This is a genomic window from Micrococcus sp. H39-S4, from assembly GCF_027158145.1.
Taxonomy (GTDB): domain Bacteria; phylum Actinomycetota; class Actinomycetes; order Actinomycetales; family Micrococcaceae; genus Micrococcus; species Micrococcus luteus.
This window is the reverse complement of the sequence record NZ_JAPVLT010000004.1, coordinates 1-55,557: the sequence shown is the minus strand read 5'-3', so window position 1 is coordinate 55,557 and position 55,557 is coordinate 1. Positions and strand designations below refer to the sequence as shown.

51 protein-coding genes, 4 tRNA genes and 1 rRNA gene (1 of these 56 only partly in view) are annotated in these 55,557 nt (G+C 74.0%); 23 read left to right on the top strand and 33 right to left on the bottom strand.

Annotated features, from left to right (window positions below):
• Positions 1-758: the 3' portion of a hypothetical protein gene (locus tag O3T09_RS05350; protein ID WP_020621603.1), read on the top strand. It extends 301 nt beyond the left edge of the window; only the last 758 of its 1,059 coding nucleotides appear in the window; its start codon lies beyond the left edge, outside the window; it ends in the stop codon at positions 756-758.
• A 140-nt stretch (positions 759-898) separates the two neighbouring features.
• On the opposite strand, the gene O3T09_RS05345 is transcribed toward O3T09_RS05350, so the two are convergent.
• The 3 genes from O3T09_RS05345 to O3T09_RS05335 are packed head-to-tail and all read right to left on the bottom strand — an operon-like array spanning position 899 to position 3,036.
• A complete protein-coding gene (locus tag O3T09_RS05345) occupies positions 899-1,345 on the bottom strand; it encodes an acyl-CoA thioesterase (protein ID WP_002853740.1) in 447 nt (148 codons plus the stop codon).
• On the bottom strand, positions 1,342-2,562 hold the full coding sequence (locus O3T09_RS05340) for an App1 family protein (RefSeq protein ID WP_269295419.1): 1,221 nt from the start codon (positions 2,560-2,562) through the stop codon (positions 1,342-1,344). The genes O3T09_RS05345 and O3T09_RS05340 overlap by 4 nt, the downstream gene beginning before the upstream one ends.
• A 27-nt stretch (positions 2,563-2,589) precedes the next feature.
• On the bottom strand, positions 2,590-3,036 hold the full coding sequence (locus tag O3T09_RS05335; protein ID WP_020621601.1) for a DUF6508 domain-containing protein: 447 nt from the start codon (positions 3,034-3,036) through the stop codon (positions 2,590-2,592).
• 83 nt (positions 3,037-3,119) lie between these two features.
• Here O3T09_RS05335 and O3T09_RS05330 point away from each other — a divergent pair, with 83 nt between their 5' ends.
• Positions 3,120-4,025, top strand: coding sequence for an inositol monophosphatase family protein (locus O3T09_RS05330; RefSeq protein ID WP_269295418.1), 906 nt, complete (start codon positions 3,120-3,122; stop codon positions 4,023-4,025).
• 67 nt (positions 4,026-4,092) lie between these two features.
• A complete protein-coding gene (locus O3T09_RS05325; RefSeq protein WP_020621599.1) occupies positions 4,093-4,617 on the top strand; it encodes a pyridoxamine 5'-phosphate oxidase family protein in 525 nt (174 codons plus the stop codon).
• 55 nt (positions 4,618-4,672) lie between these two features.
• On the opposite strand, the gene O3T09_RS05320 is transcribed toward O3T09_RS05325, so the two are convergent.
• From O3T09_RS05320 to O3T09_RS05295, 6 genes are all read right to left on the bottom strand, one after another.
• Positions 4,673-5,707: a dioxygenase family protein gene (locus O3T09_RS05320; protein WP_044659026.1), complete on the bottom strand. Its 1,035-nt coding sequence runs from the start codon at positions 5,705-5,707 to the stop codon at positions 4,673-4,675.
• Between the two features lie 275 nt (positions 5,708-5,982).
• The gene (locus tag O3T09_RS05315; RefSeq protein WP_020626404.1) at positions 5,983-7,701 is read right to left on the bottom strand and encodes a thiamine pyrophosphate-binding protein; all 1,719 of its coding nucleotides are present in this window, start codon (positions 7,699-7,701) and stop codon (positions 5,983-5,985) included.
• Positions 7,698-8,714 carry an agmatinase gene (gene speB / locus O3T09_RS05310; RefSeq protein ID WP_020626405.1) on the bottom strand — a complete coding sequence of 339 codons (1,017 nt, stop codon included), beginning with the start codon at positions 8,712-8,714 and terminating at the stop codon, positions 7,698-7,700. Before speB ends, O3T09_RS05315 begins: the two co-directional genes overlap by 4 nt.
• A 74-nt stretch (positions 8,715-8,788) precedes the next feature.
• Positions 8,789-9,358, bottom strand: coding sequence for an XRE family transcriptional regulator (locus O3T09_RS05305; RefSeq protein ID WP_020626406.1), 570 nt, complete (start codon positions 9,356-9,358; stop codon positions 8,789-8,791).
• A complete protein-coding gene (locus O3T09_RS05300) occupies positions 9,355-10,071 on the bottom strand; it encodes a cyclase family protein (RefSeq protein ID WP_020626407.1) in 717 nt (238 codons plus the stop codon). The genes O3T09_RS05305 and O3T09_RS05300 overlap by 4 nt, the downstream gene beginning before the upstream one ends.
• Positions 10,061-11,401, bottom strand: a complete 1,341-nt coding sequence (locus O3T09_RS05295) for a purine-cytosine permease family protein (RefSeq protein WP_060973602.1) — start codon at positions 11,399-11,401, stop codon at positions 10,061-10,063. The genes O3T09_RS05300 and O3T09_RS05295 overlap by 11 nt, the downstream gene beginning before the upstream one ends.
• Positions 11,402-11,585: 184 nt before the next feature.
• On the opposite strand from O3T09_RS05295, the gene O3T09_RS05290 reads away from it, so the two are divergent.
• Both O3T09_RS05290 and O3T09_RS05285 read left to right on the top strand, forming a co-directional pair.
• The gene (locus O3T09_RS05290) at positions 11,586-13,082 is read left to right on the top strand and encodes a sodium:solute symporter family transporter (protein WP_101965712.1); all 1,497 of its coding nucleotides are present in this window, start codon (positions 11,586-11,588) and stop codon (positions 13,080-13,082) included.
• A gap of 222 nt (positions 13,083-13,304) precedes the next feature.
• A complete protein-coding gene (locus O3T09_RS05285) occupies positions 13,305-14,498 on the top strand; it encodes an alcohol dehydrogenase catalytic domain-containing protein (protein ID WP_269295417.1) in 1,194 nt (397 codons plus the stop codon).
• A gap of 76 nt (positions 14,499-14,574) precedes the next feature.
• On the opposite strand, the gene O3T09_RS05280 is transcribed toward O3T09_RS05285, so the two are convergent.
• Together O3T09_RS05280 and O3T09_RS05275 are read right to left on the bottom strand one after the other, a co-directional pair.
• On the bottom strand, positions 14,575-14,898 hold the full coding sequence (locus O3T09_RS05280; protein WP_078025800.1) for a DUF202 domain-containing protein: 324 nt from the start codon (positions 14,896-14,898) through the stop codon (positions 14,575-14,577).
• A gap of 4 nt (positions 14,899-14,902) precedes the next feature.
• Positions 14,903-15,322 carry a YidH family protein gene (locus O3T09_RS05275; protein WP_041103054.1) on the bottom strand — a complete coding sequence of 140 codons (420 nt, stop codon included), beginning with the start codon at positions 15,320-15,322 and terminating at the stop codon, positions 14,903-14,905.
• A gap of 93 nt (positions 15,323-15,415) precedes the next feature.
• Between O3T09_RS05275 and O3T09_RS05270 the strand changes: the two genes are divergently transcribed.
• Positions 15,416-16,546 (top strand): VIT1/CCC1 transporter family protein, encoded by a 1,131-nt coding sequence (locus tag O3T09_RS05270; RefSeq protein ID WP_095353376.1) that lies wholly within the window; start codon positions 15,416-15,418, stop codon positions 16,544-16,546.
• Between the two features lie 126 nt (positions 16,547-16,672).
• On the opposite strand, the gene sucD is transcribed toward O3T09_RS05270, so the two are convergent.
• From sucD to pcrA, 3 genes are all read right to left on the bottom strand, one after another.
• Positions 16,673-17,593: a succinate--CoA ligase subunit alpha gene (gene sucD, locus O3T09_RS05265; RefSeq protein WP_020626414.1), complete on the bottom strand. Its 921-nt coding sequence runs from the start codon at positions 17,591-17,593 to the stop codon at positions 16,673-16,675.
• A 27-nt stretch (positions 17,594-17,620) separates the two neighbouring features.
• On the bottom strand, positions 17,621-18,790 hold the full coding sequence (gene sucC / locus O3T09_RS05260) for an ADP-forming succinate--CoA ligase subunit beta (RefSeq protein ID WP_060973824.1): 1,170 nt from the start codon (positions 18,788-18,790) through the stop codon (positions 17,621-17,623).
• 184 nt (positions 18,791-18,974) lie between these two features.
• Complete coding sequence (gene pcrA, locus O3T09_RS05255) at positions 18,975-21,536, bottom strand: DNA helicase PcrA (protein ID WP_020628342.1); 2,562 nt, start codon at positions 21,534-21,536, stop codon at positions 18,975-18,977.
• A gap of 115 nt (positions 21,537-21,651) precedes the next feature.
• Between pcrA and O3T09_RS05250 the strand changes: the two genes are divergently transcribed.
• From O3T09_RS05250 to O3T09_RS05240, 3 genes are all read left to right on the top strand, one after another.
• Positions 21,652-22,692 carry an acyltransferase family protein gene (locus O3T09_RS05250; RefSeq protein ID WP_083908104.1) on the top strand — a complete coding sequence of 347 codons (1,041 nt, stop codon included), beginning with the start codon at positions 21,652-21,654 and terminating at the stop codon, positions 22,690-22,692.
• 30 nt (positions 22,693-22,722) lie between these two features.
• Positions 22,723-23,397 (top strand): hypothetical protein, encoded by a 675-nt coding sequence (locus O3T09_RS05245; protein ID WP_269295416.1) that lies wholly within the window; start codon positions 22,723-22,725, stop codon positions 23,395-23,397.
• A gap of 43 nt (positions 23,398-23,440) precedes the next feature.
• A tRNA-Arg gene (locus O3T09_RS05240) sits at positions 23,441-23,514 on the top strand.
• Positions 23,515-23,540: 26 nt separating this feature from the next.
• On the opposite strand, the gene O3T09_RS05235 is transcribed toward O3T09_RS05240, so the two are convergent.
• From O3T09_RS05235 to O3T09_RS05225, 3 genes are all read right to left on the bottom strand, one after another.
• On the bottom strand, positions 23,541-25,409 hold the full coding sequence (locus O3T09_RS05235; protein WP_199489688.1) for an ABC transporter ATP-binding protein: 1,869 nt from the start codon (positions 25,407-25,409) through the stop codon (positions 23,541-23,543).
• A 76-nt stretch (positions 25,410-25,485) separates the two neighbouring features.
• Positions 25,486-25,980 (bottom strand): HNH endonuclease, encoded by a 495-nt coding sequence (locus O3T09_RS05230; protein ID WP_020628346.1) that lies wholly within the window; start codon positions 25,978-25,980, stop codon positions 25,486-25,488.
• Between the two features lie 159 nt (positions 25,981-26,139).
• Positions 26,140-26,862 carry a metal-dependent transcriptional regulator gene (locus O3T09_RS05225; protein WP_020628347.1) on the bottom strand — a complete coding sequence of 241 codons (723 nt, stop codon included), beginning with the start codon at positions 26,860-26,862 and terminating at the stop codon, positions 26,140-26,142.
• A gap of 128 nt (positions 26,863-26,990) precedes the next feature.
• On the opposite strand from O3T09_RS05225, the gene serC reads away from it, so the two are divergent.
• Positions 26,991-28,118, top strand: coding sequence for a phosphoserine transaminase (gene serC, locus O3T09_RS05220; RefSeq protein WP_020628348.1), 1,128 nt, complete (start codon positions 26,991-26,993; stop codon positions 28,116-28,118).
• 19 nt (positions 28,119-28,137) lie between these two features.
• On the opposite strand, the gene O3T09_RS05215 is transcribed toward serC, so the two are convergent.
• Positions 28,138-28,659 carry a DUF3027 domain-containing protein gene (locus O3T09_RS05215; RefSeq protein ID WP_020628349.1) on the bottom strand — a complete coding sequence of 174 codons (522 nt, stop codon included), beginning with the start codon at positions 28,657-28,659 and terminating at the stop codon, positions 28,138-28,140.
• Positions 28,660-28,662: 3 nt separating this feature from the next.
• Positions 28,663-29,046 (bottom strand): cold-shock protein, encoded by a 384-nt coding sequence (locus O3T09_RS05210; RefSeq protein WP_020628350.1) that lies wholly within the window; start codon positions 29,044-29,046, stop codon positions 28,663-28,665.
• Positions 29,047-29,257: 211 nt separating this feature from the next.
• On the opposite strand from O3T09_RS05210, the gene O3T09_RS05205 reads away from it, so the two are divergent.
• The 5 genes from O3T09_RS05205 (at position 29,258) to O3T09_RS05185 (ending at position 33,448) form a co-directional block, all read left to right on the top strand.
• Positions 29,258-29,509: a hypothetical protein gene (locus O3T09_RS05205; RefSeq protein ID WP_020628352.1), complete on the top strand. Its 252-nt coding sequence runs from the start codon at positions 29,258-29,260 to the stop codon at positions 29,507-29,509.
• 77 nt (positions 29,510-29,586) lie between these two features.
• Complete coding sequence (locus tag O3T09_RS05200; protein WP_020628353.1) at positions 29,587-30,294, top strand: response regulator transcription factor; 708 nt, start codon at positions 29,587-29,589, stop codon at positions 30,292-30,294.
• 1 nt (position 30,295) lies between these two features.
• Positions 30,296-32,101 (top strand): sensor histidine kinase, encoded by a 1,806-nt coding sequence (locus O3T09_RS05195; protein ID WP_136940007.1) that lies wholly within the window; start codon positions 30,296-30,298, stop codon positions 32,099-32,101.
• 55 nt (positions 32,102-32,156) lie between these two features.
• Complete coding sequence (locus O3T09_RS05190; protein ID WP_010079419.1) at positions 32,157-32,447, top strand: WXG100 family type VII secretion target; 291 nt, start codon at positions 32,157-32,159, stop codon at positions 32,445-32,447.
• Between the two features lie 68 nt (positions 32,448-32,515).
• Positions 32,516-33,448 carry a DUF4031 domain-containing protein gene (locus O3T09_RS05185; RefSeq protein ID WP_041103081.1) on the top strand — a complete coding sequence of 311 codons (933 nt, stop codon included), beginning with the start codon at positions 32,516-32,518 and terminating at the stop codon, positions 33,446-33,448.
• Positions 33,449-33,558: 110 nt separating this feature from the next.
• On the opposite strand, the gene groL is transcribed toward O3T09_RS05185, so the two are convergent.
• The 3 genes from groL to O3T09_RS05170 all read right to left on the bottom strand — a co-directional run bounded on the left by groL (position 33,559) and on the right by O3T09_RS05170 (position 36,890).
• On the bottom strand, positions 33,559-35,190 hold the full coding sequence (groL, locus tag O3T09_RS05180; RefSeq protein WP_078025818.1) for a chaperonin GroEL: 1,632 nt from the start codon (positions 35,188-35,190) through the stop codon (positions 33,559-33,561).
• Between the two features lie 320 nt (positions 35,191-35,510).
• The gene (locus tag O3T09_RS05175; protein ID WP_136940008.1) at positions 35,511-36,542 is read right to left on the bottom strand and encodes a LytR C-terminal domain-containing protein; all 1,032 of its coding nucleotides are present in this window, start codon (positions 36,540-36,542) and stop codon (positions 35,511-35,513) included.
• A 3-nt stretch (positions 36,543-36,545) separates the two neighbouring features.
• Entirely contained in the window at positions 36,546-36,890 is a 345-nt protein-coding gene (locus O3T09_RS05170) for a DUF3263 domain-containing protein (protein WP_240756375.1), read from the bottom strand.
• Between the two features lie 36 nt (positions 36,891-36,926).
• On the opposite strand from O3T09_RS05170, the gene O3T09_RS05165 reads away from it, so the two are divergent.
• Positions 36,927-37,604 (top strand): uracil-DNA glycosylase, encoded by a 678-nt coding sequence (locus O3T09_RS05165; RefSeq protein ID WP_136940010.1) that lies wholly within the window; start codon positions 36,927-36,929, stop codon positions 37,602-37,604.
• 13 nt (positions 37,605-37,617) lie between these two features.
• On the opposite strand, the gene O3T09_RS05160 is transcribed toward O3T09_RS05165, so the two are convergent.
• From O3T09_RS05160 to O3T09_RS05140, 5 genes are all read right to left on the bottom strand, one after another.
• Positions 37,618-39,534 (bottom strand): threonine/serine ThrE exporter family protein, encoded by a 1,917-nt coding sequence (locus O3T09_RS05160; protein WP_136940027.1) that lies wholly within the window; start codon positions 39,532-39,534, stop codon positions 37,618-37,620.
• Between the two features lie 166 nt (positions 39,535-39,700).
• Positions 39,701-39,774: transfer RNA gene (locus O3T09_RS05155), tRNA-Val, on the bottom strand.
• A 200-nt stretch (positions 39,775-39,974) separates the two neighbouring features.
• Positions 39,975-41,426 (bottom strand): S8 family peptidase, encoded by a 1,452-nt coding sequence (locus O3T09_RS05150; RefSeq protein ID WP_240756376.1) that lies wholly within the window; start codon positions 41,424-41,426, stop codon positions 39,975-39,977.
• 276 nt (positions 41,427-41,702) lie between these two features.
• Positions 41,703-41,779: transfer RNA gene (locus O3T09_RS05145), tRNA-Thr, on the bottom strand.
• 128 nt (positions 41,780-41,907) lie between these two features.
• Positions 41,908-42,780: a DsbA family protein gene (locus O3T09_RS05140; protein ID WP_100058880.1), complete on the bottom strand. Its 873-nt coding sequence runs from the start codon at positions 42,778-42,780 to the stop codon at positions 41,908-41,910.
• A 107-nt stretch (positions 42,781-42,887) separates the two neighbouring features.
• Between O3T09_RS05140 and O3T09_RS05135 the strand changes: the two genes are divergently transcribed.
• Positions 42,888-44,189 (top strand): DUF4032 domain-containing protein, encoded by a 1,302-nt coding sequence (locus O3T09_RS05135; RefSeq protein ID WP_100058879.1) that lies wholly within the window; start codon positions 42,888-42,890, stop codon positions 44,187-44,189.
• Between the two features lie 13 nt (positions 44,190-44,202).
• Here the strand turns inward: O3T09_RS05135 and treZ are convergent, their stop codons facing one another.
• From treZ to O3T09_RS05115, 4 genes are all read right to left on the bottom strand, one after another.
• Positions 44,203-46,194 (bottom strand): malto-oligosyltrehalose trehalohydrolase, encoded by a 1,992-nt coding sequence (treZ, locus tag O3T09_RS05130; RefSeq protein WP_136940011.1) that lies wholly within the window; start codon positions 46,192-46,194, stop codon positions 44,203-44,205.
• The gene (gene treY / locus O3T09_RS05125; RefSeq protein WP_136940012.1) at positions 46,191-48,671 is read right to left on the bottom strand and encodes a malto-oligosyltrehalose synthase; all 2,481 of its coding nucleotides are present in this window, start codon (positions 48,669-48,671) and stop codon (positions 46,191-46,193) included. The genes treZ and treY overlap by 4 nt, the downstream gene beginning before the upstream one ends.
• A gap of 61 nt (positions 48,672-48,732) precedes the next feature.
• Positions 48,733-49,191, bottom strand: coding sequence for a hypothetical protein (locus tag O3T09_RS05120; RefSeq protein ID WP_020625726.1), 459 nt, complete (start codon positions 49,189-49,191; stop codon positions 48,733-48,735).
• A gap of 58 nt (positions 49,192-49,249) precedes the next feature.
• Positions 49,250-50,293 (bottom strand): aldo/keto reductase, encoded by a 1,044-nt coding sequence (locus O3T09_RS05115; protein WP_269295414.1) that lies wholly within the window; start codon positions 50,291-50,293, stop codon positions 49,250-49,252.
• Positions 50,294-50,358: 65 nt separating this feature from the next.
• Here O3T09_RS05115 and O3T09_RS05110 point away from each other — a divergent pair, with 65 nt between their 5' ends.
• From O3T09_RS05110 to O3T09_RS05090, 5 genes are all read left to right on the top strand, one after another.
• Positions 50,359-51,261, top strand: coding sequence for a fumarylacetoacetate hydrolase family protein (locus O3T09_RS05110; RefSeq protein ID WP_020625724.1), 903 nt, complete (start codon positions 50,359-50,361; stop codon positions 51,259-51,261).
• Entirely contained in the window at positions 51,248-51,988 is a 741-nt protein-coding gene (locus O3T09_RS05105; protein ID WP_020625723.1) for an NADPH-dependent F420 reductase, read from the top strand. The genes O3T09_RS05110 and O3T09_RS05105 overlap by 14 nt, the downstream gene beginning before the upstream one ends.
• 61 nt (positions 51,989-52,049) lie before the next feature.
• Complete coding sequence (locus O3T09_RS05100) at positions 52,050-53,609, top strand: DUF5129 domain-containing protein (protein WP_020625722.1); 1,560 nt, start codon at positions 52,050-52,052, stop codon at positions 53,607-53,609.
• 92 nt (positions 53,610-53,701) lie between these two features.
• On the top strand, positions 53,702-54,199 hold the full coding sequence (locus O3T09_RS05095; RefSeq protein WP_020625721.1) for a carboxymuconolactone decarboxylase family protein: 498 nt from the start codon (positions 53,702-53,704) through the stop codon (positions 54,197-54,199).
• Between the two features lie 57 nt (positions 54,200-54,256).
• Positions 54,257-54,619, top strand: coding sequence for a GNAT family N-acetyltransferase (locus O3T09_RS05090; protein WP_020625720.1), 363 nt, complete (start codon positions 54,257-54,259; stop codon positions 54,617-54,619).
• Positions 54,620-54,684: 65 nt separating this feature from the next.
• Here O3T09_RS05090 and O3T09_RS05085 read toward each other — a convergent pair.
• Positions 54,685-54,761: transfer RNA gene (locus O3T09_RS05085), tRNA-Pro, on the bottom strand.
• Positions 54,762-54,892: 131 nt separating this feature from the next.
• Between O3T09_RS05085 and O3T09_RS05080 the strand changes: the two genes are divergently transcribed.
• Positions 54,893-55,321 (top strand): hypothetical protein, encoded by a 429-nt coding sequence (locus O3T09_RS05080; RefSeq protein ID WP_119217533.1) that lies wholly within the window; start codon positions 54,893-54,895, stop codon positions 55,319-55,321.
• Positions 55,322-55,459: 138 nt separating this feature from the next.
• Here the strand turns inward: O3T09_RS05080 and rrf are convergent.
• A 5S ribosomal RNA gene (gene rrf / locus O3T09_RS05075) occupies positions 55,460-55,557 on the bottom strand; the annotation flags it as partial.

Here is a 55,557-nt window from a genome sequence, read left to right as displayed (position 1 = left end):
TCGAGCTGCGCGCCCCCTCGCCCGGGCATCACGGCGCCGGTCCGCTGACCCGCCGTCCCTTCGCCCCCTCCGTGGTGGCCCACGATCGCCGGCTTCCCGTCCCGCCGCGCCGCCGACCCCGGTGGGGGCTGCCGGAGGCGGCCCCCGCCGCGCCTCAGCCGGTCGAGGCCGTCCTGTCGGACGGGCAGAGCCTCGGAACCGTCCTGGCGGATCCGCTGCCCACGGTGCTGCTGGTGCTGGGGGCGGCCACCCCGTTCCGCGACGCCGTGGCCCCGCTGGACGCGCTCGTCCGAGCCCGGCCCGAGGAGGCCGCACGCTGGGCGAGGCAGGCGGAGAGCCGACTCAAATCCGCGGCCGCCCTCCGCCGATTCGAGCGGGCCTGGCACTTCGCGGACGCGCGGGCGGAATCCGCCGGCGAGTCCTACAGCCGGGCCAGCATCCACGAGCTCGGCTTCGTCCCGCCCACGGCGCTGCAGCATCGCCACCGGGATGCGAACGGACGCGAGGTGGCCCGCACGGACTTCTGGTGGGAGCAGGTGCGGGTGTACGGGGAGTTCGACGGGCTGGGCAAGTACGACCTGTCGTTCTTCGACGGTGACGACACGGCCCGCCGCGCCAGCATCCGCCGGGAGAAGGAACGGGAGGTGGCCCTGCAGCTGGTCACCCGGGCGGGCGCGCATTGGACGTGGGGAGACCTCCTGCGGCCGGACCGGCTGGCGCGGATCCTCACCGCCGCGGGCGTCCCCCGCTCGGTCTGATCCACGGCCGTCCCACGGGCCCGGTCCCGACTCGGCGAGCCCGAGCGGCGGACCTCCGCTCTGCGACATCGCAGCCGTGCTGCACGGCGGTGATGTCGCTGGGCGGCTGCCAGGCGGTCAGCAGCCCACCTCGGCCCACCTCAGCCGGCCAGGGCCGCCCGCTGCTCGGGGCTGATGCGCACGGGGCGGCCCGTCTGCCCGTCGACGAACACCATGACGGACGTCGCGGTGGCGCAGAGGGTGTCGTCGACGCCGTCGTGCAGGGCGTAGCCCACGTGCACCGAGGCGGCCTTCACGGCGTCCACGCTCACCACCACGCGCAGTGGCACGGGGCGGTAGGGCATCTGGGCCCGGTACTTCACGGTGTGCTCGGAGATGAACGTCCGCACACCGGGGGCCACCCCCTCGAGCAGGTCGATCGGCGGGGCCTGCCCGCCACCGGCGCCGGTGTTCGCGGGCACGCCGAAGGCCGCCACGCGGGCCTCCTCCAGCAGCTGCACCACGGCGATGTTGTTCACGTGGCCGTAGGCGTCCATGTCCGCCCAGCGCAGCGGGATGCGGACCTCGACGGAGCGCGAGGCGGTCATCGGGCGGCCTCCTCGTCCGCGGACCGGCCGTCGCGCTGCGCCGCGGCGTCGAGGGTCGCCGGCGCCTCGTCGTCGCCGAGGATGTCCTCGCGCCAGGCCTCGGGCTGCACGTCCACGAACTCGACGGGCAGGATGCCCAGGTCCTCGAGCTGATTGGACAGCGTGGCCCCGTCCGGGCCGTAGCACCACGGGATGCCCGGGGTGGAATGGCGGGTGTCCTCCGCCCGACCGCCCGCGAGCAGCGCCTGCGAGGGGGTCAGCTGCCGGATGACGATCGCCTTGACCCGGTCGGGGTGGCGCTGCGCGAACTCGGCGTAGATCTCGGGGTCGTGCTGGCCGTCGTCGCCCACCAGGATCCACTGGATGTCCGGGAACTGCTCGGCGAGGCGCTCGAGCTGGACCCTCTTGTGCTCCTGACCGGAACGGAACCAGCGGTCCCTCGTGGGCCCCCAGCTGGTCAGCAGCAGAGCGCCGAGCGGGTAGAGGTTGCGGCCCAGGAAGCGGGTGAGGGTCTGCGCCACGTTCCACGCGCCCGTGGACAGGTACAGCACGGGGGCCTTCGGCTCGAGCTCGGCGATCCGGCGCAGCAGCACGGCGATCCCCGGAGTGGGCGTGCGGGCGTGCTCGTCGATCACGAACGAGTTCCAGGCCGCCAGCAGGGGGCGGGGCAGCGAGGTGACCACCACGGTGTCGTCGATGTCCGAGACCAGGCCGATCCGCGCGCCCGGCTCGCAGATGTACAGGTCCATGACGGCGTGCTCCTCTTGGCCGCCGACGTGGAGGGTGGCGGTCTGCCAGCCGGGCTCCAGCTCGACGTCCAGCACGACGTCGACGACGCCCATCCGGTCCGTGCGCACCGTGGTGCGCAGGTCCCCCACCTGCACCTCCACCTCGGCGTAGGCCATGGGCGGGGCCACGAAGTTGCGCCAGCCGCGCACGCCGTCCGCCACCACCTTCGACAGCCGACGGCCGTTCATGAACTCCTCGTCGGAGGCGATCACCACACGGGAGAGGATCCGCACCCAGCTGGTGCTGCCGTAGCTCGTGAACGCCATGACCGTCGGCACGTTGCCGGCACGCAGCGCGCGGGCGCGGTGCCAACGGTTCCACCCCTCCTGCAGGTGCGTGGCGACGTTCTCCACGGGAGTGGGGTCACCGGAAGGGGCCAGGCGGCCGCGCCGGGGCGCGGGCGTGGGGGCGTCGGAGGCTGCGGGCATGCGCCCAGTATTCCGCACCGTGCGCTCTCAGCGGATCTCGGGGACCAGCGCGGTCAGGCGGTCCAGCATGCGGCCGACCTTGCCGTTCTCGATCGCGGCGGCCACGTGCCCGTCCGCGAACCGCTCGCCGCGCACCAGGTAGGTGAACAGCGTGCCGAGGTCGGCCAGGGACGCCTCGGCGATGCCGGCCTCGCTCACCCGGTCCACGTTCCGCAGGTAGTCGACGTCGATGCCCGCCAGCTCCTGCGCGGCCACGAGGCCGGGGAACACGCGGTCGTCGTAGTCCGGGTAGACGCCGCCGAGGGTGCCGGGCGCGGGGGCGCCGTAGGAGGCGATCGGCCGGGCCTCGGTGCCGTAGCCGGCGGCGAGCAGCTCGCGCAGCGCACGCACGGCGGCCACGCGCTGGGGCGTGGGGGTCTGCGGGCCGGTGAGGGTGGCGTCGTCGTCGGGGGTCGGGAGGGGGTGCTCGGTCATGGCGGCTCCTCTGCTCGGGGGGGGTCGGCCCCATTGTCTCGCGTGCGGTCCGACGTGTCCGGGCCCCCGCCTAGGCTCGGGGCATGAGCCCCGCCCTGCCCCGCCCCGCCGAGCTGCGCGCGATCGCCCTCGACGCCGCCCGCGCGGTCGTCGGCGACCTCGCCGCCGCCTTCCGCTCCCCCACCGCCATCGGGCCCGAGGCCAAGACCACGCACCACGACCTCGTCACCGTGCACGACCGACACACCGAGGCCCGGCTCGTCGCCGCGCTCACGACGGCGGTCCCCGGCTCCGGCGTGCTCGGCGAGGAGCTCGGGGCGCAGGCCGGCACCGGTGAGGCCGCCCGGCTGACCTGGATCGTCGACCCCATCGACGGCACCTCCAACTTCACACACGGCTTCGCGATGTTCTCGGTGTCCCTGGCCGCCGAGGTCGACGGCGAGGTGGTGGCCGGCGTCGTGCTGGACCCCGTGGGCCGGCTGGCGTTCTCCGCCGACGCGGACGGCGCCTACCTCACCCGCGGCGACGGGCCGGAGCGCCCGCTGGCCGAGGTCGGCCGGCCGGCGCCGGCCGGCGGCGAGCGCGCCCAGAACCTCGTGACCTCCTATCCGGCGGGCGAGGCGCTCGCGCGCGAGGGCGAGGACGCGCTGCGCCGCTTCGGGCGGCTCGTGACCGCCCACGCGACCGTGCGCCGCACCGTCTCCGGCGCCCTCGAGCTCGCCCACACGGCGGCGGGCTGGGCCGACGCCGCGCTGTACGTGGACACCAAGCCCTGGGACGTCGCGGCGGGGCAGCTGATCCTGCGCCGCGCCGGGGGCAGTTGGCTCACGCCGGACCCGGCCGCGCCGTCGTCGGGCCGGCTCGTCGACGACGGCCCGCGCGCCCACACGTGCCCGTTCGCGCTCGCCGTCGCCCCGGGCCGCGAGGCGCCGACGACGGCGGCGGTGCTGGGTGACATCGTCGCCTCGCGGGCGACCGACCATGTATAGAGTGGATGTGAGCCCGATCTCAGCGCCGCGCCCGACGGCGCCCGTCCCGGCATGCCAGGAGGCCCCGATGACCCAGCAGCACCATGACACCGACGACGCCCCGTCGATGCAGCGCCCCGATCCGGTCGCGGAGCCCGGGGACCACCTGATGTTCGAGCACCCGGACGGCGAGGCCGTCCTGGTGCTGGACGAGGACCAGGTCTGGCGACTGCTGGGCCGCGTGGGCCACGCGCGCCTCGGGCTGGCCGTGGACGGGCGGCCGGACATCGTGCCGGTGAACGTGCGGGCCCACGACGGCGCCATCTACTTCCGCACCGCGCCCGGCTCGAAGCTCGCCGAGCTCACGGTGAACCCGCGCGTCGTGGTGCAGGCCGACGGGATCCTGGCCGACCAGGCCTGGTCCGTGCTCGTGCACGGCACCGCGCGCCGCCTGGACACGGAGGCGGAGATCGCGGAGGCCGAGTCCCTCGGCATCGAACCGTGGGTGCCGACGCTCAAGGACTTCTACGTCCGCGTGGACGTCCAGCGCGTGTCCGGCCGCCACTTCGTGTTCGGCCCGCACCCCGAGCGCAACGAGTCCCAGACCGACTGAGCCGCCGGCAGGACGCGTGGGCTGAGCCGGACGGCTCAGCCCACGTCCGCCGGGCTCAGGGCTGCGCCGGGGGCTGGCCGCCCTCGCCGCCCGCCGGGGGCTGGCCACCGCCGGGCCCGCCCATCCCGCCCTGCTCCTGCTCAGTGGTGGTGTCGATCGGGACGTCGATGGTGATGGCGAAGCCCTTCTCCACGGAGCCCGTGATCTGCGGCAGCTGCGTCTCGTAGCCGTCCGAGAAGACGTTGTCCGTCTCGAGGCTGACGTCGGCGAAGTTCTCCGTGGACCCGTCGTAGGCCGAGGTGGCGTAGACCTGCGCGGACTGCTCCTCGGGCATGGCGATCTGGGAGGTGAGGACGTTGTTCGTCGCGTCCGTGATGGACGCCTTGTCCGGGAACACCTCGAAGTGCAGGTGGGGCCACCGGCCGTCGTAGCAGCCGGGCCACACCGTGGTGAAGGTGACCGTGCCGTCGTCGCCCACCACCTGGACGCCGCGCAGGTAGGTCTCCTCCGTGATGCCGTCCGAGTACATCGAGTAGCGGCCCTGCGCGTCGGCGTGCCAGAGGTACACGGCGGCGCCGGTCATGGCGGCGTCGCCGTTGGCCATGTCGATCACGTTCATCGTCACCCTCAGCGGGACGCCCTCGGCGGCGGTGCCCGTGTCGATGCTCGTGGTCAGGTCGGAACGTTCGATGCCGGACGCGTCGAGCACGTCCGGGCCGTTGGAGCCGCCGCCCGGGTACGGGCGTGCGTTCTCGGTGACCATCTCGGTCAGGGTGGCGGACGGCGAGGCGCTCGCCGCCGACGAGGAGGAGGCCGCGGGTGACGAGGAGCCGGCGCTCGCCGACGTCGAGCCGGAGGAGGACGAGGCGCCCTCCTGGACACCGCACGCGGCGAGGACGAGGGCTCCCGCCCCCGCGCCGAAGATGCCCAGCGCGTTGCGGCGGGAGACGAGCGTGCCGACGTCGAAGGCGGCGCCCTGGTCCTCGACGTCCTCGGCCGGGCGGTGGAAGGCCCGGCCCTCGAAGGTGGGCGTGACGGCGGGGGCCTCGCCTCCCTCGGAGACCTGGGGGAAGGGACGGCGGGAGCGGATCGAGAGCCAGGGGCCATGGAGTTCCTCTCGTGGGGCGCCCGCCGGGTGGCGGACCGCGTCGAGAGGCCAGCATGGCAACGGATGCCGGACGTTTTCGTGAGATCGGCGGGATGGTTCCAGGACATCTCCTGGGCGGTTTCTGACACGGGCGGGACCGCCGGCGCCTCGGTCGACGCCTCAACTACCTGCCGGTCCAGCTCCGTTGCTGAAACATGCACCTGGAAAGGTGGCGCACACTCTCAGGGTCGAGTCAGCGATTCCGGCGCCGGGCCGCCTCAGACCTCCGGGGCCTCCCCCAGGTGGCTCGGCGCCCACATCGCCAGGCGGGTCTGCACCACGACGACGTTCGGCCCGTCCGCCTGGAACGAGCGCTCGAGCGCGCCGCGCACGTCCCCCACTCCCACCGTCTCGGCGGGCACGCCGAAGGAGGCGGCGAGGGCCTGGAAGTCCGGCCGGTCGAGCTCGGTGGCCGTGGCCTTGCCGAACGCGCCCTCCATGTACTCGCGCAGGATGCCGTACCCGCCGTCGTCGATGATCAGCCACGTCACCGCCGCGCCGTGCTGCCTGGCGGCCGCGAGCTCGGCGATGGAGTACATCGCCGAGCCGTCGCCGGCGACGGCGAGCACGCGCCCGTCGATCCCGGTGCGTCCCTGGTGGGCCAGGCCCACCGCGCCGCCGAACGCGGCCGGGAACCCGTAGCCGAGCCCCCCGGCGCCCTGCGCCGAGTGGAACTCGCCGTCCTGCGCGTCCCAGCAGTTCCACGCCCAGTAGGCGGCGATGGTCATGTCCCAGTACGTCTGCATGGTCGACGGGACGGCGGCGCGGATGTCCGCCAGGAGCCGGCGCTCCACGCCGAGGTCCTGGGCGTCGAGCCGGGCGGTGATGCGCGCGTTGACGTCGGCGACCACCTCGGCCGGGGTGCGGCCGTGCCAGACGGCGGCGTCCTGCGCCACCGAGCCCGACTCGCGCAGCGCCGCGGCGAGGGCGTCGAGCGCCTGGCCGGCGTCGGCGCGCACACCCAGCGTGGGGTGGTTGGTCTCCAGCACGCGCGGCTCCGCGTCCACCTGGATGAGGCGGCCGCGCGGCTCGAGCGTGAAGTAGTTCGAGGTGACCTCGCCGAGCGAGGAGCCCACCACGAGCAGCACCTCCGCGTCCTCGAGCAGGTCCGTGACGAGGCGGTCCTCCACCCAGCCGCCGAGGCTGAGCGGGTGCTCCCACGGGAAGGCGGTGTTGCCGCCCGGCGAGCAGACCACGGGCGCCTGGAGCAGCTCCGCGACCTCCTGCAGGCTCTCCATCGCGGCCCGGCCGGAGCGGCGCACACCGCCGCCGGCCACGATCGCCACCCGCCCGGCCCCGCGCAGCCAGCGCACGGACTCGGCCACGAGCTCGGCGCGCGGCGGGTGGTCGTAGGGCACGGCCAGGGCGTCCTCGACCGGGGGCACCATGACCTCGCCGAGCAGCACGTCCTGCGGGATCTCGACCCACACCGGCCCCTGCGGCACGGTGATGGCCTCGGCCCACGCGTCCTGGATGGCGGAGGGGATGCCCGAGGCGTGGTGGACCGTGAACTGGGCCTTGGTGACGTTGCGGGCCGAGGCCTTCTGGTCGTCCAGCTGGTGCAGCATGCCCTTGCGCCGGGCACCGAGCCCGGACAGCGGGATCTGCGAGGCGATCACGAGCATCGGCACACCGGTCGCGTAGGCCTCCTGCAGGCCGGCCAGCGAGGTGAGGGCGCCCGGGCCGGTGGACAGGAACAGGACGCCGACCTCGCCGGTGGCCCGGGCGTACCCGTCCGCGGCGAAGGCGGCGTTGTTCTCCACGCGGTTCGAGACGAACTCCAGCGGGGAGCGGGACAGGGCGTCGAAGAGGCCGAGGGCGTGCTGGCCCGGGATGCCGAAGACCGTCCGTGCACCCAGGGCGTGGAGCGTCTCGACGGCGAGGTCGCCGCCGTTGCGCCGCGGGGCCGCCGCCGTCGTCGTCTGCTCGTCCGTCATCGGCCCGGCTCCTCACCGGCGGCCGCGCGGGTGGCGCGGCGGTCGGCCATCAGGGAGATGAGGTCGTACGCCACGTGGGAGGCGGCGACGCCGGTCAGCTCGGCGTGGTCGTAGGCCGGGGCCACCTCCACCAGGTCCGCGCCCACGATGTCCAGCCCGCGCAGGCCGCGGAGGATCTCGAGCAGCTCGCGGCTCGTGATGCCGCCGGCCTCGGGGGTGCCGGTGCCCGGCGCGTGCGCGGGGTCGAGGACGTCGATGTCCACCGAGATGTAGAGCGGCCGACCCCCGATGCGCTCGCGCAGCTGGTCCACGATCTCGTCCACGCCCTGACGGAACACGTCCGAGGAGGTGACGATGCCGAAGCCCATGCGGTGGTCGTCGTCGAGGTCCTTCTTGCCGTAGAGCGGACCGCGCGTGCCCACATGCGAGATGGCCTCGGTGTCCAGGATCCCCTCCTCCACGGCGCGGCGGAACGGCGTGCCGTGGGTGTACTCGGCCCCGAAGTAGGTGTCCCACGTGTCCAGGTGGGCGTCGAAGTGCAGCAGGGCAACGGGCTCGCCCGCCCGGGCGGAGGCGGCGCGCAGCAGCGGCAGCGCGATGGTGTGGTCGCCGCCGATGGTCATGAGCGAGGAGCCGTCCTCGGTGAGGTCCGTCGCGTCCTGCTGGATCGCCTCGATGGCCTCGCCGATGTCGAACGGGTTCACCGCCATGTCCCCGGCGTCCACCACCTGGGCCTGCGCGAAGGGCGAGGTGTCCGTGGCGGGGTTGTACGGGCGCAGCAGCCGCGAGGACTGCCGCACGTGGCCGGACCCGAAGCGTGCACCGGGGCGGTAGGAGACGCCGGCGTCGAACGGCACGCCGACCACCTTGATCTCCGGGGCGACGCCGGCCGCGGCCGCCTCGTCCAGGCGCGGCAGCAGCGCGTAGGTGGGGGCGCCGCCGTAGCGGGGCACGAGGGCGGAGTTCACGGGGCCGAGGCGGCCGTTGTCCTCGACGCGGGGGATCTCGAGCATCTGGATGTCCTCTCTGGGCGGTTCGGTTCGGTCTGGTCGGTCTGGTCTGTCCGGTGTGGGCGCGCCGGACGGGGTCACGCGTGGCCCACGAGGGTCCACAGCACGACGGCGGGGCGGTCGTCCGGATTGGCCCACGAGTGGGGCTCGCGGCCGGGGAAGGTGACGGTGTCCCCCTCCTCCAACAGGTGCACGGCCTCGGTGGTCCGCAGCTCGAGGCGGCCGGTGACCACGTGCACCGCCTCCACGCGGCAGTCCACGGTGTACAGCTCCGCCTCCCCGCGGCCGCGCGGCGCGATGTCAGCGCGCAGGATCTGCAGGTCGCGACTGCCGCGCGGGGTGATCAGGCGCTCGCGGATGCCCTCGCCGCCGAGGTTGACCGCGGGGGCGTCGGCGAGGCGCACGACCGTCACCTCGGGCGCGTCCAGGACGTCGCCCGGGCTCGCGCCGAGCACCTGGCACAGGGTCACGAGCGTGCTCACGGACGGGCTCGTCAGGTCCCGCTCGAGGCGGGAGAGGAAGCCCTTGCTGACGCCGGCCGCCTCGGCCAGCTGGGCCACGGTGAGCCGCCGCGCCTCGCGCAGCGCGCGCAGCCGGCGGCCGATCAGCGCCTGGCCCGGGGTGGTCTCGAGCGGGAGGGCCTTCATCGCGTTCCTCCCGACGTCGGCCAGGCGAGGACGCGGGCCGGGGAGCCGTCGCCGCCGGCCAGGGGCAGCGGATGCACCTCGAGCCGGAGGCGGGCGGACCAGTCGGCGCGCGGCGCCGCCCCTGCGGGGCGGAGCGCGTCCAGCCCCACGAGGTTCTCGACGATGATCCCGTCGCCGCCGAGGAAGGCCGCGTGGGCAGGAAGGTCGGGCTCACCGGCGAGCCCGGTGGGATCGGGACTGAGCATGTCCACCCCCAACAGACGGATGCCACGATCCCACAGCATGGCCGCGGCCTCTCCTGTGAGGAAGGGATGACGCGCGCGGAGGAGGCCGTCGCGCCAGTGTCGATCCCAGCCCGTGGCCAGCAGGAGTCGGGCGGGCGTCTGCGCATCCGTGCCGGGCAGGAGGGGGGCCAGGCGCGCGGCGGAGATCGGCTCCCCGGGGGCGAGCCCGGCCAGACCGAGGACGAGGGTGTCCCCGCACAGCTCGTCCCAGGTCAGCCCCTCGACGGTGCGGCCGCCCGGCACGGTGTGGCACGGGGCGTCCACGTGGGTGCCGGCATGCGAGCCGATCTCGAGGGCCATGACCGCGACCCCGTCCTGGGCGACGGTGAGGGCGGGACGGATACGCACACCTGGATCGCCCGGGTACACGGGCATGCGGTCCTCCAGGGGGCGCGAGAGGAGCAGGGGGGCAACGGAGTCAGACGCCACGGCGTCCCTCGATCGACGCGCCGGCCTCCGGGCGGGCCTCCGGCCGATGACGCGGCCAGGCGAGCAGGGCGTAGAGCAGGGCGCTCAGGAGGAACACCGGGACGGTGACACCGACGGGACTGGGCCACACGTCCGTGAGCAGCCACGACGTCGCGGCACCGACGACCCACACGGCCACTGCTCGCCCGTGGACACCCCCGCGGAACCAGGCGCGCGGGCCACGGGCCACGAGCACGTCCAGGGTGGTGCGGCGGCCCTGGAGCACGTAGTCCACGAGGATCACGGCGAACACCGGCACGAAGAAGGCGCCGATCAGCGCAAGGAAATCTGTGAAGCGGGTGAGCAGGTCGAACCACATCGCACCGATGACGCTCACCGCGCCGAGCACCAGGGCGACAGGCACGAACGGAAGGGGCCGGCTCAGCGAGGCGTGGGTAACCGACGTCGCCATCCCGTAGACCACCATCGTGTTCGTGGCCATGACCGAGAGGAACATCACCACGGCCAGCGGCCAGCCGAAGGCCGCGACGAGGGTCGCCGGGTCGAAGGGGGTGGCCGCGGCGTCGCCCAGGAGCACGTGTGCGAAGGCCGTGAGGCCCAGGCTCATCGCGATGACGGTGGACAGGGTGTAGCCGATGCCAGAGCCCAGCGCGGCCGCTCGCGGGGTGCTCGCGTTCCGGGTGATGTCGGCGGAGAGGACGGTCCACGAGATGGCCGTGGCGAAGACGAGATCGAAGGCGAGGGCGGGAGTCAGCTCGACTGCGGGGTCCACCGGGATCGACGCCAGCTCGGCCGGGCCGTGGGCACGGAAGGCGGTGACGAAGATCCCGCCCATCACGGCGAGCATCACGAGGGCGAGCCAGGGTTCGATCCGCGCGATGCCCTCGTGCCCGAGGATCGCCAGGGCCACGACGACGAGCTGGCACAGGACCGCGAAGAGCATCGGCGAGGAGAATCCGGTGGCCGCGGACACCAGGGCGTCCACCGCGAGGCCGGCCAGCATGGCCTGCACCCAGGACCACCCCATCAGGACCACCACGTTGAACGTCACCGGCAACAGAGATCCGCGGTGGCCGAAGGCCGCACGGGTCAGCGCCATGGTGGGCAGACCGGTGCGGGCGCCGATGACCCCGACCCCCACCAGGACGAGGGCGCCGAGGACGGTGCCGAGCACGATGCTTGTCAAGGCGGTGGCATAGGAGACCCCGGGCTGGAAGAGGGTCCCCGTCAGAAGCGTGGTGACCACGAGGTTGGCGGCCAGCCAGATCAGGAGCATGCGGAGCGTGCTCACGGTGCCGCGGGGCGGTGTCTGGACGACATGCTCGGACACACGCGCTCCTCTCGTTCGACCCGGAGCCTGCGCCCCGTCGCCCTGGACGACATGTTGCCTGCGATGCAACATGTGTTTACCGTAGACCCAGATCGTGTGATCGGCAACACGCCGATCTCTCCTGTCCCGCCCGCGGCGCCCCCGCATCCCGGCGCCCTGGATCCCCTCGCCCCAAGGACCACCCGTGACCCTCAACCTGACCATCGTCGCCGTCTACCTGGTCGGCATGCTCGCCTTCGGCTGGTGGGGCAAGACCCGCGCCGCCAGCTCGGAGGACTACCTCGTGGCGGGCCGCCGCCTCGGGCCGGTGCTGTTCACCGGCACCATGGCCGCCGTCGTGCTCGGCGGCGCCGCCACCGTGGGCGGCGTCGGCCTGGGGTACGAGTTCGGGCTCTCCGGCGCGTGGCTCGTGGCCGCCATCGGCGTCGGCGTGCTCATCCTGTCGGTGGCGTTCGCCCCGATCCTGGCCCGCCTGAAGATCTACACCGTCTCGCAGATGCTGCGCCTGCGGTACGGCCGCGGCGGGGCCTCCCACGCCTCCTCCTTCGTGATGCTCGCCTACACGCTCATGCTCGCCGCCACCTCCACGGGCGCCTACGCGTCGATCTTCGTGGTGCTCTTCGGCTGGGACCGCTGGCTGTCCGTCCTGGTGGGCGGCGGCATCGTGCTGGCCTACTCCGTGCTCGGCGGCATGTGGTCCATCACCCTGGCCGACATGGCCCAGTTCCTCATCATGACCATCGGCCTGTTCGCCCTCATGCTCCCCCTCTCCCTGGCCAACGCCGGCGGCTGGAGCGCCATGCAGCAGCGCCTGGGCGCCGAGTTCTTCAGCTGGGACGGGATCGGCGTGCAGTCGATCGTCACCTACTTCGTGATCTACACCCTCGGCCTGCTGATCGGCCAGGACGTCTGGCAGCGCGTCTTCACGGCCCGCTCCCCGCGCGTGGCTCAGATCGGCGGCGCCACGGCGGGGCTGTACTGCATCGCCTACGGCGTCGCCGGCGCCGTGATCGGCATGGCCGCCCGCACGGTGACCGCGGACATCGCCACCACGGACGACGTGTTCGCGTGGGTCGCCCAGAACCTGCTGCCCGTCGGCGTGGGCGGCGTGGCCCTGGCGGCCGCCGTCGCGGCCATGATGTCCACCGCATCAGGGGCGATCATCGCGGCCTCGACCGTGATGCGCACCGACATCCTCCCCATCCTCCGCGGCGAGGCCGCCGCCGCCGAGGACGGCGCCACCACCGAGGACGCGGCCACGGAGACCGCGGCGGAGCTCGCCTCGAACCGCGGCTGGGTGCTGCTGCTCGGCGCCGTCGTGCTGGGGCTGGCGATCGTCGTCCCGGACGTGGTGGCGGCCCTGACCATCGCGTACGACATCCTCGTGGGCGGCCTGTTCGTCGCGATCGTCGGCGGCCTCGTGTGGAAGCGCGGCACCGGCACGGCGGCGCTGTGGTCCATGGTGGTCGGGACGGTGGGCACCCTCGGCACCATGGGCTGGCTCGAGCTGAACGCCGCCGAGCCCTTCGAGGGCGTCTTCGCGAACGAGCCGATCTACGTCGGCCTGGCCGCCTCCGCCGTCGTGTACGTCCTCCTCAGCCTGATGACCCGGCCCACCGACCCCGCGGTCCTCGAGGCCTGGCGGGTGCGCTCCCGCCACGGCGTCGACGCCGCGGTCTGAGAGTGCCTCTGGCCGACGACCCCGGGGCCTGTGATCCTCCGACGCCCGCACGATGGCCGAGGCCAGGTGACGGGTGCTGCGGGCGGCGGCGCGCGACCCTTCCCCGAGCTCCCCGCCGACCCCTACTGTGTCCGTACAACCCGGGACCGGGACTCCCCCTCGGGTTCGTCCCGTCTCCCGCCCTGCCAGGGCCTCGATAGAGACAGAAAGGCAGCAGTTCCCATGACCACCAAGAACCGCGCCGTGGCTTTCCACGGCATCAAGGACGTGCGCGTCGACGAACTGGACTTCCCCAAGCTGGAGATGCCCGACGGCTCCGCCGCCCCGCACGGCGTCATCCTCAAGATCGTCGCCACCAACATCTGCGGCAGCGACCTGCACATCTACCGCGGGTCCTTCCCCGCACCCGAGGGCATGGTGCTGGGTCACGAGATGACCGGCCAGGTGCTGGAGGTCGGCAGCGACGTCCAGTTCCTGCAGGAGGGCGACCTCGTCTCCGTGCCGTTCAACGTGGCCTGCGGCCGCTGCCGCAACTGCCGCGCTGGCCGGACCGAGATCTGTGAGACCGCCAACCCGGAGCAGGCGTGCGCCGCCTACGGCTTCAATCTGGGCGGCTTCCAGGGCGGGCAGGCCGAGTACCTGTTCGTGCCGTACGCCGACTTCCAGCTGCTGCGCTTCCCGGACCAGGAGCAGGCGATGGAGAAGATCCTGGATCTTGCCGTGCTCTCGGACATCCTCCCCACGGCGTTCCACGGTCTCATGGCAGCCGGCGCCAAGCCCGGCTCCACCGTCTACATCGCCGGTGCCGGCCCCGTGGGCCGGTGCGCCGCGGCCGCCGCTCGGCTGCTGGGCGCCTCGTGCATCATCGTGGGCGACCAGGACGCCTCGCGGCTGGAGCTGGTGCGCAAGCACGGCTGCGAGACCATCGACCTCTCCACCACGGAGAACCTGCAGGACGCCGTGAGCGACATCCTCGGCGAGCCGATGGTGGACTGCGCGGTGGACTGCGTCGGCTCCGAGGCCCACGGCCTGGGCTCCGCGTCCGATGAGATGCAGCCGATCGCCGCCGTGAACCAGGTCCTGGACATCACCCGTCCGGGCGGCGCCACGGGCATCATCGGCATCTACGGGCCGGACCCGATCGCGGAGACGAAGGCCGAGCAGGAGGGCACCTTCCCGGTGGACTTCGGCAAGGCCTGGATCAAGTCGCCCCACATCATCGGCGGCCAGGCGCCCGTCATGCGCTACAACCGCCAGCTGATGATGTCGATCCTGTGGGATCGGATGCCGTACCTGACGGAGATGGTCAACCCGCGCGTGATCAGCCTGGACGAGGCACCGCAGGCCTATGCGGAGTTCGACCAGGGCTCCCTGGAGAAGTTCGTCATCGACCCCCACGGCATGATCGCCCGCTGAGCGGTCCGCCTCCGGATGCACGACGGCGCCCCTCACCCGCCCCGCGCAGGTGAGGGGCGCCGTCGTCGTCCGCGGATCATGCCGCGTGCAGCAGCGTGGCGGTGATCCCGAGGGCCGCCAAGCCCACCACCAGCGCGACCATGCAGGCCACCGACGCCAGGGCCGGCCGGGCCTGCTCCCGCGCGATTCCGTCCGCGTGCGCCACGTAGCGCCGGCGCTGCGTGGCCAGCACCGCCGCCCCGCCGACGGCCGCCACCACCGCAGGCCCGAACGCCCACGCGCCGACGGCCGGCCACCACCTCAGGAACGTGAGGCTGAGGACGCCCAGCGCCAGGGCCGTGCGGCCCCAGCTCATCACGGTGCGCTCGGGCTGCAGCCCCGGGTCGTGATGCAGGCGCATCGTCTCAGCCCCGCGGAAGGACGACGGCGGCCAGCAGCACCACGACGGCCAGCACGACGCCCCCCGCGAGGACCGGGACGATCAGCGGCAGCGGCAGCGGACGGCCGCGGCGCATCGCCCGCTCCACCCGGAGCCAGCGCGCGCCCGCGCCCAGGGCGAGCAGCGCCGCCAGGACGAGCAGCACCGTGCTCAGCACCACCCGGACCGGCGGCGCGAAGAGGGCGCCGGTGAACGCCTCCACCGCGACCCCGCCGGCCAGCAGCGCCAGCGCCGTCCGGACCCAGGCCAGGAACGTGCGCTCGTTGGCGAGCGTGAACCGGGGGTCCGGCTCCTCCCCGCCCGCCAGGAGGCGGTGCTGCCAGGCCGGCCGGCCGCCGTCGTGGGCGGCGGTCTCGGGGCCGTCGGGGGTCTCTGCTGCGTCCATGCGGCCATGGTAGCGACGGCGTAGACTGGCCGGTCGGGCGCGCCCGGCCGCGACGGCGCCGCCCGTCCCCGCCCGCCCATCCGATGGAGCCCCATGAGCCCCGCCCACACCGCCACGCCCGCGGCACGTCCCGAGCCGACCCGCGAACAGGTCCGACGCTGGCGCCGCTACCTCGCCGACGAGATCGCCGAGGGCCAGATCTACCGCGACATCGCCGCTCGCAAGGACGGCGTGGAGCGCGACATCCTGCTCGGCCTCGCCGAGGCCGAGCGCCGCCACGAACAGCACTGGCGGGCCCTCCTGGGCGAGCACGCCGAGAACCCGCCGCGCCCCTCCCTGCACCGCATCCTGCTGCGCTGGCTCGCGCGGATCTTCGGCTCCGTGTTCGTGCTAGCCCTGGCCCAGCGCGCCGAGTCGGACACTCCCTACGCGGAGGACCAGGACGCCCCCGAGGGCATGGTGGCGGACGAGGCCATCCACGAGGAGGTCGTGCGCGGCCTCGCCGCCCGGGGTCGCGAGCAGCTGGCCGGCAACTTCCGCGCCGCCGTCTTCGGCATGAACGACGGGCTGGTCTCCAACCTGGCGCTCGTGATGGGCATCGGCGCGACGGGCGTGGCGCCGTCCGTGGTGCTGTTCACCGGCGTGGCCGGCCTGCTGGCGGGCGCGCTGTCCATGGCGGCCGGCGAGTACGTCTCGGTGCGGTCCCAGCGGGAGCTGCTCGAGGCCTCCTCCCCCACCCAGATCACCCTCGAGGCGGCCCAGCACCTGGACCTGGACCACAACGAGCTCAAGCTCGTCTACCTGGCCCGCGGCATGACGCCCGAGGACGCCGAGCACCGCGCGCTCGAGCGCCTCGGCTATCTCACGTGCGACTGCAACCCGCAGTTCTCCGCCCGTCCCGACGGCTCCCAGGGGCCGGTGGACCACTCGGACTCCTTCGCGGAGATCGGCTCGGCGTGGAGCGCCTCCCTGTCCAGCTTCGCGTTCTTCGCCTCCGGCGCACTCATCCCGATCCTGCCGTACATCTTCGGCATGTCCGGGCTGTGGGCCCTGGGCCTGGCGGCGGCGATGGTGGGCGTGGCCCTGCTCTTCACCGGCGGTGTGGTCGGGCTGCTGTCCGGCTCCTCACCGCTGGCTCGGGGCCTGCGCCAGCTCGCGATCGGCTTCGGCGCCGCTGCCGTGACGTACGTGCTCGGCCTGCTCTTCGGCGCGAACGTGGGCTGACGGGCGCCCACCGCCTGCTCCGCCCCGCACAGCACACGGCCCCTGCCCCTCACGACGAGGGACAGGGGCCGCGGTGCATCCGCCTGCCGGTGCGGAGCGCCGGCATCGGCGCCCCGCACCGCGGGATCAGGCCTGGGCCTGCAGGATCTCCCGCATGAGCTGAGCGGTCTCGGACGGCGTCTTGCCGACCTTCACGCCCGCGGCCTCGAGGGCCTCCTTCTTGGCCTGCGCGGTGCCGGCGGAGCCGGAGACGATGGCGCCGGCGTGGCCCATGGTCTTGCCCTCCGGGGCGGTGAAGCCGGCCACGTAGCCGACGACCGGCTTGGTGACGTTGGCCTTGATGAACTCGGCCGCACGCTCCTCGGCGTCGCCGCCGATCTCGCCGATCATCACGATGGCCTGGGTGTCCGGGTCGGCCTCGAACGCCTCGAGGGCGTCGATGTGGGTGGTGCCGATGATCGGGTCGCCGCCGATGCCGATGGCCGTGGAGAAGCCGAAGTCACGCAGCTCGTACATCATCTGGTAGGTCAGCGTGCCGGACTTGGACACGAGGCCGATGGGGCCGGTGCCGGTGATGGTGGCCGGGGTGATGCCCGCCAGGGCCTCGCCCGGGGTGATGACGCCGGGGCAGTTCGGGCCGATGATGCGGGTCTTCGGCTTGCCGTCCTCGCCGGTCTTCGACTGGGACAGGGCGAAGAACTTGGCGGTGTCCTGCACCGGGATGCCCTCGGTGATGACCACGAGCAGCGGGATCTCGGCCTCGATGGCCTCGATGGCGGCGTCCTTGGCGAAGGCCGGCGGCACGAAGGCCACGGACACGTCCGCACCGGTCTTCTCCATGGCCTCCTTGACGGTGCCGAAGACGGGCAGCTCGACGGCGTTGCCGTCCTTGTCCTCGTGGGACACGGTGGTGCCGGCCTTGCGGGCATTCACGCCGCCCACGATGTTCGTGCCGGCCTTGAGCATGAGGCGGGTGTGCTTGGTGCCCTCACCGCCGGTGATGCCCTGGACGATGACCTTGGAGTCCTTGTTCAGGTAGATCGACATAGCTGTTTCCTCAGTCTTTCCGAACGGTCAGTTCGCGGAGTGGGCGAGCTCGGCGGCCTTGTCGGCGCCCTCGTCCATGGTGGCGGCCAGGGTGACGAGCGGGTGGTTCGCCTCCTGCAGGATGCGGCGGCCCTCCTCCACGGCATTGCCGTCCAGGCGCACGACCAGCGGCTTGGTGGCGGTGTCACCCAGGATCTCGAGGGCCTTGACGATGCCGTTCGCGACGGCGTCGCACGCGGTGATGCCGCCGAAGACGTTCACGAACACAGACTTGACCTGCTCGTCGCCCAGGATGACGTCGAGGCCGTTGGCCATGACCTCGGCGTTGGCGCCGCCGCCGATGTCCAGGAAGTTGGCCGGCTTCACGCCGCCGTGCTGCTCGCCGGCGTACGCGACGACGTCGAGGGTGGACATCACGAGGCCGGCGCCGTTGCCGATCACGCCGACCTGGCCGTCCAGCTTCACGTAGTTGAGGCCGTTGGCCTTGGCCTTGGCCTCCAGCGGGTCCTCGGTGCGCTCGTCGACGAGGGCGGCGTGGTCCTCGTGGCGGAACTGCGCGTTGTCGTCGAGGGAGACCTTGCCGTCCAGGGCGAGGATCTTGCCGTCGCCGGTCTTCACCAGCGGGTTCACCTCGACGAGGGTGGCGTCCTCCTTCTCGAAGACCTCCCAGAGCTTCTGGATGACCTCGGCGACGTCGGCGCGCAGCTCCTCGGGGAAGCCCGCCTCGGCGACGATCTTCTGGGCGGTCTCGGCGTCGATGCCGGTCAGCGCGGAGACGGGCACCTTGGCGAGGGCCTCGGGGCGCTCCTCGGCCAGCTGCTCGATCTCCATGCCGCCCTCGACCGAGCACATGGCCAGGTAGGTGCGGTTGGCGCGGTCCAGCAGCACGGAGAAGTAGTACTCCTCGGCGATGTCGGCGCCCTGGGCGATCATGACCCGGTGCACGGTGTGGCCCTTGATGTCCATCCCCAGGATGGCCTTGGCGTGCTCGTAGGCCTCGTCGGCCGTCTTGGCGACCTTCACGCCGCCGGCCTTGCCGCGGCCGCCGACCTTCACCTGCGCCTTGACGACGGTGACGCCGCCGATCTTCTCCGCGGCCGCCTTGGCCTCGTCCGGGGTCTGCGCAACGATGCCGGCCAGCACGGGGACGCCGTGCGCCTCGAACAGATCGCGCGCCTGGTACTCATACAGGTCCACGGTGGTGTGTCCTTCTTGGTCGAAGACAGGGTCTGCCGGCCTCGCCCGCGGGCGCGGCCGACGTCGACGCCCCCTCCGTGGCCGGGCCGGGCACGGGGGCACAGCAGGGCGGCGGACGGCGGCGTTCCACGGCTCACTCTAGTCCACACCCCGGAGAGACCGGGGAGTCGGCGGGCCGGTCCCGTCAGCCCTCGACCTTCGTCAGCGGGGCGTAGCGCAGCAGCAGCCGCTTCTGCGCCCCGGTGGCGTCGAAGGTGACGGTCGCGACGGTCTTGTCCCCCGCGCCCGCGACGGCGTCCACACGCCCCTCGCCGAAGGTCGCGTGGGAGACGCGGTCGCCCGGGCTGAGCGCCACGATCTCCTTCTGCGGCTGCACCCGGCTCGGCGCCTTCCCGCGCACCACGGCGGAGGGCACCGTGAGGTCCGCCGGCTCGTCCCCGCGGGTGAGGCGCTGGGGCCGCGCGCCGTCGTCGTCCCGGGACCGCCAGGCCGGTCGCCCGCCGCCGAACCGCCCCGCGTAGCGCGAGGTGCCGGCGCCGGTCAGGCTCAACGACCCGGCCGAGCGCGAGGTGCCCTCCCGCTCCCAGTCGATGAGCGCCTCCGGGATCTCCCCGAGGAACTGGCTGGGCGGGTTGAACTGGTGCTGGCCCCACAGCGAGCGTGCCTCGGCGCGTGTCAGGAACAGGCGACGGCGGGCGCGCGTCAGGCCCACGTAGGCCAGACGGCGCTCCTCCGCGAGCTCCTTCTCGTCCGTCATCGAGCGGGCGTGCGGGAACACCCCGTGCTCCATGCCCGTCAGGAACACCACGGGGAACTCGAGGCCCTTGGCGGTGTGCAACGTCATGAGCGTGACCTGGCCCTGCTGCTCGGCGAGCGCCTCGCCCTCCACGTCCGGGGCCGTGGGCAGCTGGTCTGCGTCCGCCACGAGCGCCACCTGCTCGAGGAAGTCGGACAGGGTGCCGTCCGGGTGCGTCGTCTCGAAGGAGCGGACGACGGCGACGAGCTCGCCGAGGTTGTCCGCGCGGGACTCGTCCTGCAGGTCCTCGGACTCGCGGAGGGCGGCCAGCATCCCGGACTGCTCGAGGACGGCCTCCAGGACGGTGGCCGGGCCGGCGGACTCGGCGACCTGGCCGAGGTCGTCCATCATCTGCACGAAGCCGCGGACGGCCTTGAGCGAGCGCGCGGCCATGCCGGGGGCGTTCTCGGCGTCGCGCAGGGCCGCGGAGAACGTGGAGCGGTTGTGCTCGGCCCAGGCGGCGATGGCGCCCTCGGCCCGGTCCCCGATGCCCCGCTTGGGCTCGTTGAGGATGCGGCGCACGTTGACGTCGTCGTCGGGGTTGACGATCACCCGCAGGTAGGCGAGCGCGTCCTTGATCTCCTTGCGGTCGTAGAAGCGCGTGCCGCCGATGACCCGGTACGGGATGCCGCGCGTCACCAGCCGCTCCTCGAGTGCACGGGACTGCGCGTTGGTCCGGTAGAACACGGCGACGTCGGCCGGGCGGATCCCGTCCTCGTCCTGCAGCCGGTCGATGGTGGTGGCGATCCACTCCGCCTCGGCGGACTCGTTCTCCGCGGCGTAGCCGACGATCGCGGGGCCCTCCCCCTCGGCCGTCCACAGGCGCTTGGGACGGCGGTCCGGGTTGCGCTCGATCACCGCGTTGGCGGCGTCCAGGATGGTCTGCGTGGAGCGGTAGTTCTGCTCGAGCTTGATGGTGACGGCGTCCGTGAAGTCCTGCTCGAACTCGACGATGTTGCGGATGTCCGCGCCGCGGAACGCGTAGATGGACTGGTCCGAGTCGCCGACGACGGTCAGCTCGCCGCCGGGGGTCTCCACGCCCTCGGGGTCGCCCGCCGGGCCGGCGAGGAGCCGGATCAGGCGGTACTGGGCGTGGTTGGTGTCCTGGTACTCGTCCACGAGGACGTGGCGGAACCGGCGGCGGTAGTTGTCCAGCACGCGCGGGAACGCCTCGAACATGTGGACCGTCATGCCGATCAGGTCGTCGAAGTCCAGGGCGTTGGCCTGGCGCAGGCGGGCCGTGTAGTCCCAGTAGACGGCGGCGACGGCGCGGCCCCACGGGTCCCCCTCGGCCACGGTGGCGGCGTAGTCGTCCGCCTCCACGAGCTCGTTCTTCAGGGAGCTGATGCGGTTCAGCAGGGCCTTGGGCGCGAAGCGCTTCGGGTCCAGCTCGTGCTGCTTGGCGACGGTGGTGACCAGGCGCAGGCTGTCCGCCGAGTCGTAGATGGTGAACGTGGACTTCAGCCCGATGTTGGCGGCCTCGTTGCGCAGCAGCCGCACGGCGGAGGAATGGAACGTGGAGATCCACATCCGCTGGGCGGTGGGACCGATCAGCCCGGCCACGCGCTCGCGCATCTCCGCGGCGGCCTTGTTCGTGAAGGTGATGGCGAGGATCTCGTGCGGCCGCGCCCGGCCGGTGGCGAGCAGCCACGCGATGCGGTGGGTCAGCACCCGGGTCTTGCCCGAGCCGGCGCCCGCCACGATCAGCAGCGGCGCCCCCGTGTGGGTCACCGCGGCGGCCTGCTGCGGGTTGAGCCCCGCCACGAGCGACTCGGGAGTGTGCGCCGGAGCGGCCGGGCGGGCGTCCTCGCCCCAGGCCTCGGGGTCCGCGGCCGCGCGCGTGACGGCCGGGGGCACGAGCCCGGGCAGGGCGGTCTCCGGGTCCGCGGGGCGGCGGGTCCGGTCGAGGTTCAGGGGCGTGCGTCCGAGCGCGGAGAAGAGGTCAGCCATGGTGCCCCGAGTCTAGGCGGGGCACCGGACAGCACAGGGCGGGGCCGGGGGACGGAGCGCGAGCCCGACGACGTCGCGGACCCGCGGGCGCCGCGCCGTCGTCTACCCTCACTGTGTGTCCGCCTCCACCATGCCCAGCACCTCACCCTCAGCCCGGAGCGCTGTCTCCGGCTCCCGCGTTCCGGGGGCCGCCGGACGGGAGCACGGGATCGACCAGATCCGCGGTATGGCGGTCTTGCTCGTGGTCATCGCCCATGTGCGCAGCATCCCGATCGGTGTGGGCGTGGACGTGAACTCGGAGCTCCTCGTCATGTTCACGAAGGAGTTCCACACCTTCCGGATGCCCGTGCTGCTCGTGCTCTCCGGTCTCCTGTTGGGCCGTTCTCTTCACAAGCCGCTGTCCACGTACTACCGGGGGAAGGCGGAGAAGATCCTCTGGCCGTTCCTCGTGTGGGCGGCGATCACGGCGTTCGCGCAGGCGGCGCCGGAGCGGCTCCTGGTCACCCCCGGCCGGTATCTGCTCGGCGGCCCGTGGCACCTCTGGTTCCTGTGGGTGCTGCTCGCCTGCTACCTCGTGGGCCCGGTGGTGCGCTGGGTCCCTGCGTGGCTGCTGGTGCCCGCCATGCTGGCCGGCGCGCTCGCGCTGGGCAAGGACGGCCCGGAGTGGCTGCTGGACCCCCTGTTCTGGGGCGCGTTCTTCTTCCTGGGCGCAGCGCTCGGCTCTCGACTCGACTCCGTCCGCCGGCTGCCCTGGCCCGTCGTCGTGGCCGCCGCCGTGTGGGCCTTGGCCGCCGTCACGCTCCACTCGACCTCCGCCGAGTTCCTCTACATCTCACCCGCCCGGCCGATCGTGGCGTTCCTGGGGCCGCTCGGGGCCGTCGTCGTCGTCCTCTGGGCGAGCGGGCGGCTCCCCCGGTTCCCGCTGTTCGAGTTCGTGGGGCGGCGGTCGATGGTGATGTACGTGGCCCATGTGCCCGTGATCATGGTGATCTCCTTGGTCCTGGGAGACTGGGCTGTCGGACACCGTTGGCACTTCTACGCGCTCACGGGTTTGGCGGCCGTCTGCGTCCCCCTGCTGCTGGCCGTCGCCTATCGTCCACTGCGCTGGCTGTTCGAGGCACCCACCTCGGGCCTCGGATCACGCTGCGCACCCTGACCTTCCATCCCGCCATCCCAGGAGTCCGCCGTGGCTAAGAAGTCCCAGAAGCACCGTCGTCCTCAACAGGCGCGCACTGGCTCGCACGCCGGGGTGCCCGCCGCCAGCCACCCGGTCGAGCGCGCCGGACCCGAGCACGCCACCCTGCTCGACGTCTCGCCGCGCGCGGACCTCGCCGCGGCCGCTGAGCGCGAGGGCAGCCCGGCGATCCCGGTGAGCGCGCTGATCGTGACCACCCTGCTCGTGGGCGCCTACTACCACCTGCTGGTGCTGCAGCAGATGACCCAGCTCAGCGGCGGCCTGGCGATGCCGGACTCCCTGCTGTTCTACGGGCAGGACCACATCCGCGCGCTCTCCGCGGTCATGGACGAGGACGCCCGCGGCCAGCTGAACTGGGTGCACAAGACGGCCGGCGTGATCTTCCCGATCGCCGTGGCACTGACGGTCACCGCGGTCGGCGCATGGCGCCTGCGTCCCGTCGGCGCCAAGTGGGCCGTCTTCGGGCTGGGCGTGCTGTTCGCGGTCGTGGACATCTGCGAGAACATCGCGATCGAGCAGGCGATCGCCGCCGGCGGCCCGGGCACCGGCCTGGCCGCCGCCCTGACGCTGACCCGCTGGGTCCTGCTGGCGCTGCTCGCGCTGGCGGTGGCCGTGATGCTGTGGGCCGGGCGGCGCCGTCGTGGTCGCGCCACGCGGGCGGCCTGAAGGGCTCGGCTAGACTCGCTCACCGGACCGACGCACGGTCCGCGCCCCAGTAGCTCAGTTGGATAGAGCGACCCTCTCCTAAAGGGTAGGCCGTCGGTTCGATTCCGGCCTGGGGCACCTGGGCGGCCGGTCCGGTCGCCGCCTCATTCCGCGTCGGCGAACTGCGTGGTGTAGAGCTCCGCATACCGCCCGCCCGCCGCGAGCAGCGCGGCGTGCGTGCCGCGCTCCACGATCCGCCCGGCCTCGACCACGAGGATCTCGTCCGCGCTGCGCACGGTGGAGAGCCGGTGCGCGATCACGATCGCGGTCCGCCCGGCCAGCGCCTCCCCCAGCGCCTCCTGGATGGCGCGTTCGTTGGTGGAGTCCAGCGCCGCCGTCGCCTCGTCCAGCACCACGACGCGCGGAGCCGCCAGCAGCAGCCGCGCGATCGTCATGCGCTGCCGCTCGCCGCCGGAGAGGCGGTAGCCGCGCTCGCCGACCACGGTGTCCAGCCCGTCCGGCAGCGCCTCGACCACGGGGCGCAGGCGGGCCCGCTCGACGGCGTCCCACAGCTGCTCGTCCGTCGCGTCGGGGCGGGCCAGCGTCAGGTTGGCGCGCACGGTCTCGTGGAAGAGGTGGCCGTCCTGGGTCACCATGCCCACGGCCCGCTGCAGGTCCGCGAACGCGAGGTCCCGCACGTCCACGCCGCCGATCTCGACGGCGCCGGAGGTGACGTCGTGCAGGCGCGTGACGAGCGAGGCTATGGTGGACTTGCCCGCACCCGAAGAGCCCACGAGGGCCACGGTGGCCCCGGCGGGCACGGCCACGTCGATCCCGTGCAGCACCTCCTCGCCGCCGCGCGTGTCCAGCACGGCGACCTCCTCGAGGGAGGCCAGGGACACCTGCTCCGCGGTGGGGTAGGCGAAGCGCACGTCCCGCAGCCGCACGGACAGCGGGCCCTCCGGCAGGGTTGCGGGCCGCGCGGGCTCCGTGATGAGGGGCTCCAGGTCCAGGACCTCGAACACGCGCTCGAAGCTCACGAGCGCGCTCATGATCTCCACGCGGGCGTTCGCCAGTGCGGTCAGCGGCGCGTAGAGGCGGGTCAGCAGCAGGGCGAGAGTGACGACGTCACCGGCGTCGAGGGTGCCCGCGATCGCCTGGAGCCCGCCCACGCCGTACACGGCCGCGAGCGCGAGCGCGGAGACCAGGGTGAGCAGCGTGGTGAAGACGGCCTGGCGCACGGAGATGTCCACGCCGGTGGCGCGCACGCGGTCCGCGCGGCGGGCGAACTCGGCGGACTCGGCGGCGGGGCGGCCGAAGAGCTTGATGAGTGTGGCGCCGGGAGCGGAGAACCGCTCGGTCATCTGGTCGCCCATGGCCGCGTTGTGCCCGGCCCGTTCGCGGGACAGGTCCGCCAGCTTCGAGCCGACCGCCCGGGCCGGCACCAGGAACAGCGGCAGCATCACGAGGGACAGGACGGTGACCTGCCAGCTGGTGGCCACCATGACGCCCAGGGTCAGCGCCACGGACACCACGTTCGCGACGACGCCGGAGAGGGTCCGCGAGATCGCCGACTGCGCCCCGATCACGTCGTTGTTCAGGCGTGAGACGAGCGCGCCGGTGCGGGTGCGCTGGAAGAACGCCACCGGCATGCGCTGCACGTGGTCGAACACGGCGGTGCGCAGGTCGTAGATGACGCGTTCCCCCAGCCCGGCGGAGAGCCATTTGGTGAACACGGACAGCGCCGCGTCGAGCACGGCCACGAGGGCGATCAGCAGGGCCAGCCGCACCACGAGCCCGCGGTCCGCGCCGCCGGTGATCGCGTTGACGACGTCGCCGGCCAGCACGGGCGAGGCCACGCCGAGCACCGCGCCCACGATGGACGCCGCGACGAACACGATCAGGCGGGTGCGGTACCGGCCCGCGAACGCGATGGTCCGGCGCACCGTGCCGCGGGCGAGGCTCTGCTGGGCGTCGGACTGCCCGCGGGTCATCCGCATCATGGACATCCGTGCCGCCGACTCCATGCTCATGGGCCCCTCCGCTCTCTCGACCGTTGGAGAGTCTAGGAACCGCCGGGCACGGGCGGGCGCGATTCCGCTTCCGGCGTCAGGCCGCCAGGCGCAGGTAGTCCCGCCACGCTTCGGCGGGCCGCTCCAGCTCGCGGATCCGCCACTGGGCCCCGCGCGGGCGCACCGGCTCCACCCGCAGCCGCCAGCCCAGGGCCTCGAGCGAGCGGTCCGCCTTCGCCCCGTTGCAGCGCAGGCAGCAGGCCACGAGGTTCTCCCACGAGTTCTCGCCGCCCCGCGAGCGCGGCCGCACGTGGTCCACGGTGGTGGCGTGGGCGCCGCAGTAGGCGCAGCGGTGTCCGTCCCGGCGCAGCACGCCCTTGCGGGAGACCGGGGCCGCGTCCGTGTGGGGCACCCGGATGTACTGGTGCAGCAGGATCACGAGGGGCCGGCCCCACGCGCGGGTGGGGCTGCGCATCGGGTCACCGGCGTCCTCGAGCACGCTCGCCTTGCCGGTGGCCACGAGCAGCAGCGCCCGGCGGTCGGAGACGACCGAGAGGGGTTCGTAGCCGGCGTTGAGGACGAGTGTGCGCATCGGGGGCCTCGGAAGCGTGGGGACACAGGGGCGTCGTGTCCCCACGCTAGACGCGGGTGCATCGGCGCGCCGCGTGTCGCCTGCGGCGGCGGAAGAGGTTCACCGGCCCGTCACCGGGCCATCACGCCCCCGTCACGCACGACGACGGCGCGCCGCGCCTCAGCCGTCGAGACGCTCGACCCACACGTGCGCGGCCGTGGCCTCGGCCAGCTCGAGGGCCCCGCCGTCCGCGGCCGCGCCGTCCTCCGCCTCGCCCTCGACCCGGATGTACCCGGCGTCGCGGGCGGCCTCGGCACGCACCACACGGCCGGGGGTCACGCCGGCGCCGGCCAGCTGGGCCAGCAGCTCGGGGTCGGTCTGCACGCCCTCGGCCAGCCCGCGGACGCGGAACCGGCCGGCGGTGGCGGCCTCCTCGGAGAGCCGGGCGCCCGCCAGGCCCATGTCGCGGCTCCAGTCCTCGGCGGAGGCCTGCTCGGGCCGGGGCGGGATCGGGGTGCCGTAGGGGGTCTCGGTGGGGTTCTCCAGGAGCGTGAGCAGGCGGCGCTCCACCTGGTCGCTCATCACGTGCTCCCAGCGGCAGGCCTCCTCGTGGACGAGCTCCCACTCGAGGCCGATCACGTCCGCGAGCAGGCGCTCGGCCAGGCGGTGCTTGCGCAGCACGGACACGGCCCGCTCGCGGCCCGCCACGGTCAGCTCCAGCCGACGGTCCGCGCCCACGTGCACCAGCCCGTCCCGCTCCATGCGGGCCACGGTCTGGGAGACGGTGGGGCCGGAGTGCTCCAGACGCTCGACGATGCGGGCGCGCAGCGGGGGGATGCCCTCCTCCTCGAGCTCGAGGATCGTGCGCAGGTACATCTCGGTGGTGTCGATCAGATCCGTCATGGCACGTCCTCTTCCCTCGGGCTCTTCGTCCCGGACATCCTAGCGAGGCGTGAGTCACGTGGACGGCCGGTGGTCCCGGGCGCGGGAGAATGGGCGCGACCCGCGACCCCGAAGCGTCAGGAGCACGCATGACCTCCCCCGCCGAGATCACCATCCCCCAGGACCTGCTGCCGGCCGACGGCCGCTTCGGCGCCGGCCCCTCCAAGGTCCGCCCCGAGCAGCTGAGCGCGCTCCAGGACGCAGCCGGGCTGCTCGGCACGTCGCACCGTCAGAAGCCGGTCAAGGACCTGGTGGCGAGCGTCCGGTCGGGCGTCGCCGAGCTGTTCTCGGCGCCGGAGGGCTACGAGGTGATCCTCGGCGTCGGCGGCTCCACCGCGTTCTGGGACGCGGCCGCCTTCAGCCTGGTCCGCGAGCGCGCCCAGCATCTGAGCTTCGGCGAGTTCGGCTCGAAGTTCGCCAAGGCCACCGACCAGGCGCCGTTCCTGGCGCCGTCGGACATCCGCACCTCCGAGCCGGGCACCCGCCCCGAGCCGGAGGCCGTGGCCGGGGTCGACGTGTACGCGTGGCCGCACAACGAGACCTCCACCGGCGTGATGGCGCCCGTCGTCCGCCCCGCGGGCATCGACGAGGACGCCCTGGTCGTCGTCGACGCCACCTCGGCCGCGGGCGGCCTGCCGGTGGACGTGTCCGAGGCGGACGTGTACTACTTCGCGCCGCAGAAGAACTTCGCGTCCGACGGCGGTCTGTGGCTCGCGCTGTTCTCCCCGCGGGCCCTGGCGCGGGTCGCGGAGATCAAGGAGTCCGGCCGCTGGATCCCGGCGTTCCTGGACCTGGCCACGGCCGTGGAGAACTCCCTCAAGGACCAGACCTACAACACGCCCGCGCTGGCCACGCTCGTCATGCTGGACGCGCAGCTGCGCTGGATGAACGGTCAGGGCGGGCTGGACGCGATGACCGCCCGCACCGCCGACTCCTCCTCGCGCGTGTACGCGTGGGCCGAGGCGTCGTCGTTCGCCACGCCGTTTGTGGCCCGGTCCGAGGACCGCTCCGCCGTGGTCTGCACCGTCGACTTCTCCGACGACGTCGACGCGGCGGCGGTCGCCCAGGCCCTGCGCGCGAACGGCGTGGTGGACGTGGAGCCCTACCGCAAGCTCGGCCGGAACCAGCTGCGGATCGCGACCTTCGCCGCGACCGAGCCCGAGGACGTCGCGGCGCTGCTGCGCTGCATCGACCACGTGGTCGAGCGCCTGGCCTGAGCCGCCGGGGTGCGCCGGCTCAGCCGCGGTCGGCCGCCGCGGGCTCGGGGGCCGTCTGGGCGGCGTCGTCCGGCGCGGTCTCGGGCGCCGGGGCGCCGGGCACGCGGCCCTCGGCCACGGCCTTCAGCCGCTCGCGCTCCTCCTCGTTCACGCGCTCGGCGTACGGCACCCACGGGGGTGCCACGAGCGCGCCCTCCCCCGCCATGAGGCCGGTCTCGCACACGGTGACCTGCTTGGCACGCGGGGCCCGGGCGATCGTCACGTACCAGAGCCAGCCCGCGTAGCCGGGCATGCGGCACGCGAAGCGGTGCGTCAGGAGGCGGTCGTCGTCCACGAGCACGTCCACGTGCTCCCCCACCTCGTCCGGGGCGGCCAGCCCATCCAGCCCCGCGCGGGCGGCATCCACGGCGGCGGCGAGCAGCTCGTCGCGGCGCGGGGCCCGGCGACGCGCGGGCGGCAGGGCCGTCCTCTCCTCGGCGGGCGTGGGCTCGGCGTCGGGGCTCCGGTGGTCGACACGCGGGGCGTCGTCGTGGGTGGTCATGGCTCAGGCCTCCAGGTCGTCGGCGACACGACGCAGCACCTGCGCCATCTTCTGCGCCTGGGCGCGCTGGGGGTAGCGGCCGCGGCGCAGGCCGTTGGATGTCTGGTCCAGCCACGTGATGAGGTCCTCCATGAGGACGGCCATCTCGGTGGCGCCGGGTCGGTGGTTGCGGACCACCGAGGGCGCGGCGTCGAGCACGCGCAGCGAGAGCGCCTGCTTGCCGCGGCGGCCCTCGGCCACGCCGAACTCCACGCGGGTGCCTCCGCGCAGCTCGGTCACCCCGGCCGGCAGGGCCGAGGCGGGCACGTGGACCTCCTCGCCCTCGTCCGTCTGGGCGAACCCGAAGCCCTTGGTCGAGTCGTAGAACTTGATGCGTCCGGTGGGCATGTGCGTCACCTGCTCCTCGTCATGTGGGTCCACCGCGTCGGGCCGGCGCCGCAGGGGCGGCCGTGCTCTCGTCTCGGGTCGGCGGGGTCCGGCACCGGCGTGGCGGTGCGCCGCGGCATCGGTGGGACCAGCCTGGCCGTGCGCCCGGAGGGGACGGCGGAGGACGTGGTCGTCAATGACCTCCCAGGATAGCCCGACTAGAGTGGCGGGCATGCCTCGGACCTCCACCCTCCCCACCCCCGCGCCCGCCGACCACCGGGGCGGTCGCGGCGTCGTCCTGGTGCTGGGCGTGGCCGTGACGGCGGTGTCCGCTCTGGCCCTGGTGGCCCTGCTGGTCGCGTACTTCCTGGCGTGGCCGGCGTCCCCGGCGCTGTTCGCGCTCGCGCTGTTCGGCCTGCCCGTCGGCTTCGGCCTGATGCTGCTGCACGTGGTGCTGGGCGCCGTCCGGCGCTCGCGCCCCTGAACCGCCGGGCCCACGACGCCCCGCGACATCCAGCGCCCTTTCAGGGTGTTCCCAGGTCAGAGCGGTTGACTGGCCCCATGCAGCATCAGAACCCCGAAGCACGCCTCCTGGTGGTGGACGACGAGCCCAACATCCGCGAGCTGCTCTCCACATCCCTGCGCTACGCCGGCTTCGAGGTCACGGCCGCGGCCAACGGCCGGGAGGCCCTGGACGCCGCCGAGGAGTTCCAGCCGGACCTGGCCGTGCTGGACGTGATGCTCCCGGACATGGACGGATTCACCGTGACCCGCCGCCTGCGCTCCGCCGGCCGTCACTTCCCCGTCGTGTTCCTCACCGCGCGGGACGGCACCGAGGACAAGATCACCGGCCTGACGGTCGGCGGCGACGACTACGTGACCAAGCCGTTCTCCCTCGACGAGGTGGTCGCCCGCATCCGCGCCGTGCTGCGCCGCACCGCCTCCCTCGACGACGACGCGGCGGTGCTGCGCGTGGACGACCTCGAGCTCGACGACGACGCGCACGAGGTCCGCCGCGGCGGCGAGGTCGTGGAGCTCTCCCCCACCGAGTTCAAGCTGCTGCGCTATCTCATGATGAACCCGAACCGGGTGCTCTCGAAGGCCCAGATCCTGGACCACGTGTGGGAGTACGACTTCAACGGGGACGCCTCGATCGTCGAGTCCTACATCTCCTACCTGCGCCGCAAGATCGACGTCGGCGGCCGCGAGAAGATGATCCACACCAAGCGCGGCGTCGGCTACATGCTCCGCACCGCGGACAAGCGCTGACGTGCGTGCGCGGCTCGACGCCGCGGCGGCCCACGTCCGCCATCCGCGCGCCTGGCTGAGGGGCACGTGGCAGGGGCAGTCCCTGCGCACCAAGCTGGTCGTGATGATCGCGGCGCTCATGCTGGCCCTGGTCGCCGTCACCGCCCTGGCGACCGCGGCGCTGTTCCGCCAGGAGGCGGTGCGCCAGCTGGACGAGGACATGGCCGCCAACCGGGACACCGTCTCGATGTACCTGGCCAACGTCGCCCAGACCGGCGAGTACTACATGCCGCAGCTGCCCATCCTGCGCTTCTACGGCGTCGTGTGGGACAACGAGGGCGCGCGGGTCGTCCAGACCCCGGTGACGCCGGACGCGGACGAGCCGGCCCTCCCGGACATCACCCCGGCCGAGGCCCGCGAGCGCGGCTCCGCCTCCTTCGAGGTGCCCGGCACACAGGAGGACTCGAGCGGCTGGCGCGTGCAGCTGTACGGGCTGAGCAGCGGCGACGGCACCATGGCCGTGGCCCTGCCCCTGCAGAGCGTGACCTCCTCCGTCGAACGCGTCACCTCGATCGTCGTGACCATCGGCCTGCTCGCGACGGCGGGCACCGTGATCGTGGCCAACCTGGCGGTCCAGCGCGCGTTCCGCACCCTGAACCGCGTGGAGCGCACCGCCGCCAAGATCGCCGCCGGCGACCTGAGCCAGCGCGTGGAGAGCGCGGCGCCCGACACCGAGGTGGGCCGGCTCTCCCGCTCCCTCAACGCGATGCTCGCGCACATCGAGTCCGCGTTCCGGGACAAGGAGATCTCCGAGGACAAGATGCGCCGCTTCGTGCAGGACGCCTCCCACGAGCTGCGCACCCCCCTGGTCACCATCCGCGGATTCTCCGAGCTGTACCGGCACGGCGGGCTGCGCGAGGAGGAGGACGTCGCCGCCGCCATGCAGCGCATCGAGTCCGAGGCCACCCGCATGACCCGCCTCGTGGAGGACCTGCTCACCCTGGCCCGCCTCGACGAGCAGCGCCCCCTCGAGCACGCCCCGGTGGACCTGCTCATCCTCGCGATGGACTCCATGATGGACGCGTCCGTGAACGCCCCGGACCGCAGGGTCACCCTCGTGGGCCCCGACGACGACCGGGCGGCCCCGGCGCCCATCCTCGGCGACGAGAACCGGATGCGCCAGGTGGTGGTGAACCTCATGGCCAACGCTCTGCGCTACACCCCCGCCGGCACCCCCATCGAGATCGCGGTCGGCACCGTCGACCACCTCGGCGGCCAGGCCGGGGCCGACGGCGCGGGCCGCAGCTCCGTGATCGAGATCCGTGACCACGGGCCGGGCGTGTCCGAGGAGGACCGCGCCCGCATCTTCGAGCGCTTCTACCGCGCGGACACCTCCCGGCACCGCGAGACGGGCGGCACGGGGCTCGGCCTGGCCATCGTCGCGGCGATCGTGGCCCAGCACGGCGGCTCCGTCCGGCTGCTTGAGACGGAGGGCGGCGGTGCCACCTTCTCCGTCCACCTGCCGTGGGCGCCGTTCGAGGACGAGGCGGACGAGGACTTCGAGGACGAGTGCCCGCCCGCACGGGACACCGACGACGACGCGGCCGGTCCGCCCACCGGCCCCCTCGCCCTGACCGCGCCGTCGGGCGCCGGCGCCAGCGCCGCGGACGCCGCCCGGAGCAGCCGCCTGCTGCGGGCGGCGGAGCGGTTCCGTCGCGCCTCGGCCGAGCGCCGCCGTCGGGCGTCTGCTCCTGCACAGGCGCCTCAGACCGCCGCCCCGTCCCCAGGCGAGGACGACCCAGCAGCGGAGCGGGACGCCCGTCCCTAGCGTGGTGCCCGGCGGCACCCGCCGCCCATCAGGACTCACCAGAGGGGACAGTCACATGAGCATCGTGCAGATCGACGTCGAGGACCTGCGGGCCAAGAGCGGGGCGGTGGAGGGCTCCATCGGCCGCCTCCAGGCGGAGGTGAGCACCATGGAGGCCAACCTGCGCCAGCTGCAGGACACCTGGCGCGGCCAGGCGGCCGCGAACTTCCAGGGCGTGCTCACCGAGTGGCGCGCCACCCAGCAGCGCGTGGAGGAGTCCCTGGCGGGCATCCGCCGCGCGATGGACGCCGCCGCCACCCAGTACCAGGACGCGGAGACCGCCAACGCCGCGATGTTCCGGTTCTGAGCGCCCGGCGCGGACCGGGGTGCGGCCGGCCGGCCGCGCCCCCGGTCCGCGCTTCCTAGAGTGGGGGCATGACCGTCCTGATCGACCCACCCGCGTGGCCCGCCCACGGCACCGTGTTCTCCCACCTCGTCTCCGACGCCTCCCTCGAGGAGCTCCACGCGTTCGCGCGGGCGGCGGGGCTCTCGGAGCGGGCCTTCGACCGGGACCACTACGACGTGCCCGCGCACCGACGTGCCGAGCTCGTGGCCCGCGGGGCGGTGCCCGTCAGCGGACGGGAGCTGGTGCGCCGCCTCGCCGCCTCGGGGCTGCGCGTGCCCGCCCGGAGCCGCGCCGAGAAGCGGGACGTGGTCCTCGCCCGGCGCTGGGCGCGGCTGTTCGAGGGCACGGCGGCGAGCCCAGATGCGGTGACGACGGCGGGTCGCGACCTGCTGGCCCGCTGGACGGAGCCGCATCGGCACTACCACGACCCGGCCCACCTGCTCGCGGTGCTCGAGTCCGTGGACCTGCTCGAGCGGGCGGGGGCGGAGACCGGACCGGATCCGCGTGCGGTCCGCCTGGCCGCGTGGTTCCACGACGCCGTCTACGCCGGGGACCCCACCGCGCCCGCCGGCCAGGACGAGGCGGACTCGGCCGCCCTGGCCCGGGACGTGCTCACCGATCCGCGGCTGGCCGTGCCGGCCGACGTCGTCGACGAGGTGGCACGCCTGGTGCTGCTCACCGCCGCCCACGACCCGGCCCCGCACGACGCGGCCGGGGCGGTGTTCTCGGACGCGGACCTCGAGGTCCTCGGCCGCTCCCCCGAGGCCTACGCCCGCTACGTGGCCGCGGTGCGGCGGGACTACGCGCACGTGTCCGACGCGGACTGGGCCCGCGGTCGCGGCGCGGTGCTGGACGCCCTGCTGGGCGCCGAGCGGCTGTATCGGACCGCGCCCGGCCGAGCGCGCTGGGAGGCCGCCGCCCGCCGCAATCTGGCGGCGGAACGAGCCGCGCTGTCGGCCTGAGCGGGGCGCCTCGGTGCTGGCCCGGAACGCGGCGAGGCCCGCCTCCCCGGACGGGGAGACGGGCCTCGCAGGCTGGGCGTCCGAACGGGTCGGGCCGGCTCAGCGGCTGATCACATCATGCCGCCCATGCCGCCCATCGGGTCCATGCCCTCGGCGCCGGCGGCGGCCTTCTCGGGCTTGTCCGCGACGACGGCCTCGGTGGTCAGGAACAGGCCCGCGATGGACGCGGCGTTCTGCAGGGCCGAGCGGGTCACCTTCACCGGGTCGTTGATGCCGGCGGCCAGCAGGTCCTCGTACTCGCCGGTGGCGGCGTTCAGGCCGTGGCCGTCGTCGAGGGTCTTGACCTTGTCCGCCACGACGCCGGGCTCCAGGCCCGCGTTGAAGGCGATCTGCTTCAGCGGGGCCTCGATGGCGACCTTGACGATGTTCGCGCCGGTGGCCTCGTCGCCCTCGAGCTGCAGGCCGCCGAACGCCTTGGCGCCGGCCTGGATCAGGGCCACGCCGCCGCCGGCGACGATGCCCTCCTCCACCGCGGCCTTGGCGTTGCGCACGGCGTCCTCGATGCGGTGCTTGCGCTCCTTGAGCTCCACCTCGGTGGCCGCGCCGGCCTTGATGACGGCCACGCCGCCGGCCAGCTTGGCGAGGCGCTCCTGCAGCTTCTCGCGGTCGTAGTCCGAGTCGGTGTTCTCGATCTCGGAGCGGATCTGTGCCACGCGGCCGGCGATCTGCTCGGCGTCGCCGCCACCCTCCACGATGGTGGTCTCGTCCTTGGTGATGACCACCTTGCGGGCGGAGCCCAGCAGGTCGAGGGTGGCGTTCTCCAGGGACAGGCCCACCTCGGAGGAGATGACCTGGCCGCCGGTGAGGATGGCGATGTCGGCGAGCATGGCCTTGCGGCGGTCACCGAAGCCCGGGGCCTTCACGGCCACGGACTTGAAGGTGCCGCGGATCTTGTTGACCACGAGGGTGGCCAGGGCCTCGCCCTCGACGTCCTCGGCGATGATCAGCAGCGGCTTGCCCGACTGCATGACCTTCTCGAGGATCGCCACCATGTCCTTCACGGAGGAGATCTTCGAGTTGACGATGAGGATGTAGGGATCCTCGAGGACGGCCTCCTGGCGGTCCGCGTCGGTCACGAAGTAACCGGAGATGTAGCCCTTGTCGAAGCGCATGCCCTCGGTGAGCTCGAGCTCGAGGCCGAAGGTGTTGGACTCCTCGACGGTGATGACGCCCTCCTTGCCGACCTTGTCCAGGGCCTCGGCGATGAGGGAGCCGATCTGCTTGTCCGCGGCGGAGATCGAGGCGGTGGCCGCGATCTGGTCCTTGGTCTCGATCTCGCGGGAGGCGGAGAGCAGCTCAGAGGTGACGGCCTCCACGGCCTTCTCGATGCCGCGCTTCAGGGACAGCGGGTCGGCGCCCGCGGCCACGTTGCGCAGGCCCTCGCGGACCAGCGCCTGGGCCAGCACGGTGGCGGTGGTGGTGCCGTCGCCGGCGACGTCGTCGGTCTTCTTGGCGACCTCCTTGACGAGCTCCGCGCCGATCTTCTCGTACGGGTCCTCGAGCTCGATCTCCTTGGCGATGGAGACGCCGTCGTTGGTGATGGTGGGGGCGCCCCACTTCTTCTCCAGCACCACGTTGCGGCCGCGGGGGCCGAGGGTCACCTTCACGGCGTCGGCCAGGGTGTTCAGGCCCTTCTCCAGGCCGCGGCGGGCCTCTTCGTCGAATGCGATGGTCTTGGCCATGTGCAGGTCCTTTCTGGACGTCGGCTTCCTACTTCTGGTGGCTGACCCGCGCCGATGCCCGCGACGGACGGCCCCTGGGGGCCTCATCGGTGGACAGGTCCTCCTCCACGGCGCCGGACCGACCGGGGTACGGCTGGCAGTCGCGCCTTCGGAGTGCTAACCCCATTATGAGCACTCGCACCGGGAGAGTGCAAAGGGTCCGCGGTGCGGGAGCCCGCTCTTCCGCGGACGGCGGACGGCCCCCGGCAGAACGCCTCGGGAGGCGCCCCGCCGGGGGGCCGGGAAGGGTGCGCGTCCGGCACGGCCGCACGGCGGGCGGGTCAGCCGGTGACGACCACCGCGACGCCGTTCACCTGCAGGTTCGGGGTCTGCATGACCGGGAAGCCGAGCTCCTTGCCGACCGCCTCGGCGGCGGCCTTGTTGGCCGAGCCGTTGTACAGGACGGTGGAGGACTGGATGCCGTAGCCGCTCCAGTTCTTCGCGTCCACCGAGGTGTAGCCGGCGCTCGTGAGCCGCTGCGCGTAGGAGGCGGCGAGGCCCTGGGTACGGGTCGCGTTGTACACGGTGACGTGGGTGCCGCGCACGGCCGCGGACTGCGCGGCCGCACGAGAGCTCGACGCGGCCGCGGACTGCGAGCGCGAGGCGTCCGCCGCGGCGGCCGAACGGGACGCGGCGGCGCGCGAGGACTCCGCCGCCTGGGCGGCCGAACGGGACGCGGCGGCGCGCGAGGACTCCGCCGCCTGGGCGGCCGAACGGGACGCGGCGGCGCGCGAGGACTCCGCCGCCTGGGCGGCCGCCGCCGACCGAGACGCCTCTGCGGACTGCGCGGCGGCCTCGGAACGCGAGGCCTCCGCCGCCTGTGCCGCGGCGGCGGCACGGGACGACTCGGCGGCCTCGGCGGCCTCGGCGGCGGCTCGGGAGGACTCGGCGGCCTCGGCGGCGGCCGCCTCCTGCGCCGCCCGCGAGGACTCGGCCGCGGCCGCGGAACGGGACGCCTCCGCCGTGTCCTCGGACGGGGTGGCGGACTCGGTCGCGGATGCAGTCGACGCCGACGCGGAGGACGCCGAGGAGGACTCGGACGACGTCGACGGCGACGGCGACGGCTCGACCGCCGGGGCCGTCGTCGAGCTCTCGGCGGCGACGGGCTCGGAGCGGTCGCCGGTGAGCCACGGCAGGACGACGCCCACGAACAGGCCGGCGAGCAGGACGAGGCCGGCCACCCAGAGCAGCGGGCTCAGGCGGCGACCCCCGCCCGCGGCGGTCGCGCCGGCAGCGGCGAAGGACTCGCGGTGCGCGCCGCGCTGGTCCGTGTACTCGGGGACCTCGTCGAAGCGGTCGGGCTGGTAGGCCATGGGTCAGTTCTCCTGGCGGGAAGCGGGCGTGGACGGCGCCGGATCCGCGGGTCCCCTCCGGGCCCGGCTGCGGGTGCCGCGCTTGCGCAGCAGCCGCGTGACCAGCAGGGGTCGGTAGGCCAGGGCGGCCTCACGGTCCAGCAATCCGTTCAACACCTGATAATAGGCGGTCGGAGACAGCCCCAGACGCTCTCGGACGGCGTGGTCCTTGGCCCCGCCGTACCGCCAGGTGGCGGCCTCCAGGTCCAGGACCGCACGCTCCAGGTCCGTCAGCTCGTCCCGCCGTGGCCGCGCGTCGGCACCCTCGTCCGGGGCCGGATCGGGCGAGACGGGCGTGGGGTGGGACATGGCGGCCACTGTACCCACCCGGTCTACCCTCGGGGCATGGAGTTCATCGCGCCCCTGGATCCGGGCTGGGAGGCGGCCCTCGCCCCGCAGGCCGCCGCGTTCGAGCAGGTCGGCGAGCGGCTGCGGGCCCGCCGGGCGGCCGGAGAGCAGGTACTGCCGGCGCCGGAGCACATCCTGCGGGCGTTCCGTCAGCCGTTCGCGGACGTCCGCGTCCTCGTGCTGGGCCAGGACCCCTACCCGACGCCGGGCCATCCGATCGGCCTGAGCTTCGCGGTGGACCGCCACGTGCGGCCGCTGCCCCGCTCCCTGGCCAACATCCACCGGGAGCTGCACGACGACCTCGGCATCGCCCCGCCTGCCCACGGCGACCTCTCCGCGTGGACGGACCAGGGCGTGCTGCTGCTGAACCGCGCCCTCAGCGTGCGGGCCGGCGCACCCGGCAGCCACCGCGGCCTCGGCTGGGAGCAGATCACGGAGGCCGCGGTGCGGGCCCTCTGCGCGCGCGGCACCCCGCTCGTGGGGCTGCTGTGGGGAGCCGACGCGCGGCGCATGGCGCCGCTGCTGACGGCGGCGGGGGCCGGCGTCGTGGAGTCCCCGCATCCCTCGCCCCTGAGCGCCCACCGCGGGTTCTTCGGCTCCCGGCCGTTCAGCCGGGTGAACCGGCTCCTCGAGGCGGCCGGCGCGGAGCCGGTGGACTGGCGCCTGCCCGACTGAGCCGGGCCGCCGGTCAGCCGCGCTGGTGCATCACGAGCTCGGTGGGCAGCAGCGTGCCCATCCGGTCGGTGATCGGCTTGGCCAGGGTGTTGCCGAAGGCGACGCCGGCCGCGATCGCCACGACGATGACCGCGGCGTTGAAGAGTCCCTCGACGCCCAGCAGCGTGGCCCCGGTCTCCACGGTGAACCCGTAGACGGACCGGAACATGGTGAGTCCGGGAAGCAGGAACAGCATGGACGGCAGGACGATCACGAGCGCCGGGGCCGCGAGCCGCTGGGCCACCAGGCGGCCGAGGAACCCGACCGCCGCCGCGGCGACCGCGGGCACCAGCCGGTCGCTGACCCCGATCTGCTGCGCTGCCAGGTACGCGCCGAAGCCGGCCCCGGACACGAGACCGCAGGCCAGGATCTGGGGCCACCGCGACTGCTCCACCACCGCGTCCGCCATGCCCGCGGCCATCACGAGGCCCAGCAGCAGCAGCGGCGGATAGCTCAGCGTCCCCGCCTCGGCCAGGTCCAGCTGTTCGAATCCCACGAGATCCCCGATGCCCACGGCGATCATGATCCCGGCCATCACGCCGGCGAACACGAGCAGCGCGGAGAGGAAGCGGCCCGCGGCGGTCACCGGGAAGCCGTGGATGGCGTCCTGCACCGCGGTGACGAACCTCGCCGTGGGCAGGAGCATCATGATGCCGCCGGCGATCACCAGCGCCGGGTTGACCGGCAGGTCGAGGGCGTGGGCCATCAGCGCGATCACCGTGGCCGTGATCGCCCCGAACATCGTGGAGAAGATCTCCGGGAAGCGCGCCTTGTCCGCCTGGACCTTGAGCCAGAAGACCAGCCAGGTGGAGACCATGCCCAGGGCCGCGCCCGTCCAGGTCCCGCCGATGAACGGCACGAAGCAGGCCACGAACACGCCGGAGAAGAGGACCTCGAAGACGGCGGGGAACGGCTTGGGCTGATGCCGGATCTCCACGAGCCGGCGCTGGGCCTCGGCCCGGTCCACCTCGCCCGCGGCGATCTCCTCGACGAGCCGGTGGACGGCCACGAGCCCCTCGAAGTTCACCGAGGACGAGCGGACCACCCGCTGGAGGGTGAACGGGGCCTCGCCGCGTGAGGAGTCGGGCGCGTAGTTCAGGGAGATGGACTGGTTGGTCAGGTCCACCTCGGTCTCGAGGATCCCGTAGGCCTGCGTGGCCACGATGATCGAGGTCTCCACGTCCAGCGAGGCCGCGCCGAAGCTGAACATCGTCTCGCCCAGCTTGAGCGCGAAGTCCAGGGTCGTGCGGGCCTCAAGGGCCTGCGCCTCCGCGCGGCGCTGCTGCAGCGTGGAGCGCATGCGGCGCCCGTACGGCGAGGAGTGAAGGCGGTCGGCCAGCACGAGCGCCTGCGTCGGCAGGTTCTCGACGAAGACCTCGCGGGAGCGCCGGCCGCGCCGACGCCCGCGCTTCTCGGCCGGGCCCACGGGGACCACCGGGTCCGGGACGGTGACGTCCGGCTCGGGGATCATCTCCGGGGCGGGCAGGGCGCCGTCGGCCTCCGCGGGCGCCAGGACGGAGGTGGGCACCTGCTCGGACAGCGGCGGCTCGGTCAGGGGCGCGTCCGCGGCCGGTTCCGGCAGCGTCTCCGCCTCCGGCTCTGCCGGCTCCTCCGGCTCCGGCTCCGGCTCCGGGACCGGATCGGCGGCGGCGGGGCGGACCACGGGCGGCAGCGGCTCCGTCGGCTCGACGGCGACCGCGGCCGGGTGGGCGGACTCCGCCGGGTCAAGGTCGAGCAGGCCGGGGTCCTCCGGGTCGAGTGCGAGGTCGCCGGCAGCCGCGGCATCCTCGGCGCCGGCCGGGCGCAGCACGGGGATGAGCGTGGGGACGGCCGGGGGCTCCGCGATGCGGGGGTCGAACCGCGCCGGCTCCTGGGTGCCCTCCTGCTCCATGCGGCTCACCCTCTCCTTCCGTGTGCGGGCGCTGGACGCGCCACGGCGGTGGGCCGAGCCCCGCCGACGCGTCCATCCAACCACGCCGGCACCTCCCCCGCCGGGGCCGTCGGCACCGCGGCCCGGGGACGCGAAAGGGCCCTCCCGGAGGAGGGCCCTGCTGCGGTGGATCTTACTGGACTCGAACCAGCGACCTCTCGCGTGTGAAGCGAACGCTCTAACCAACTGAGCTAAAGATCCGGGCGTCGCCCCATGGGGGTGACAACTCGAAAAACGATACCTCAGGCGGCGCCGCCTGTCCACCCGGGCGACGGCCACCCCGCGCACGGCGGAGCGGCCATCGAGAGCCGACGAGCACGTCAGGCGTCGGTCAGCGTGGCGCCGGGCTCGAAACCGCCCTGGGCGACCAACGAGGTCCCGGCGCCCGGGGCGGGCTCCGGTCAGGAGCTGCCACCGAGGGAGGAGACCGCCCTGGCGGCGTCCGCCAGGCCGGCGCCGCAGCCCGCGGAGCAGGACACGGGCATGGACCGGGCCGTGGACCTGAGGGTGGACTCGACCTGGGCCGGGGTGAGGCTCGGCCGCTCGGCCAGCAGCAGGGCGGCCAGGCCCGCGACGTGCGGGGTGGCCATCGAGGTGCCGTTGTAGGCGGCGTGGCCGGCCGTCGTCGGGGTGGTGGCGCCGTTGTTCACGGTCGAGATGATGTTCGCGCCCGGGGCGGTCACGTCCACGGCGGAGCCGTAGTTCGAGAACGAGGCGCGGGCGCCCTGCGAGGTGGAGGCGGCCACCACGATGGTGTTCCGGCAGTTGGCCGGGCGCACGTTGGCGGCGGGCTGGTTCTCGTTGCCCGCCGCCACGACGACGGGCACGCCGCGGGAGACGGCCGCGTTGATCGCGTTCTGGTAGGTGGTGCCGCACGTGCCGGAGCCGCCGAGGGACATGTTGATGACGTCCGCCGGGTTCGGGTTGGCCGGCACGCCCGCCACGGTGCCGCCGGCGGCCCACACGACCGCGTCGGCGATGTCGGACAGCGAACCGCCGCACTTGCCGAGCACGCGGATGGGCTGGATCTTCGCGTTCGGGGCCACGCCGACGACGCCCCGGGAGTCGGCCACGGCCGCGACGGTGCCCGCCACGTGGGTGCCGTGCCACGAGGAGTCGGAGGCACCGGCGGTGCCGCACTCGCCGGCGGCGTACCAGTCGCCCTCGTCGCGCGGATTGGAGTCGCGGCCGCCGCCGTCACGTGCCGCCGCGCTGTTGGAGATGAAGTCGTAGCCGGGCACCACGTTGCGGTCGAGATCCGGGTGGGAGGTGATGCCGGTGTCGATGACGGCCACGGTCGCACCGGAGCCCGTCGTGCGGTCCCACGCCCCCGGGACCCGCATGCCGTGGGTGCCGGTGAAGCCCCACTGCTGCGAGTAGAGGGCGTCCACGGGGCTCAGGCCGGTGGCGGTGAGGATGGCGTCCGGCTCCACGGCCTCGACCGCCCCGGAGGCCTTCAGGTCGGCCATGAACTTCGCGGACTCGGCCTGATCCAGCTTGCGGTCCGCCTTGACCACGCGGGAGCCGAGCGCGGTCTCACGCAGCTCCTTCACGGAGACGCCGGCCTCCTTCGCGGCCTTGCCCCAGGCGTTGGCTCGGCCCTTCGCGTGGGCGTTGGCGGCGGTCTCCTTGTAGGTGACGATGAAGGAGTCGTAGCCGTCGGCGTTCGGGTCCTCCACCTGCGCCGCCGCCAGGGGCGAGGCGGCGGTCGGGCTGGCTGCCGGTGCGGCGGGGGCGCCGCCGGAGGGGGCCGCGAGCGCGGGGGACGAGGTCAAGGTCCCGCCGGCGAGGACGGCGCCGGCCACGAGGGCGCCGATGCGGCGGCGGGTGCTGCGGGGTGTGGAGGACTGCACGGGATCTCCTGGGAGTTCGGGGCCACCGGGTGCGGGTGCCCGAGGGGCTCGGGCCGGGGTGACTGAGATCACGGTAAGGTCACGATTCCGTCACGACGAGGCCGCGGGCCGAAGTCTGGCGGATGGTCGAGGCATCTCTGGCGGATCCGCCAGCCGTACCTGGCGGATGGCCGCAGACCCGCACAGCGGCGCCCCAGCTTCGGCCCGCGCCGGACACGACGACGGCGCCGCGCCCTCCCGGCGGAGGTGCGCGGCGCCGTCGGGCCCGCGGTGGGGTGGAGCCCCCTGCCGGATTCGAACCGGCGACCTGCTGTTTACAAGGCAGCTGCTCTGGCCAGCTGAGCTAAGGAGGCCTGCGGCCGGCGCCCGGGGCGCCGCGGCCGGCCCTTCCAGCGTACAAGGCCCGGGCGGACGGCGCGGGGCGCCCCCTGCGTGGGGACGCCCCGCGGACCTCGGCGACGGGTCAGCCGGGTCAGCCGGGTCAGCCGGCGATCTTGGCGCCCGCCCAATCGGTGAAGGTCTTGTCCTCGCCGTCGAGGGCCCAGTTCTTCCCGTCCACGAACACGGTGGGGGTGCCGGCCACGCCGGCGACGCGCGCCTGGCGGGTGGTGTGCTCGACCGCGGAGCGGAACGTGCCGTCCTCGACGCAGGAGGCGATGTCCGCGCCGTGCTCCTGCGCGAGCTGCGTGATCGCCGCGTTGTCCAGGCCCTTGCCCTGGTGCTCGTCGTAGGTGGCGAACAGGGCGGCCACGAAGCCGTTGTAGGCCTCGGGCTTCTGGTCCGCCACGCAGTACGCGGCGTTGGCGGCGCGGGCCGAGTAGTTCTGGTTGTTCGGGGCGCTCAGGTAGTCCACCATCCGGTACTCGACCGTAACCTCGCCCTGCTCGAGCCACTGCTCGATCTGGTCCCCGTTGGTGGACTCGAAGTCCGCGCAGTGCACGCAGTTGAAGTCCGCGTAGAGCACGATCCGCGTCGGCTCGCCGTCCGCCCGGGGCTCGGTGTTCGGCAGGGTCTCGGGCTGAGAGCTCGCGGCCTGCTTCGGCACCTCGATCTTCGAGGGGTCGACCTCGCGTTCTCCCGCGCCCTCCGCCAGGGCCGTGGCCGAGGTCAACTCGATGCCGCCCTGCTCGTTCGCCACGGCGGGGATGGGGCCGGCGGCCGCGGCGTCGTCGCCGTTGCGGTTGAGCACGAACGCGACGACGAGGCCGATCACGAGCACCGCCGCGAGGACCGAGCCCCAGATGACGCCGGTGCGGCGGCGGCTGTCCTTCCTGCGCTGCTCCTCCTGGATCTGGCGGGCACGCGCACGAGCGTCCGTCGCCGAGGTGTGCGAGCCTGACGTGTTCCGGGCCAAGGGTCCTCCTCGTGGGGCAGTCGGTCCGGGTCGAGCACCGGAGCCGGCGGGCAGCGGGCGCGCCGCGCCAGGCGAGCATAGCGGCCCTGTCTGGAAGGATCGTGACCATGGACACCGTCGAGACCCCCTCCCCCGTCGATCGACTGACCATCACGGGCGCCCCGTCGGGGGACGCGACCGAGGACCCGGCGACGTCTCTGCTCGCCCTGCCCTGGGCGCTCCCCCTCGAGACGTGGCCGCGTGAGGTGCTGGCGGCCCTGCCACGCGGCATCTCCCGTCACGTGGTGCGCTTCGCCCGGATGGGCGGGGGCATCGTGGCGGTGAAGGAGACCACCGAAGAGCTCGCGTTCCACGAGTACCGGCTGCTGCGCCGGCTCGAGCGGAGCCCGGCGCCGTCGGTGGTGCCGGTGGCCGTGGTCACCGGACGCACGGAGGACGACGGCACGCCCCTGCCCGCCGCCCTCGTGACCAGGCACCTGCGCTTCTCCCTGCCGTACCGCGCCGTGTTCTCGGAGCGCCTCGAGCGCCGCACCCTCGTGCGCCTCATGGACGCACTGGCGACGCTGCTCGTGGAACTGCACCTCGAGGGGTTCTTCTGGGGTGACGTCTCCCTGTCCAACGTCCTGTTCCGGCGGGACGCGGGCGGGTTCGCCGCTCACCTGGTGGACGCCGAGACCGGCGAGCTGCGGGAGCGGCTGTCCAACGGCCAGCGCGAGCACGACCTGGACGTGGCCGCCGTGAACGTGGGCGGTGAGCTGCTGGACCTGCAGGCCAGCGGGCTGCTGGACCCGGAGGTGGACCCCGTCACCACGCCGGACCTGCTCGTGGCGTCCTACCGACGGCTGTGGGACGAGCTGACCGAGCCTCTGCTGTTCCCCCGCGCCGAGCCGTGGCGCCTGGACCGCCGCGTCCGCCGCCTGCAGGAGCTCGGGTTCGAGCTGGCCGAGTACTCACTGCGCGCCGCCGACGCTCCCGGGATGATGATCGCCCGGCCCGTCGAGATCCACGCGGGTTACCACCGCCGTCGGCTGACCCGCCTCACGGGACTCGAGGTCCAGGAGAACCAGGCCCGCCGGCTGCTCGTGGACATCGAGGCCGCCCGCCGGGAGTGGGACCCGTACATGGACATCGAGGCTGCGGCGCACCGCTGGGTGGTGGAGGTGTTCGACCCCGTGGTCCGCTCGGTGCCCCTTGAGCTGCGAGCCAAGCTCGAGCCCGCCGAGGTGATGCACCAGCTCCTCGAGCACCGCTGGTACCTCTCCGAGGCCCGCGGCCAGGCCGTGCCCCTGCAGGAGGCGGTGGACTCCTACGTGGACACGGTGCTGCGGGCCCGCCGCGACGAGGACGCGGTGGCACTGCACCCCACGACCACCATGCTGCGCGCCGTCCCGCCCGCGGACGCGGACTGAGCCCGGACGCGGCTCAGCGGCGCAGGAGCAGGAAGCCGGGGGCCGGGACCGCCGCCGGCACCGTGCCGGGGCCGAGCGGGCCGTCGTCGCCGTGGCCGGCGAGGAGCTCGGCCCGCGTCAGGTCCGCGGGCACGGGCAGCGGCTCCGCGCCGAGGGCGACGAGCAGGACGACGTCGGCGTCCTCGCCGGCGCGGGTGAGGCGCACGTGGCGCCGGGCCGCGTCCACCTCGGCCCGGACGCGGTCGCGGCGGGGGTCGGTGAGCTGGGGCAGCGTGCGGCGCAGGCCGATCAGGGTGCGGTAGGCGGCGAGCACGCGCGCTCCCCGACCGTGGCCGTCCGCGCCGCCCGCGGCCTCCGCCCAGTCCAGCACGGCCGCGTCCCGCGTGGCGGGGTCCTGCGGGTCGGGGACGTCGGCCGGGTCCCAGCCGTGGGCGGCGAACTCGCGGCGACGTCCCTGCCGGACGGCGTCCCCGAGCTCGGGCTCGCGGAACGAGGTGAAGAACGGCCACGGCGTCGAGGCCGCGAACTCCTCCCCCATGAAGAGCATCGGCACGTGCGGGCCGGTCAGCAGCAGGGCGGCCTCGGCCGCGAGCGCGCCCTCGGACAGGACGGCCGCTGTGCGGTCGCCGCCGGCGCGGTTGCCCACCTGATCATGGTTCTGGATGCTGGCCACCCACGCATGGTTGGGGATGGTGTCCGGCACGGGGCGCCCGTGGTCACGGCTGCGGAAGGTGGAGCGGGTGCCGTCGTGGAAGTAGGTGCGCTCCATGACCTTGGCCACCGCCTCCAGCGGGGCGAAGTCCGCGTAGTAGCCGTGGGTCTCCCCCGTGGCGGCCACGTGCAGGGCATGGTGGACGTCGTCGTTCCAGGCCGCGGCGAGGCCGAGCCCGCCGGCGTGGCGGGGCAACACCAGACGCGGGTCGTTGAGGTCGGACTCGGCCAGGAGGGGCACGGGTCGGCCGGCACGGGCCGCGATCCCGTCCGCGAGCGCGGCCATCTCCTCGAGCAGGTGCACGGCGCGGGCGTCCCGCAGGGCGTGCACCGCGTCGAGGCGCAGCCCGTCCACGCGCATCTCCTCGAGCCAGAAGCGGACGTTGTCCAGGACGAACCGGCGCACCTCGTCCGAGTCGGCGCCGTCCAGGTTCAGGCCGTCGCCCCAGCCGGTGCCGCCCTGACCCAGATACGGCCCGAACACCTGCAGGTAGTTGCCGGAGGGGCCCAGGTGGTTGTGCACGACGTCCTGGACCACGCCGAGGCCGGCGGCGTGGGCGGCGGCCACGAAGCGGCGGTAGGCGGCGGGGCCGCCGTAGGACTCGTCGACGGCGAACCACGCCACCCCGTCGTAGCCCCAGTTCCGCGGCCCGGAGAAGGAGTTCACGGGCAGCAGCTCGACGTGGGTGACCCCGAGGTCCGTCAGGTGCGGCAGGCGGGCGATGGCGGCGTCGAGGGTCCCCTCCGCCGTGAAGGTCCCCACGTGCAGCTCGTAGAGGACGGCGCCGCGCAGGCCGCCGCCCTGGGGCGCGGCCGGATCGGACTCCACCCCGGGCGGCCCGGCCCAGCCCTCGTCCGGCCACGCGAAGACGCGGCCGGCGACGTCGCGGCGGGAGGGCCCGTGGACCGTGTCGGGCTGGCGGCGGGAGCGGGGGTCCGGCACGGGGTCCGCCCCGTCCACGCGGTAGCCGTAGCCGGGGTCGGCCGGCGGCTGGGCGGCGTCGAGGCCGAGGGCGGCCAGCGGGTCCTCCGTGGGCGTCCACCAGCCTCCGGCGGCGGGGTCCATCGCCACGACGGCGGCGACGGGCCAGCGGTCCTCGGCGTCGTGCAGGGCGCCGGGCTCGGTGTCGACGAGGACGAGGTCGACGCTCTCGGCGTGCGGCGCCCACACGGCGTAGGGGATGGCGCGCGCGGCATCGACGGCGGCCCGCTCGGCCGCGGCGGGGTCCACGGGGTCGGAGCCGATCGGGTGCAGGCCCGGGGCGGGGGCGTCGGCCGGACGGGGCTCGGTCACGGGGCGGTCCTCTCTCGGCGGTCGGACGGGGCGTGCGCCGGGACGAGCAGCGCGACGGGCAGGGTGCTGAGCAGTTCGTCGAGGCGCACGGCGCCGCGCGCGTCCGGGTGGACGGGGTGGCCGGTGACGGCGTCCTCCCACCGCCCGGCCGGCACGGTCACGACGGTCTCGCCCCAGCCACCCGCGGCCGCGAGGCGGACGGGCCAGCGCGTGGCCACGGCGAGCGCCCCGCCCCGGTCGAACGCGATCGCGTGTTCGGCGGCGGGGCCGGAGACGTCGAGCGGGCGGTGGCCGGTGAACAGCTCGGGCCGGTCGCGGCGGGCGCGCAGCACGCCGGCCACGACGGCCAGCTTGGCGGCGGCGGGGTCGTCGAGGCCGGGCGTGTGGCCGGCGTCGAGGCGGTCCAGCAGGTCGGCCCGGGCCGCGAAGTCCACGGGGCGGCGGTTGTCCGGGTCCACGAGGGTGGGGAAGGGCACCTCCGTGCCCTGGTAGACGTCGGGGACGCCGGGGGCGGCGAGCTGGACGAGCTTGTGGCCGAGCTGGACCACGAGGCCGGGCTCGGCGATACGGTCCGCGACGGCCTGCAGCACGCCCCGCGCTGGCCCCTCGGGGGAGGTGACGGCGGCGGCGAGCGCGGCGAGCCGGGCCTCGAACTCGGGGTCCTGGTCCGTCCAGGTGGTGGCCAGGGCCGCCTCGCGGGAGGCCTTCTGCAGGAAGCCGAGGATCCGCTCCTCCTCCGGCGCGGTGCCGTCCGTGGGCCAGACGCCCACGATGGACTCCCAGAGCAGCCGCTCCGCGTCGGGGTGGCCGAGCGGGTGGAGGCGCCTCAGCTCCGCGAGCTCGGCGGCCCAGCGGTCGGGCTCCTCGGCGAGCACGGCGATGCGGGCGCGCACGTCCTCACCGCGCTTGGTGTCGTGGGTGCTCAGGGTGGTCATGGCCGTCGGCCAGGCGGCCTGGCGCGCCTGCTGGGCGGCGTGGAAGTCGGCCAGGGACAGGGCGACGTGGGAGGGGTCTCCGCCGACCTCGTTCAGATTGGCCCACCGCGTGTACCGGTAGAAGGACCGGTCCTCGACGCCCTTGGCCATCACCATGCCGGAGGTCTGCTGGAACCGGCGGGCCACGGGCGAGTCCGGGTCGGTCAGCTCGGGCCGCAGGTCACCGAGCACGTCGGCGAGGCCCGGCTCCGCCTCGGCCGCGTCCGCCAGCGCGCCCTCGAGCACGGCCAGGCCCACGGGCAGGTAGGTGCGGTACACGGGCAGGCGGGCGAGCACGGCGGCGAACGCGGCGGCCACGTCCTCGTCCGGGTGGGCGCCGAGGGCGTGCACGGCGCGGACCTCCCGGACCAGCCGGGCGGTCTCGGCCGCGAGGGAGCCGGTGGCCACGTCGTGCTTGGCCCGCACCACGGCCTCGCCCCACTCCCGACGACGGCGCGCGTCCTCGGCCGCATCGCCCGCGGCCTCGGGATGCATGAAGACGCGTTCGACCTCGCCGAGCGCGTCGTAGCCGGTGGTCCCGTCCACGGGCCAGTCAGCGGGCAGCGCCTCACCGGGCTCGAGGATCTTCTCCACCACGAGGTAGCCCTCCGGCAGGACGTGGGAGCGCAGGCGCCGCGCGTAGCCGGCCGGGTCCGCCAGGCCGTCCGGGTGGTCCACGCGCAGCCCGTCCACGAGCCCTTCGCGGACCCAGCGGGCGGGTTCGGCATGGACGACGTCGAAGACCTCGGGCTCCTCCACCCGGACGCCCGCGAGCGTGGTGACGGTGAAGAAGCGGCGGTAGTTCAGCTCGGCGTCGCCGCGGCGCCAGCCGACCAGCCGGTAGTGCTGGCGGTCGTGCACGGCGCGGGCCAGGCGGGCCTGCTCCGCGGTCGGCTCCTTCGCCGGGTCCGCCGACGCGAAGACCTCCGCGGTGCGCAGCCCGGTCTCCGTCTCGGCCGCCTCGAGCGATCCGGGGGCGAGGGGGTAGACGTTGTCCCAGTAGCGCAGACGGCCGCCCTCGGCGTCGACGACGAGACGGTCCAGTTCCGCGTCCGCGTCCCCGTCAGGGCCGTCTCCCAGCACGGGGATGAGCAGGGACCCGCCGCCGGCCGCCCAGTCCACGTCGAACCACGCCGCATGCGCCGCCTCGGGACCGTGGGTGAGCACGTCCCACCACGCCGGATTGGCCTGGGGCGTGGCCACGCCCACGTGGTTCGGCACGATGTCCACGAGCACGCCCATGCCCGCCTCGTGCGCGGCGCGCGCGACCATGTCCAGCCCCTCGGCCCCGCCGCGGGCGGCGTCCAGCCGGGTGGGGTCCACGACGTCGTACCCGTGGTCGGAGCCGGGCTCGGCCTCGAGCAGCGGCGAGAGGTAGAGCCAGTCCACGCCCAGGCGCCGCAGATAGGGCACGAGCCCGGCCACGGACTCCAGCGGCAGATCCGGGCTGACCTGGAGCCGGTAGGTGGACGCGGGGGCGGAACGGACGGTCGAGGTGCTCACGCGGCGACGCTAACAGAGGCCCCCGACGCGGCATCAGGCCCGACGGGCCGGGGCGGGAAGGTCACCGCGTCTCGACCGGACGGGCGAAGATGTCCTCCCCGACGACGGGCTCGCCCGAGGACTCCAGCAGGACCATCTCGTCGCGCAGCACGGTGCCGTCGGCCTGGGTCAGATCGGCCACGAAGCCGGGGCCGGACTGGCGGATGCGGTCCACCGCGGTGTAGCCGTACTTCGCCTCGAGGTTGCCGCGGAACGCGTCCAGACCCTGGACGTGCAGGACGGCGCCCGTCGCGCCGAGGGCGACGGCGGCCGCGAGCGCGACAGCCCCGACCCCGCGCTGGGTGCGGGTGTCCTCGAGGAGTCCGATCTCCGGGTTGCGGCCGTGGGTCGCGGCGAAGCGCCGGTGCCGCCGGGCACGCCACAGGCCGACGACCACGAGCGTGCCGCCGACCACGAGGGTCAGTGAGGCCAGCCAGTAGAGGATCCAGGGGGTCACGAGGTCGACGTTCGCAAAGTCCATGTCCCAGTGTGACACAGGCCTCACTCCGGCGGGAGGGCACGCGGCCGGTCGCGCCTCGTCAAGGCAGCGGCCGGCCCCGCGCCGCGGTCCACAGGCGGTGCCACTGCGCGGAGTCCATCGCCTCGGCCACGGAGGCCGCCTCGGCGCACGCGGCGACGCGCTCCGGGTCCTGGGTGCCGATCACGGGCCGCACGCCCCACGGCAGGCGCAGCAGCCAGGCGAGCACCACGGCCTCCCGGCTGACGCCCAGCTCCGCCGCGACCTCGCCGACGACGCCGGCCGCGCCGTCGTCGCCGGAGCTGAACCGACCCTGCCCCAGCGGACCCCAGGCCTGCAGCTCGATCCCCTCCGCGGCGCACACCGGGCCGAGGCGCCCGGCGTCGGCGTCCGCGGGGGCGTCCGGGTGGTTGGCGAGCACGACCGCCTCCACGAGGGTGCGGTGGTGCAGGCCGAGCTCGACCTGGACGCACGCCAGCCCGGTCCCGTCCGCCGCCTGGCTCTCGAGCTCGCGCTGGAACTCGAGGACGCGGCCCACGCCGAGGTTGGAGACGCCCAGCTTGCCGACCAGGCCCGCCTCCCGCGCGTCGAGGAAGGCGCGCACGGTGTCGGCCACGGGCGTGAGGACGTCGGGCCGGTGGATGATCAGGGTGTCCACGCGCTGCTCGCCGAGGCGGGACAGCGAGCCCTCCAGCGAGGCGCGCACGTGCTCGGGCGAGGAGTCGTAGCGGGTCAGACGCCGCCCGGCCGGGTCCGTCTCGTGCAGGACGATCCCGCACTTGGTCTGCACCTTCAGGGCGGAGCGCTCCTCGTAGGGCAGCTCGTGCAGCAGCCGGCCGACGGTCTCCTCGGAGCGGCCGGCCCCGTAGATGTCCGCGGTGTCCAGCAGGTCGACGCCGGCCTCGATCCCGGCGCGCAGGGCGCGGCGGGCACGCTCCACGGCCGCCCCGGCCTGCGCTGCGCCCGCGGGCCCCTCCGGCCCCGCCCCCGGATCGGCGTCCGGGGGCGGCGGGGGAACGGACCCCCAGGCCATGGTCCCGAGGACGATCGGGGTGGCCGGGGTCGGGTCGAGGTCGAGCGGCGGATGCGTGGAGGCTGTGCTCATGGCCTCACCGTCTCACGTCCGCCCGCCCCGGGTCCGGACCCGCCGCCCTGTGATGGGATGGGTCCATGAAGCTCGCCACGTTCCGCCAGCCCGACTCCGACGCCGCCTACCCCGGCGCCACGTTCGCCGCGGTCATCACCTCCGTGCACCCCGAGGACCCCGAGGTCGCCGTGCGCGCCGTCGCCCTGCCGGACTGTCGCGACGTCGGCGAGTACCTCACCGCCACGCCGGAGGAGCAGCGGGAGATGGTGGAGGGTGCCCTCCGCGCGGCGCAGGCCGACCGGTCCCTCCTGCTGGACACCTCCGGCCTCGTCTACGACACGCTCGTGCCCTTCCCCACCAAGGTGTTCTGCGTGGGCCTGAACTACACGAACCACATCGACGAGACGGGCCTGGATCGCCCCGAGCATCCGACGCTGTTCGCGAAGTTCCCGCAGTCCCTCACGGGTGCGCTGGACCCGATCGAGGTCCCCGAGGAGGACCACCGGGTCGACTACGAGGGCGAGCTGTGCATCGTGGTCGGGGAGCCGGGCCGACGCATCGCCGTCGAGGACGCCCCGGAGCACATCGCGGGCTACGCGGTGGCCAACGACATCTCCATGCGCGGCTTCCAGGGCCGCACCTCCGAGTGGCTGCAGGGCAAGGTGTGGGAGGCCTCGACGCCCGTGGGTCCGTGGCTGGTCACCCCGGAAGAGTTCCCGGCGGACGCGCGCGTCCTCACGCACGTCAACGGTGAGCTGCGTCAGGAGGACAGGGTCGCCGACGTCGTCTTCTCCCCCGCCGAGCTGGTCTCCTACGCCTCGCAGCTGATCACCCTGAACCCGGGTGACCTGATCCTGACCGGCACGCCCGCAGGGGTCGCCCTGGCCCGCCGGGACGCCGAGGGCCGCCGCCCGTGGCTGCGTCCCGACGACGTCGTCGAGGTGGAGATCACCGGGCTGGGACGCCAGCGCAATGAGCTCGTCTGAGGCGGCGCCGGCGGACGCCCTGCCCCGCGTCGTCGGCATCCTCGGTGCGGGGCGGGCGGGCACCGCGCTGGCACGTGCGATCGCGCGCATCCCCCGCCTCTCCCCGGGCACGGCCGCCCCGCGGGTGATGGTCGCGGGCACGCGGCGCCCCGCGGCGGTCCAGCGCCACCTGACGATCTACGCGCCCAAGGCCGTCGCCGTGTCGGCCGAGGACCTGGCGGCGGAGGCGGAGCTCGTCGTCGTGGCCGTGCCGCGCGAGGCGCTGGACGACGTCGACCCACTCGCCCTCGCCGGGCCGGCCACGCGCGCCGTGGTGGACCTGACCAACACGTGGGGGGACGAGCCGGTCCCGGCGTGGCTCGACGACGACGGCGCGCCCGGCTCCGTCCGGATCGCCGCGCGCTGGGCCGCCGCGGGGCTGTGCGTGCCCGTCGTGCGCGCGTTCTCGGAGATCTCGCACCACGACCTGGAGGATGCCGGGCGTGCCACGGCCCCGCGCCGCGCCCTCGCGGTGGGCACCGAGCGGACTGACGCGGCGCCCGAGCCGGCCGCGGTCGCCGCCGCGCGCGACACGGTGGTCGCCCTCGTCACCGCGATGGGCTTCGACGCGGTCCCCTACACGGGCCTCGACCGGGCCGGGGTCCTCGAGCCGGGGGCGGCGGGGTTCGGCACCGCGCACGACGCCGGCCGGCTCGCCGCGCTGCTCGCCGACGCGCCCACCGGCTGAGGCGCCACCCGCCCGGCGGTACCTAGGCTGGGCGGGACCGCCGACCCGTCCAGGAGGCCCCGTGACCCGTCCGCCGCACCGCATCGCCCGCCGCACGCTCACCGCGGTCGCCCTGTCCGCCGCCGCCCTCACCGGACCGGCGGCGTCCGCCACCGTCGTCGCCCTGCCGGTCACGGCGGGGGTGACGGGCGCCGTCGTCGCCGCCGCGCCGCAGGCCCACGCCGTGGCCTGGGACCAGGTGGAGCTCGTGGATGACGCGGGCGTGATCGACCCCGCCCAGCTGCGCCGAGACCTGGCGGGGATCGAGTTCCGGGAGCCGACCCGCGTCGCCGTGGTCACCGAGCGCGGCCCGGACCTGTCCGCGCTGGACGACGACCGCGCGTCTCAGGCGTTCAACGGGCGGGTGCTCGAGCGGGCTCGCGCCGAGTACCCGGACTGGATCAGCGCGGACGGCCAGAAATGGGCCGACGACCTCGTGATCGTGGCGCTCGACCCGGACAACCGGTTGATCGGGGTGTACGTGGGCCAGGACCGGATGCTCAGCACGGACCGGCTGCGGGAGGTGCGCGAGGCCGGACACGAGGCGGCCCGTGCGGCCCGGTGGACGGACACGGTCGTGGATGTGACGGACGCCGCCGCCGAGCTGATCGGGCGCCCCTGGTGGCAGGCTCCCGAACTGTGGTTCGGCGCGGGGATCGTCGGTGTGGCGGGCGGCGGCGCCGCGGCCGCGGCACTCGCGAGCCGACGGCGTCGCCGCCGCCGGACGGCCGACCTGCTGGCCGAGGCCCGCACCCACCTGACCTCCGTCACCCTGGAGATGGACGCCACCGAGGTGAACGCGTCCACGGTGCCCGAGGACTCGCCCCACGCGGCCGCGCTGATGGAGCGCTTCCGCAACTTCCGGCGCCAGACGCTCGACGCGTCGGCGGAGCTGGACCGCCTCGAGGCCCTGCCGGAGCGCAGCCTGCATCGCACGGAGCATGCCCGGGCCGCGGAGGACGTCCGGGACCGCGCCCGTGAGCTCGACCGCCTCGACGACGCCGTGGCCGCGGCGAACACCTTCCTCAACCGCCACCCGGGGTGGCCGGCGGCGTGGGACCAGCAGACCGCCCCGCTGCGGGCCGACCTGGACGCCGTCGGCACGCTGGCCTCCTCCGTCGGCTCCGCCGGACCCGTCCGGTCCGCGGTCGCCGCGCTGGAGTCCTTCCGCACCGAGGCCCAGGACCGGCTCGAGGCGCTGGGTGCGGACCTGCAGGACGAGCGCCTGACCCCGGCCGCGGCGTTGGACGAGCTGGACGCGCTGCGGCGTCGCCTGACCGGGCTCGTCTCCGCCCTCGCCGACGCCGAGGTGGCGGCCTTCGGCAAGGACGAGGCCGAGCGTGAGCTGCTGCGCGACGAGCTGCGCTCGCACCGTGGCCCGGCCCGGTCCGGGCGCGGCTCGATCCTGGACTCCGCGCTGCCGGCGGATGCCTACTGGACGGTGGTGGCCTTCACCACGGGCCACCAGGCCGGCGAGCGGTCCGTCCAGGACCACCGCCAGGCGCAGTCCAGCTCCTCCGGGACCGGCTACGGATCCTCGGGCGGCTCGTTCTCCGGGGCGGGCTCGTCCGGCCGATTCTGAGCCGGTCGGGGCCGGATCTGAGCCGGAAGCCCGTCCGGGCCGGGCACCCGGTCCCTGGCCCACCGCCCCGTTCTGCGAGACATTGAAGGACCATGACCGCCGCTGACACCCCCGCACCCCGCCAGGACCCCCTCGCGTTCTTCCTCGACAAGGCCGTGCCCGAGGCGTGGCACGCGGTCGGACCGCTGGCCTCGGCCGCGCGCGGTGCCGCCGAGCAGGCCGGGCTGGACCGGCAGCTCGTGGAGCTTGTGAACCTCCGGGTCTCCCAGCTCAACGGCTGCGTGTTCTGCCTGGACCGGCACACCCGCCAGGGCGCCGACGCCGGTCTGAGCGTGCAGCGCCTGGGGCTGCTGCCGGCGTGGCGTGAGGCCGAGGCCGTGTACTCGGAGCAGGAGCGCGCCGCACTCGAGCTCGCCGAGGCGGTCACGGACCTCCCCGAGCAGGAGCAGCTGAACTACGTGCAGGCCTCCACGGCCGCCGCGCTCACGGACGCCCAGTCCGCGGCCGTGCAGTGGGTCGCGATGGTGATGAACCTGACGAACCGCATCTCGATCCTGTCTCACCACCCCGTGCGGCGCCGGGACGGCTGACCCCTTCCCCGTCGCCGGCCCGGCGGCGGGGTCCACCCAGGAACGAGAGGACCGACCATGACCGAGCAGACCCCCAGCCTGGAGCACCCGCAGGTCCGCAAGAACGGGGAGAGGTACGAGATCGTCGTCGATGACGCGGGCACGGTGGCCGGCTTCACGACGGCGATCGACGACGACACCGCCGACGGCCCGGCCCAGCGGATCTTCCCGCACACCAAGGTCGACCACGAGTACGAGGGCCGGGGCCTGGCCTCGACCCTCGTGCGCGAGGCGCTGAAGGACACCGTGGCCGCGGGCCGCCGGGTCGTCCCCGTCTGCCCGTACGTGAAGGACTGGGTGGACGAACACGACGACGTGGCCGGCGAAGTGGACCCGGCGCGTCCCGAGCATCTCCGGTTCCTGGAGTCCCGCCAGGACTGACGCACCGCACCCGGTGAGCACCCGGAGACGAGAAGAGCCCCCGCCGATCCGGCGGGGGCTCTTTCTGGTCGGGGTGACAGGATTTGAACCTGCGGCCTCGTCGTCCCGAACGACGCGCGCTACCAAGCTGCGCCACACCCCGTTGGAGGTCTCAGACCTGAATCCAACAGAGAGCGACTATACCAGCCACACCGGGTGCCGCCAAACCGAGATGCGGGGCAGAATCTCACGCGTGAGACCTCTGCGCACCCCGCGAATCCGAGAGAGGCCGGCATGAGCTGGTGGCCGTTCCCGCGTTCCTCCGCGAGCCCCTCCCCCGACGACGACGGCGCCCCGGCCGCCGCCGAGCTCGAGGAGGCCGTGGCCGCCCTGCGACAGCTGTTGCGCGCGGAGCGGCACCGACTGCGCCCGGACAGCTGGGCCCTCGCGTGGGAGATGGTCGAGCACGCCGCCGAGTACGCGCCAGCCTGGACTCGCCTGCAGCGCACACGGCCCGTGGAGACCCAGGAGCTCGTGATCGCCCTCACCGGGCGCTTGGAGCCGCTGCTGCGCGACTTCCTCGCACTCCCCGACTCGGAGAAGCCGGCCCATGCCGACGCCGTGCACGCGCGCCTTCGGGAGCAGGGCACGGAGCACGGCCGGCTGCGCCGCCGACTCACCCGCGCGCTCACGGCACGACTGCGGGCCGGCGAGGAGCTCTGAGCGCCGCGGGGGGGGGGGGGGGAGGCACCCCGGAACGCAGAAAGCCCCGTGCAGATCGCACGGGGCCGCCCGGTGAATCCTCCCGGGAATGCGGGAAGGGCCTCGCACACAACGGTGCGAGGCCCTCCCTCAAAGAATGTCCGGCGGCGACCTACTCTCCCACAACCTCCCGGCTGCAGTACCATCGGCGCTGTGGGCCTTAGCTTCCGGGTTCGGAATGGAACCGGGCGTTTCCC

Bases quoted from the DNA above. Each gene is read 5' to 3' on its own strand.
- O3T09_RS05345 (WP_002853740.1), bottom strand. From the start codon at position 1,345: ATGACCGCCTCGCGCTCCGTCGAGGTCCGCATCCCGCTGCGCTGGGCG.
- O3T09_RS05340 (WP_269295419.1), bottom strand. From the start codon at position 2,562: ATGCCCGCAGCCTCCGACGCCCCCACGCCCGCGCCCCGGCGCGGCCGC.
- O3T09_RS05335 (WP_020621601.1), bottom strand. From the start codon at position 3,036: ATGACCGAGCACCCCCTCCCGACCCCCGACGACGACGCCACCCTCACC.
- O3T09_RS05330 (WP_269295418.1), top strand. From the start codon at position 3,120: ATGAGCCCCGCCCTGCCCCGCCCCGCCGAGCTGCGCGCGATCGCCCTC.
- O3T09_RS05325 (WP_020621599.1), top strand. From the start codon at position 4,093: ATGACCCAGCAGCACCATGACACCGACGACGCCCCGTCGATGCAGCGC.
- O3T09_RS05315 (WP_020626404.1), bottom strand. From the start codon at position 7,701: ATGACGGACGAGCAGACGACGACGGCGGCGGCCCCGCGGCGCAACGGC.
- speB (WP_020626405.1), bottom strand. From the start codon at position 8,714: ATGCTCGAGATCCCCCGCGTCGAGGACAACGGCCGCCTCGGCCCCGTG.
- O3T09_RS05305 (WP_020626406.1), bottom strand. From the start codon at position 9,358: ATGAAGGCCCTCCCGCTCGAGACCACCCCGGGCCAGGCGCTGATCGGC.
- O3T09_RS05285 (WP_269295417.1), top strand. From the start codon at position 13,305: ATGACCACCAAGAACCGCGCCGTGGCTTTCCACGGCATCAAGGACGTG.
- O3T09_RS05280 (WP_078025800.1), bottom strand. From the start codon at position 14,898: ATGCGCCTGCATCACGACCCGGGGCTGCAGCCCGAGCGCACCGTGATG.
- O3T09_RS05275 (WP_041103054.1), bottom strand. From the start codon at position 15,322: ATGGACGCAGCAGAGACCCCCGACGGCCCCGAGACCGCCGCCCACGAC.
- O3T09_RS05270 (WP_095353376.1), top strand. From the start codon at position 15,416: ATGAGCCCCGCCCACACCGCCACGCCCGCGGCACGTCCCGAGCCGACC.
- sucD (WP_020626414.1), bottom strand. From the start codon at position 17,593: ATGTCGATCTACCTGAACAAGGACTCCAAGGTCATCGTCCAGGGCATC.
- pcrA (WP_020628342.1), bottom strand. From the start codon at position 21,536: ATGGCTGACCTCTTCTCCGCGCTCGGACGCACGCCCCTGAACCTCGAC.
- O3T09_RS05235 (WP_199489688.1), bottom strand. From the start codon at position 25,409: ATGAGCATGGAGTCGGCGGCACGGATGTCCATGATGCGGATGACCCGC.
- O3T09_RS05230 (WP_020628346.1), bottom strand. From the start codon at position 25,980: ATGCGCACACTCGTCCTCAACGCCGGCTACGAACCCCTCTCGGTCGTC.
- O3T09_RS05225 (WP_020628347.1), bottom strand. From the start codon at position 26,862: ATGACGGATCTGATCGACACCACCGAGATGTACCTGCGCACGATCCTC.
- serC (WP_020628348.1), top strand. From the start codon at position 26,991: ATGACCTCCCCCGCCGAGATCACCATCCCCCAGGACCTGCTGCCGGCC.
- O3T09_RS05215 (WP_020628349.1), bottom strand. From the start codon at position 28,659: ATGACCACCCACGACGACGCCCCGCGTGTCGACCACCGGAGCCCCGAC.
- O3T09_RS05210 (WP_020628350.1), bottom strand. From the start codon at position 29,046: ATGCCCACCGGACGCATCAAGTTCTACGACTCGACCAAGGGCTTCGGG.
- O3T09_RS05205 (WP_020628352.1), top strand. From the start codon at position 29,258: ATGCCTCGGACCTCCACCCTCCCCACCCCCGCGCCCGCCGACCACCGG.
- O3T09_RS05200 (WP_020628353.1), top strand. From the start codon at position 29,587: ATGCAGCATCAGAACCCCGAAGCACGCCTCCTGGTGGTGGACGACGAG.
- O3T09_RS05190 (WP_010079419.1), top strand. From the start codon at position 32,157: ATGAGCATCGTGCAGATCGACGTCGAGGACCTGCGGGCCAAGAGCGGG.
- O3T09_RS05185 (WP_041103081.1), top strand. From the start codon at position 32,516: ATGACCGTCCTGATCGACCCACCCGCGTGGCCCGCCCACGGCACCGTG.
- groL (WP_078025818.1), bottom strand. From the start codon at position 35,190: ATGGCCAAGACCATCGCATTCGACGAAGAGGCCCGCCGCGGCCTGGAG.
- O3T09_RS05175 (WP_136940008.1), bottom strand. From the start codon at position 36,542: ATGGCCTACCAGCCCGACCGCTTCGACGAGGTCCCCGAGTACACGGAC.
- O3T09_RS05170 (WP_240756375.1), bottom strand. From the start codon at position 36,890: ATGTCCCACCCCACGCCCGTCTCGCCCGATCCGGCCCCGGACGAGGGT.
- O3T09_RS05165 (WP_136940010.1), top strand. From the start codon at position 36,927: ATGGAGTTCATCGCGCCCCTGGATCCGGGCTGGGAGGCGGCCCTCGCC.
- O3T09_RS05160 (WP_136940027.1), bottom strand. From the start codon at position 39,534: ATGGAGCAGGAGGGCACCCAGGAGCCGGCGCGGTTCGACCCCCGCATC.
- O3T09_RS05135 (WP_100058879.1), top strand. From the start codon at position 42,888: ATGGACACCGTCGAGACCCCCTCCCCCGTCGATCGACTGACCATCACG.
- O3T09_RS05120 (WP_020625726.1), bottom strand. From the start codon at position 49,191: ATGGACTTTGCGAACGTCGACCTCGTGACCCCCTGGATCCTCTACTGG.
- O3T09_RS05115 (WP_269295414.1), bottom strand. From the start codon at position 50,293: ATGAGCACAGCCTCCACGCATCCGCCGCTCGACCTCGACCCGACCCCG.
- O3T09_RS05110 (WP_020625724.1), top strand. From the start codon at position 50,359: ATGAAGCTCGCCACGTTCCGCCAGCCCGACTCCGACGCCGCCTACCCC.
- O3T09_RS05105 (WP_020625723.1), top strand. From the start codon at position 51,248: ATGAGCTCGTCTGAGGCGGCGCCGGCGGACGCCCTGCCCCGCGTCGTC.
- O3T09_RS05095 (WP_020625721.1), top strand. From the start codon at position 53,702: ATGACCGCCGCTGACACCCCCGCACCCCGCCAGGACCCCCTCGCGTTC.
- O3T09_RS05090 (WP_020625720.1), top strand. From the start codon at position 54,257: ATGACCGAGCAGACCCCCAGCCTGGAGCACCCGCAGGTCCGCAAGAAC.
- O3T09_RS05080 (WP_119217533.1), top strand. From the start codon at position 54,893: ATGAGCTGGTGGCCGTTCCCGCGTTCCTCCGCGAGCCCCTCCCCCGAC.